Source organism: Amycolatopsis sp. NPDC026612 (assembly GCF_040638285.1).
In the GTDB taxonomy this organism is placed as follows: Bacteria; Actinomycetota; Actinomycetes; order Mycobacteriales; family Pseudonocardiaceae; genus Amycolatopsis.
Genome location: NZ_JBEZYB010000028.1, coordinates 1 through 56,184, shown reverse-complemented (window position 1 = coordinate 56,184; position 56,184 = coordinate 1). Strand labels below are relative to the sequence as shown.

Sequence of the window (56,184 nt, the reverse complement as noted above, 5' to 3'; positions counted from 1 at the left end):
GAGGCTGACCCTGGCGGCGCGGGAGATGTCGCGCAGCGTACGACGCTGGTTGGTGCGGGCATGACGGAGCCGATCACCGATCGCCTCACGCAACAGCACGGTCATCACGCGCCTCCCTTCCGAACAAGTACTCCCTACGTTACCCAGAGCGGCGCCCCGGGCGCAGGAGTTGGCGTGCCCGTACGCCAAGGGCGAACGCCGGTTTCACGCCAGATGTTCCCCGAGCAGGGCAAACGCCGCCAGGACCGATTCGGTCCTGATCACGTCCCGGTCGCCGTTCAGGGCCAGCGTACGGACTGTGCGTGTTCCCGGCCCGGCGAGCCCGACGTGCACGGTGCCGGGTTCGACGCCGTCCTGCGCCGCCGGCCCGGCCACGCCGGTGAGCCCGAGACCCCAGGTGGCGCCGCACCGGTCGCGGGCGCCCTCGGCCAGCTGGGCGGCGACCTCGGGGTGGACGGCGCCGTGTTCGGCGAGCAAGCGGGGGTCGACGCCGGCCAGGGCGATCTTCAGCTCGGTGGCGTAGACGACCAGGCCGCCGCGCAGCGCCGCGCTCGCCCCGGGCACGCGCGCCAGGGTCGCGCAGACCAGCCCGGCGGTCAGCGACTCGGCCGCGGCGACGGTCTCGCCCCGCGCGGTGAGGGCGCCGACGAGGGCGGCGGCTTGTTCGTCGCCGCCGTCCGGACGTCGCGAACGAGTCACCGGGGACCCCGGACGTCCCGGAGGAGTCGTGCGCGGCGAGCCGGCCTGTGCGGGAGGGGCCGGGGTTTCCTCGGCCACCGTCAGCTCCCGGTGACCCGGCGTCCGGCCGCGCGCAGCCGGACCGCGCGAATCAGGTAGTCCACGCCGGTGACGACGGTCAGCACCAGCGCCAGCCCCATCAGCGCCCAGCGCACCGGGTCCGCCCCCGCCGGCAGCGGCAGCAGGTACGCCACGATCGCGGCGATCTGGGCCATCGTCTTCGCCTTGCCACCGCGGCTGGCCGGGATGACACCGTGCCGGATCACCCAGAACCTCAGCAGCGTGACGCCGATTTCGCGGACCGCGATGACGATCGTGACCCACCAGCCGAGCTCGCCGAGCACACTCAGCCCGACCAGCGCCGCGCCGGTGAGCGCCTTGTCCGCGATCGGGTCGGCGATCTTGCCGAAGTCGGTGATCAGGCCGTACTTGCGGGCCACCCAGCCGTCCAGCTGGTCGGTGGCCGAGGCGATGGCGAACAGCCCGGTCGCGAGCGCGCGCCAGGTGGTGTCGTGGCCGTCGCCGACGAACAGCGCGGCGATGAACAGCGGCACCAGTACCAGCCGCGACAGCGTCAGGAGGTTCGCGACGTTGAGCGTGGGAACCGGGGTCGGCTCGGGAACCTGGGCGGGGGCATCGCGGGCCAGGCCCTCGTCGGCGGCGTCGCTGGGGAGCGCACTCACCGGTCGGCGTCCGGTACCGCGCGGACGATCAGGTCCACGCCGGCCGAATCCACGACCTCGCACCGCAGGAAGTCGCCGACCTGGGTCTTCTCCGGCGCGTCGAGGATGACGCACTCGCCGTCGACCTCGGGGGCCTGGTGCGCCGCGCGGCCGGTGAGCTCGCCGTCGTCGTCCAGCTCGACGAGGACGTCGACGAAGGTGCCGATCCGGTCCTCGGCGCGCTGCGAGGTCAGCTCCTCGACCAGCGCGGAGATCCGGGTGACGCGCGCGGCGACCTCGGCCGGGTCGAGCTTGCCGTCGAAGCCCTCGGCTTCGGTGCCGTCCTCGTCGGAGTAGCCGAAGACGCCGACGGCGTCGAGGCGCGCGCCGGTGAGGAACCGCTCGAGCTCGGCCAGGTCGTGCTCGGTCTCGCCGGGGAACCCGACGATCACGTTGGTCCGGATGCCCGCTTCGGGCGCGTACTCGCGGATCTGCTCGGTCAGCGCCAGGAACGAGTCCGTCGAGCCGAACCGGCGCATCCGGCGCAGCACCTGCTCGCTGGAGTGCTGGAACGACAGGTCGAAGTATTCGGCGACGCCCGGCGTGGTGGCGATGGCCTTGACCAGCTGCGGGCGCGTTTCGGCCGGCTGCAGGTAGGAGACGCGGACGCGCTCGATGCCCTCGATCTCCGCCAGCCGCGGCAGCAGCCGCTCCAGCGCGGTGGCGCCGTCGCGGCCGAAGTCCTTGCCGTAGGACGTCGAGTTCTCGCTGACCAGGAACAGCTCCTTGACGCCGTGCTCGGCCAGCCACATCGCCTCGGCGACGATCTCGTCGGGCTGCCGCGAGACGAACGAGCCGCGGAACGACGGGATGGCGCAGAAGGAGCAGCGCCGGTCGCAGCCGGAGGCGATCTTCAGCGCGGCCACCGGCGCGTCGTCGAGGCGCGTACGCAGCACCCGCGGGCCCCAGCCGTGCTGCGCGTGGCCCGGGACCTCGACGGTCTCGGCCGCGGCTGGCCGCTGGACCGGGCTGATCGGGAGCAGCTTGCGCCGGTCGCCCGGCGTGTGCGACGCGATCTTGCGGCCGGCGACGACGTCGTCGAGCCGGGCGGAGAGGTCGGCGTAGTGGTCGAAGCCCAGCACCGCGTCGGCCTCCGGGAGGCTGTCGGCGAGCTCGTGGCCGTAGCGCTCGGCCATGCAACCGACGGCGACGACCTTCTTGCCCGTGTCGGCCGCGGCGAGCAGCGTGTCGACGGAGTCCTTCTTGGCCGACTCGACGAAGCCGCAGGTGTTGACCACCACGACGTCGGACTCGTCGGGGTCGGCCGCCAGCTCCCAGCCGCCGGCCGCGAGCCGGCCCGCCAGCTCCTCCGAGTCGACCTCGTTGCGGGCGCAGCCCAGGGTCAGCAGGGAGACGCGTCGGGCGGCGGCTGAGTCCGTGACAGGGGAAGGCACGACGTTCAGGGTAGCCGCCGGGCCCGGGCGGCCCGACGACGGCGTAGCTCGGTCGTGACACCGGGGCTCCACCCCGGGCCGGGGGCTCCGCCACCCGGACCCCCGAAAGGCGAGCTGCGACAACCGGGGCTCCACCCCGGGCCGGGGGCTCCGCCACCCGGACCCCCAGAAAGGCGAGCTGTGTCGCCGTGCGCGCCGGGCGATGTGGCAGGGTGGACGATCGTGCCGTCCGACTCGCCCCGCCCGTCCGTCCGCCGTGCCCGGATCGCCGACATCCGCAAGATCAAGGACCTGGTCGACTCGGACGCGGGCCGTGTACTGCTGGAGAAGGACCTGGTCACCCTGTACGAGGCGGTCCAGGAGTTCTGGGTCGCCGAAGTGGGTGACGACGTCGTCGGTGCGGCGGCGCTGCACGTGCTCTGGGAAGACATCGCCGAGCTGCGCACCGTCGTCGTCGACAAGGTCGTCCGCGGCCAGGGCGTCGGGCGCATGCTGGTCGCCCGGCTGGTCGACGAAGCACGTGAGCTGGGTCTCAAGCGGCTGTTCGTGCTGACCTTCGAGACCAGTTTCTTCGCCCGGCACGGATTCGTGGAGATCGACGGCACCCCGGTGTCGCAGGAGGTCTACGAGGAGATGCGGCGTTCGCACGACACCGGCGTCGCCGAATTCCTCGACCTGCCCTACGTCAAGCCGAACACGCTGGGCAACTCGCGGATGCTGCTCGAGCTCTGAACGTTCGGCGGCTGACGACGGCGGGGGCCAGGATGGTGATCATGGAGATCGATCACCTGCTCAGCACGACCCGCGCGGTGCGCCGGAAGCTCGACCTCGAACGGCCCGTGGAACCCGAAGTCCTCGAAGAGTGCCTGAACCTGGCGCTGCAGGCGCCGACGCCCGGCAACGTCCAGGCCTGGCGCTGGCTCGTGGTGCGCGACCAGGACGTGAAGAACCGGCTCGGCGCGATCTTCCGCACAGTCGGCGAGGCCTACTTGGCGGAGCGGGCGAGCGCGGCGCCGTCGCGGGCGCTGGCGTCCGGAAAGCATCTGATCGACGTGATCGAGCGGGTCCCGGTGTTCGTCATCCCGGTCCTGCAGGGGCGCCCGGCCGGGGACAACGCGCTCGACGCGGCCTTCTACGGCGGCATCTTCCCGGCGGTGTGGAACTTCCAGCTGGCGCTGCGCTCGCGCGGCCTGGGCTCGACGCTCACGACCTACCACCTGTCCCGCGAGGCCGAAGCCGCGGAGATCCTCGGCATCCCGGACGGCTTCACCCAGGCCGGGCTGTTGCCGGTGGCGTACACGACGGTGCCGGACTTCAAGCCCGCCCCGCGCAACCCGCTGTCCGAAGTCGCCTTCCTCGACCACTGGGGCACGCCGCTCAGCTGATCCGGACGATCGCCTCCCCGGCGTCCTCGCTCACCGACACCAGCTCGATCCGGCTGGCGGCGAACGTCGTGGCCTGCGGGCCGGTGCGCGGGCCGCTGTGCAGCTCGGCCGTGGTGCTCTCGCCGCGGCCGGGCTCCTTCAGCAGGAACGCCAGCGTGACCTCCCCCTGCCAGACGCACGTCATCCCGGGGCGGCACCGCGAGTCGGCGACGACCCGCGTGTACCGCACGGTCAGGTCCTTCCCCTGCACCGCCACCTCCTGCCCGAGCCGGAGGGTGACGTCCGGCCCGGCCGGGGCGCTCACGGTCGGCGGCGGCGAGGCGGGCCCGGGGGCAGCGGGCCGCCCGGCGGCGACCGAGCTCCCGGCGCCCACCGTGACGACGGCGAAGGCGAACAGTCCGGCCACGAATCGCTGTAGGTCCACGTGTTGTGGACGGAACGGACCGAGCCGGGGTTGCACCGGTTACTCCTCGCCGTCGGATTCCGCGTCCACCGGGCCACCGCCGCGGATCAGGAACAGGACCGACTCCAGTTCCTCCGGTTTGATCAGCACGTCGCGGGCCTTCGAGCCCTCCGACGGGCCGACCACGCCGCGGCTTTCCAGCAGGTCCATCAGCCGGCCCGCCTTGGCGAAGCCGACCCGCAGCTTGCGCTGCAGCATCGACGTCGAGCCGAACTGGGACGTCACGATCAGCTCGGCCGCCTGCAGCAGGACGTCCAAGTCGTCCCCGATGTCCGAGTCGATTTCCTTCTTCTCGCCGGCCTTCTGCGCTGTGACACCGTCCTGGTAGTCCGGCTGCGCCTGCTCCTTGGCGTAGTTGACGACCGCCGAGATCTCTTCGTCCCCGACGAACGCGCCCTGGATGCGGACCGGCTTGCCGGCGCCCATCGGCAGGTAGAGCGCGTCGCCCATGCCGATCAGCTTCTCCGCGCCCGGCTGGTCGAGGATGACGCGCGAGTCGGTCAGCGACGACGTCGCGAACGCCAGCCGCGAGGGGACGTTGGTCTTGATCAGGCCGGTGACGACGTCGACCGACGGCCGCTGCGTGGCCAGGACCAGGTGGATGCCGGCGGCGCGCGCCTTCTGGGTGATCCGGACGATCGCGTCCTCGACGTCGCGCGGGGCGGTCATCATCAGGTCGGCGAGCTCGTCGACGATCGCCATGATGTACGGGTACGGCCGGTATTCGCGCTCCGACCCCGGCGGCGCGGTGATCTCGCCCGAGCGCACCTTCTTGTTGTAGTCGTCGATGTGCCGGACCTTGTTGACCTGCATGTCCTGGTAGCGCTGCTCCATCTCCTCGACCAGCCAGGCCAGCGCGGCGGCGGCCTTCTTCGGCTGGGTGATGATGGGCGTGATCAGGTGCGGGATGCCCTCGTACGGCGTCAGCTCGACCATCTTCGGGTCGATCAGGATCATCCGGCACTCTTCCGGTGTCGCCCGCGCGAGCAGCGACACCAGCATCGAGTTGACGAAGCTGGACTTACCGGAGCCGGTGGAGCCCGCGACCAGCAGGTGCGGCATCTTCGTCAGGTTCGCGGTGACGAAGTGGCCCTCGATGTCCTTGCCGAGGCCGATCACCATCGGGTGGTTGTCCTTGACCGTGGTCGGCGCGCGCAGGACGTCACCCAGGCGGACCATCTCGCGGTCGGAGTTGGGCACCTCGATGCCGACCGCGGACTTGCCGGGGATCGGCGCCAGCAGGCGGACGTTGTCGGTCGCCACCGCGTAGGCGATGTTCTTGGTCAGCGCGGTGATCTTCTCGACCTTCACGCCCGGGCCGAGTTCGACCTCGTAGCGGGTGACCGTCGGGCCGCGGGTGAAGCCGGTGACCTGCGCGTCGACGTTGAACTGGTCCAGCACGCCGGTGATCGCCTCGATCATGGCGTCGTTGGCCTTGCTGCGGGACTTCGGCGCGTCGCCGAGCTTCAGCAGGTCGGGCGGCGGGAGCAGGTAGTCGCCCTCGACCGTGCGGGTGACCGCGAGCGGCAGCTCGGGGGCCTTCTTCGGCTTCTTCTCGGGCACCTCGGCCGGCGGCTTGGGCAGCGCCTTGGGGGGCTTGATCGGCGTCGGCACCTCGGCGAGCGCGGCTTCGAGGTCGAGCTGTTCGCCGGCTTCGCCCGACTGGCGGCGGCGCGACGGCTTGCGCAGCCGCGCGGACTTCGGGTCGGCCTCGGTGACGGTGTCCTCGTCCGTGGCGAACCCGGACCGCAGCGCCTCGGCCTCGGCGATCTCCTCCTCGTCGAGGCCCCAGTGCCGCACCCGGTGCGGGATCTCGCGGACCGGCGTGCCGGTGAACACGAGCACGCCGAAGAACAGCGCGAGGATCAGCAGCGGCACGGCGACCCAGGTGGTGACGCCCATGGTGAGCAGGCCACCGGAGAAGGCGCCGACGATGCCGCCGGCGTACATCCGGCCCTCGTTGGTGTCGGGCAGCGCGGTGAAGATGTGCAGCATCCCGAGCACCGACAGGACGACCATGATCGTGCCGACCACCATCCGCGGCCGCGTCTCCGGGTGCGGCTCGGACCGCATCAGCGCGACGGCCACGACGATCAGCACCAGCGGCAGCGTCACGGCTCCGGCACCGAGGACGGTCCGGGTGGCGATCTCCACCCCGGTGCCGATCGGCCCGGCCGCCCGCCACCAGACGCCGACGGCCGCGACGATGCCCAGGCCGATCAGGCCCAGCGCGAGCCCGTCGCGGCGGTGTTCCGGCTCGAGCTCGCGGGTGCGGCCGACCGTGCGGGCCAGCGTGCCCAGGCCCTTGGCCAGCAGGTTCCAGGTGCCGCGGACGCCCTTGCCGAAGAGCCCGGGCGTCTTGCGGCGCGCGCGTGGCGCGGGCTTGCGAGCGGGTGATGTACGAGGCTTCGCGGGTGTACGCGGCTTGCGCGCCGCTGCCCCCTTCGCGCCGCTTCCCGTGCTTCTCTTCCTCGTCGCCGACCCAGCCATGCCGCCAACGGTAACTCGCATTGCTCCTCAGCCCCGGGTGCCACTCTCGGCCCAGGGTGAACTTCTGCCGCACAGCCGTGCTCGAGCGGCCATCCGGGTGAACCGATCCGGCCAGTGCGCAATCGGGTGAAATCGGCGTCTGCCATGCTCTGCCCCATGCTCGCGCTGCGCACCGCCGAACCGCCCCGCCGTGCTCCCGCCATCTGGCGGACCATGCTGAACATCGACCGGGGACTGGTGAACCTGGTCGGGCGGCTGACCGTCACCGGCCGGGTGCCCGCGCAGCTGCGGGGACGGCCGCTGCTGATGACCGCCAACCACATCGGCGTGTTCGACGCCTTCGTGCTGATGGCGGCGTGCAAGCGGATCGGCATCAACCCGCGGTTCATGCTGGCCGGCGGCATCCTGGACGCGCCGGTGATCGGGCCGGCGCTGCGGGTCAGCGGGCACCTGCGGGTCGACCGCAAGCACGCCGGGACCGCCGTCGGGCAGTTCGCCGAGGCCGTCGAGGCGATGAAGACCACGCGCGAGCCGATCATCGTCTACCCGGAGGGCCGGATCAGCCACGATCCCGGCCTGTGGCCGGAACGCGGCAAGACCGGCGCGGCGCGGCTGGCCCTGGCGGCGGGCGTGCCGGTGATCCCGATCAGCCAGTGGGGCGCGCACGAGGCCGTCTACTGGGGCACCGAGACCGTCAACGGCCCGGCCGACCTGGTCCCGCTGGCCCGCTCGGGACTCAGCGCTCCCCTGCGCCGTCCGCGGTTCCGCGTGCACTTCGGCGACCCCGTCGACCTTTCGGACGTCGAGCCGGAGCGGCCGGGCGCCGGGGTGCGCGCGCACGCGAAGATCATGCAGGCGATCACCGACGGCCTCGTCCCGCTGCGCGTGGGCGAGCTCGACCGGCCCCGCTTCCACGACCCCACGCGGCCCACCGACACGGTCAGCCCCTGGAAGCCGACGTCCGGATACTGAGACGCCGGCGCCGGCACCCCTAGAGTCGGCGGACGTGAGCACACGGATACTCGTCGTCTACTACAGCTCCACCGGGAACACCGTCGCCCTCGCCGAGTCGCTCGCCGCGGGGGCGCGCGAAACCGGCGCCGACGTGCGGGTGCGGACCGTGGCGGAAACCGTGCCCGCGGACGCCATCGCGCGGAACCCGCGCTGGCAGGCGTGGGTCGATTCGGGCCCGCACCACGAGCTCGCCACGCTCGGCGACCTCGAGTGGGCCGACGGGCTCGCCGTCGGCAGCCCGACCCGGTTCGGCGGCCCGGCCGCCCAGCTCAAGTCCTATTTGGACAGCACCGGCGGCCTGTGGGCGCAGGGGAAGCTGGCGGACAAGGTCGCGACGTCGTTCACGACGGCGTCCACCGCGCACGGCGGCCTCGAATCGACGCTGCTGGCGATCAACAACGTCTTCTACCACTGGGGCGCGATCGTCGTGCCGCTCGGCTACACCGACCCGCACCTGAAGGAGTCCGGCAACCCGTACGGTGGCTCGTTCGTGTCCCGGAAGTCCGCGGCGCCCGACGACGTCGCCCTCGACGCCCTGCGCCTGCAGGGCCGGCGGCTGGCCACCATCACGACGCACGTCGCGACCGGCCTCAAGCGCGCCGGGTAACCGGGGAAATCGTTTCGGCGGTGACGTCGGGCCACCTACAGTCGCGGTGGTGACCACCGAACTCCCCGTCCTCGCGCCGCCCCGGGTCGTCCACCGGGGTCGCGGGACCACCCTCGTCCTGCTCGCCGCGCTGTTCTTCAGCACGTCGGGCACCCTGGGCAAGTCCGCGATGTCCGCCGGGATCACCCCGGAACAGGTGGCCGCGGCCCGCATCGCACTGGCCGCGGCCGTGCTGCTCGCCGGGGTGGCGCTGGTGGCGCCGCGGCGGCTGCGGGTCCGCCGGGCGGAGCTGCCCGTCCTGGTCGGCTACGGCCTGCTCGGCGTGGCCGGCGTGCAGCTGCTCTACTTCGTCGCCGCGGGCCGGCTCCCGGTCGGCATCGCCATCCTGCTCGAGTTCGTCTCGCCGGTGCTCATCGCGCTCTGGGTGCGGTTCGTGCGGCGGCACCGGCTGCCGCGGGCGGTCTGGGCAGGCATCGGGTTGGCCATGGTCGGGCTCGCCCTGGTCGCCCAGGTCTGGGAAGGCGTCACCCTGAACGGGCTCGGCCTGCTGGCCGGCTTCGGCGCGGCGCTGTGCTCGGCCGGCTACTTCCTGCTCGGCGAACGCGCGGTGGCCGACATCGACCCGCTGGGCCTGGTCACCTGGGGCATGGTGATCGGCGCCGTCGCGGTGTGCTTCGTGGCGCCGCCGTGGACGTGGCCGCTCGGGCTGCTCGGCGCGCACGTCGAGTTCGGCGCCTGGCACCCGCCGGTGTGGCTGCTGCTCACCCTGCTGGTCCTGGTGGCGACGGTGCTCGCGTACGTCTGCGGCATTTCGTCGCTGCGGCACCTGCCGGCGTCCGTGGCGAGCGTGCTCGGGCTGGTCGAGCCGCTCATCACGACGGCCGCGGCGTGGCTGCTGCTCGGCGAGGAGCTCGCCTGGCCGCAGCTGCTCGGGTCGGCGATCCTGCTGGCCGGCGCGTACGTCGTGCAACGGAAGTCGGCGATCCTCGTCCACTGAGCCGGGGGTTGCGCAAATCCTGCACCGGGTCGAGCACGGGTGCGAGAATTCCGCGATCCACGCTCACCCGGGGAGGAAGCACCTTGGCGACTGAGTCCGGGCTGCGGCCCGATCTGCGGCAACGGCACGTCCGGATGATCGCCCTCGGCGGGATCATCGGCGCGAGCCTGTTCATCGGCAGCGGGGCGGTGATCCACACCGTGGGCCCGGCTGCCGTGCTCTCCTACGCCATCGGCGGGCTGCTGGTCGTGCTCGTGATGCGGATGCTCGGCGAAATGGCGACCGCGGCGCCGGCGCTGGGCTCGTTCATGGAGTACGCGCGCGACTCGCTCGGCGGCTGGGCGGGCTTCACGATCGGCTGGCTGTACTGGTACTTCTGGGTCGGCGTGGTCGCGTTCGAAGCCGTCGCCGGCGCGAAGATCCTCCAAGGCTGGATCCCGGGGGTGCCGCAGTGGGTGTTTTCGCTGGGGCTGATGCTGCTGCTGACGGCGACGAACCTGGCGTCGGCGCGCTCCTTCGGCGAGACGGAGTTCTGGCTGGCGTCGATCAAGGTCGCCACCATCGTGGTGTTCCTGCTGCTCGGGGCGCTGTTCGTGCTCGGGCTCTTGCCGGACGCGCACTTCTCGGTCGGCAACATCGGGCTCGACGGCTTCGTCGCGAAGGGGCCGTTTTCGGTCGTGCACGGCGTGGTCATCGTGATCTTCTCGTACTTCGGCGCGGAGATCGTCACGATCGCGGCGGCCGAGTCCGACCAGCCGGAGACGGCGGTCCGCAAGGCGACCTCGACGATCGTCTGGCGGGTGATCGTGTTCTACGTCGGCTCGGTGGCGCTGCTGGTGATGATCACGCCGTGGCGCGAGATCCCGAGCGAGACGAGCCCGTTCGCGGCGGCGTTCGGCCGCTTCGGCGTCCCGGCGGCGTCGACGATCGTGTCGGCGGTGGTGCTCACGGCGGCGCTGTCGGTGCTGAATTCGGGGCTGTACACGGCATCCCGGATGCTGTTCGCGTTGCGGCGCCACGGGTGGGCACCGGCCTGGGTCGCGGACACGAACGCGCGCGGCGTGCCGTGGAAGGCGATCCTCGCGTCGACGTCGGTCGGCTACGTGGCGGTGGTGATGAGCTACGTGTCCCCCGACAAGATCTTCTACTTCATCATCAACTCGGCGGGCGCGGTGGCCCTGTTCGTGTACGCGATCATCTGCGGCTCCCAGATCCGGATGCGGCGTTCTCTCGAAGCCTCGGCGCCGGAGAAGCTGAAGCTCCGGATGTGGGGATATCCGTGGCTGAGCTGGGTCACGCTGGTCCTCACGCTGGTGGTGGTGGCGTCGATGCTGTTCGTCGACGAGGACGCGCGGATCCAGCTGTACCTGAGCCTGATCAGCCTGGCGGTGATCCTGGGCGTCTACGCCCTCATCCGCCGCCGTTCCCCCCGTGATTCGGCACGTATCTCGCGTGATTGAACCCGTAACTCGCGTGATTGGAGCCGTAACTCGCGAGATCCGGCTCCAATCACGCGAGATCCGGCTCTGATCACGTGAGTTACGGGGAACTCAGCCGCCGGCCAGCCGGCTCAGTGCGCCGAAGAAGACGTCGGTGATCTTGGCCGGGTCGAGGGCCACGAAGGCCTGGCCGCCGGTGGCCGCGGTCAGCTGGTCCAGCTCGGCCTTGTCCGCGTCCGGGCCGATCCCGACGCCGATCAGCGGGATGGGGCGGCGGGGGTCCTGGAGCTTCGCCAGCTCGGTCAGCAGGTCCGCGCGGGACACGCCGTGCGGGTCCTCGTTGCGGCCGTCCGTCATCACGATCACCAGGTTCAGCCGGCCGGGCTCCCACTCGCGACGGGCCGTGCGGTACGTGTCCAGCACGCTGTCGTAGAGCCCCGTCCCGCCGTTCGGGGTCGCCTTCACCTGGGCGAGCTTGTCCAGCGCGCCGCTCGCCAGGTGCTGGGCCACCGGGGCCATCGGCAGCAGCTCGCGGTAGTCCTTCTCGCCGTCCAGGTGGGTCGAGAACGCCAGCATCCGCAGCTGGGTCGCCGGTTTGAACAGGTGCATCGCCTTCGCCGCCGCCTGCATCGTCACCTGCATCCGGTTCAGCCCGGTCCCGGGGACCTGCGCGTTCATCGACCCCGAGACGTCGATCAGCACCTGCACCCGCGCGCTCAGGTTGACGCCGGCCCACTGGTTGAGCAGCTCGTCGACGACGGCCGCGGGCGGGAGGCCGGCGGCCCGGATGCCCTGCGGCGCCACCCGCGGGTCGTCGGCGTGCTCGCGCAGCGCCTGCCCGCCCGCCGCGCGCAGGCCGGTCTTCGCGATCGCGTCGGAGCCCGGGTCGCCGAGCACCGCCTCGCGCAGCGCGTCGACGATCGGCCGCTGCTGCGGCGTGATCCCGCCCAGCTCCGCGAACGGGTAGTCCAAAGCGGGCACCGCGGTCGAGTAGACGGCGACGAGCGGCGACTTCGGGTCCTCGATGTTGTGGCGCAGCAAGGAGTTCTCCGACGCCGGGAACGCCGTCACCGCGGCCGTGCCGCCGCCGTCGCTCGACCCCGGCAGCCGCGCGATCAGGTCCGTCTCGTCGCCGAGGCTGTTGGCCGAGAACCGCCGCAGCAACGCGACGTACGCGGCCGAGGGCTCCGGCGCCGCTTTGACGCTCTCCCGCAGGCCGAGCAGCGCCGTCGCGCCGACCGGGTCGCCGGCCGGGTCGGGCATCCCCGGGACGACGCCGGGCGCGGCCAGCACCTCCGCCCAGGTGGGCGTGCGGTCGGGCCAGCCGAGGCCCTTGGCGACGTCCGCGGCGACGGCTAGCACGACCGGCGAGCTCGCCACCGACGCCCCGGTTTCGGGAACGTCGGCGGCGCCGAGCTGGTGGGCGCGGCGCAACGCGAGCGTGGAGTCCGGCATCCACACCTGCGGCCGCGGGCTGCCGTCCGACAGCGCCAGCCGCTCGGCCGCCTGCGTCGCTTCCCGCGGTTGGACTTCGATGCTGCCGCACCGCAGGTCGAGGCCGTGCACGACCAGCGACAACGCCGGCGCGATGTCCGGCGACGCGGTGACGAGGACCTTCGCGGGCTGCTCGCACGACGGCCGGGCGCGCACGACCGACACGGTCACCCACGCCGCGGCACCGAGGACGAGCACCAGGCCGGTCGCCAGGGCGGGCACGAGCAGCCGGCGTCGTCTGCCGTCCGAATGACGTCCCATCGGCGCGGCCTCTCTGCGCGAGGCGGGGTGGGATCAAGGTTATCCCGCGGCGAACCGGCCGCACGTGCGCCGGACGGCCTAACAGCTCGACCCCGGGAAGGGAATCAGCCCCTCCCGGAGCGGGATGTCCACGGCTACGGCAGGCGAAACACCGGATCGCCGGAAGCCGGCCCGAACCGGGCCACGTCAGAAATGCGTGAAGGCCTCACCGAGGACTCCACGTCCCTCGATGAGGCCTGCACACTTGGCCGGGGGTCAGACCGGGATGACCGTCGGGACGATCATCGGACGGCGACGGTAGGTGTCGGCCACCCAGCGGCCCACCACGCGGCGGACCGCCTGCGCGATCCGGTGCGTGTCGGTGATGCCTTCGGCCTCCGTGCGGGCCAGCTCCATCTCCACCAGCGGCACGACGGCGGCGAGCGCCTTCGGGTCGTCGGAGAAGCCACGGCCGGACACCGTGGGGCTGCTGACCGGGCGGCCGGTGCTGGAGTCCACCGCCACACTGATCGAGATGAACCCGCCCTCGCCCAGCACCAGCCGGTCGGACAGGGTCGACTCGCCGACGTCGCCGACCGACAGGCCGTCGACGTAGACGTGCCCGACCTCGACGCGGCCAGTGCGGGACGCCTTGCCGTCGACCAGGTCGACGACCACGCCGTCCTCGGCGATCACCACGTTGTCCGGGGCGACGCCGGTGCGGATGGCCAGCTCGCCGTTCGCGCGCAGGTGCTTCCACTCGCCGTGCACCGGCATGACGTTGCTCGGCCGCACCGCGTTGTACAGGTAGAGCAGCTCCCCCGCCGACGCGTGGCCGGACACGTGCACCTTGGCGTTGCCCTGGTGGACGACGTTCGCGCCGAGCCGGGTCAGGCCGTTGACCACGCCGAACACCGCGGTCTCGTTTCCCGGGATCATCGAGCTGGCCAGCACGACGGTGTCGCCCGCGCGGATCGAGATCTGCCGGTGCTCGCCGCGGGCCATCCGCGACAGCGCCGAGAGCGGCTCGCCCTGCGAACCCGTCGAGACGAACAGGACCTTGCTCTCCGGCAGGGTGCTCGCCTGGTCGAGGTCGACCAGCAGGCCGTCCGGCACGTTCAGCAGGCCCAGCTCGGCGGCGATCCCCATGTTGCGGACCATCGACCGCCCGACGAACGCGATCCGGCGGCCGTGCCGCTTGGCGGCGTCGAGCACCTGCTGGACGCGGTGGACGTGGCTGGCGAAGCACGCCACGATCACGCGCTGGTCGACGCGGCGGATGACGTCGTCGAGGACCGGGCCGATGTCGCGCTCGGACGTGACGAACCCGGGCACCTCGGCGTTGGTCGAGTCCACGCAGAACAGGTCGACGCCCTCGTCGCCGAGCCGGGAGAACCCGGCCAGGTCGGTGAGGCGCCCGTCCAGCGGCAGCTGGTCGAGCTTGATGTCGCCGGTGTGCAGGACCACGCCCGCCGGGGTGCGGATCGCGACCGCGAGTGCGTCCGGGATCGAGTGGTTGACCGCGAAGAACTCGAGGTTGAACACGCCGACGTCGCGGCGCTCGCCCTCGCGGACCTCGATCAGCTTCGGCCGCTGCCGGTGCTCCTTGGCCTTCGCCGCGAGCAGCGCGTTGGTGAACCTCGAGCCGTAGATCGGCAGGTCCGGCCGCAGCCGCAGGAGGAACGGGACGGCACCGATGTGGTCCTCGTGCCCGTGGGTGAGCACCAGGCCTTCGATGTCGTCGAGGCGGTCCTCGATCGCGCGGAAGTCGGGCAGGATCAGATCGACGCCGGGCTGGTCGTCCTCGGGGAAGAGGACCCCGCAGTCGACGATGAGCAGCCGTCCGCCGAACTCGAAGACGGTCATGTTGCGCCCGACCTCGCCGATGCCGCCCAGCGCGACGACGCGCAGAGCTCCATCGGGCAGTGCGGGCGGGGCGTTGGTCGGGCCTGGACCTTGGGGAAGTGAGCTCACCGAGGCAGGGTCCCAACGCTGGTGTGCGAGGTCGGCGCCACGTAGGCGGCCCTCGAATCTGCTTGTGCCACCCGCTCACCATGCCAGTCCTGGGCCGCTGTGTCGCCCAGCGGCACGCCGCCCTGGCCAAGATCGGCGGCGATCAGGGTCGTCTGCTCGGCGTTCGGGGCGACGATCGGCAGCCGCGGGTCGCCGATGTCGAAGCCGCGCAGCCGCAGCGCCGCCTTGCTGAAGGCGACCCCGCCGACCCGGGACATCGCGCGCAGCACCGGCAGCATGCCGCGGTGGTTGGTGCGGGCGGTGGACGTGTCACCGTTCTCGTAAGCGTCGATCATCGCCCGGATCCGGCCCGCGACGACGTGACCGATCACACTCACCACGCCGACCCCGCCGACCGAGATCCACGGCAGGTTGAGGCCGTCATCACCCGAGTAGTAGGCGAGATGGGTGTTCGCGATCACCTCGGAGCCGGCGATGAGGTCGCCCTTGGCGTCCTTGACCGCGACGATCCGGGGGTGCTCGGCCAGCCGCAGCAGCGTGTCGACCTCGATCGGGACGACCGAGCGCGGCGGGATGTCGTAGAGCAGCACGGGCAGGCCGGTGCTGTCGGCGACCGTGGTGAAGTGCGCGTACAGCCCGGCCTGGCTGGGCCGCGAGTAGTACGGGGTGACGACCAGCAGGCCGTGGGCCCCGGCCGCCTCGGCCTGCTTCGCCTGCTCGACGCTGTGCGCGGTGTTGTTGGTGCCCGCGCCGGCCACGACGGTCGCGCGGTCGCCGACGGCCTCGACCACGGCGCGGATGAGCTGGTCCTTCTCCGCGTCGGTCGTGGTCGGGCTCTCGCCGGTGGTGCCGTTGACCACGAGCCCGTCGTTCCCCAGCTCCACGAGGTGCTCGGCCAGCTCCTGCGCCCGCTTCAGGTCCAGCGCGCCGTCGGCGTCGAAGGGGGTGGCCATCGCGGTGAGCACGCGCCCGAACGGCCGTCCGGGCGCTGCGGTAGGTGGGTTGGACATGGCAGAACGGTACCTCGTCCCCCCGGCGAAAACCGCGCCGACCTGGTCACGGACCCGAAGTGCGGAGGATTTCCCGGTGCCGGCCGTTCCTCGCGGAACTTCTACTTGACCTTGGTCACGATCGGGGCGGAGATCGGGCCGCCGTCGGCCTTGGTCAGCACGCAGTAGAACTCGCGCGTCGGGTAGTCGCCGGACTTCTCGGGCACGCTCTGCCACTCGCCCTGGGTCGGGACGAGCGCGCGGTACTTGAGGCCGTCGCGCTGGGTCTCGGGGACGAGCGACGAGCGGAACGCGGTCGCGCAGCGGGCTTCGGCCACGGCCGTGACCGCGGCGAGGCCCGGGTAAGCGGAAATCTCCGCTTCGCTGTCGGTCCAGTTCGCCGTGCCGATGGCGTACCCGGAGTCGTAGATCTCGACGGTGTGGCTCTTCTTGCAGTCGCCGCTGTTCTCGTCGCTGATGACCCCGCCGTCCTGCACCGGGGCGTTGTAGCAGAGGTAGCTCGAACTGGCGTCGACGCGCATCTGCCCGGCGAGGCCGAACGTCATGGTCGGCAGCTTCTGGGCGTCCACCGCGGGAGTCTCGTAGGCCTTGCCCGCGAAGAAGCCGCCGACGAGGGCGGCCACGACGAGGACCGCGGCCGCCGAGAGCCACAGTGCGCGGTGGGTCTTCTTAGGCGGCGGCTGCGGCGCGAAGGCGCCCGGCATCGCGGTGCCGCCCGGCGGGGTGGGCCGCACGCCCTGCGCCGTGGTCAGCAGGTTCTGGGCCTGGGCCGCGGTCAGCCGCGCGTCGGGGTTGGCGACGAGCAGGCCGAGGATCGCCGCGGCGAGCGGGCCCTGGCCGCGGGTCAGGTACGGGATCTCGGTCATGATCGCGTGCAACGTCGCGGCAGTGGTCGCCCGCTCGAACGGGATCGAGCCTTCGACGGCGTAGAACAGCGTCGCACCGAGCGACCACAGGTCGGACGCCGGCATCGCTTCCCGGCCTTCGACGCGCTCGGGCGCCATGAACGCGGGTGAGCCGACGATCATGCCGGTGGTGGTCAGGCGCGGGTCGTCGACGGCGTGGGCGATGCCGAAGTCGGTGAGCTTCACCCGGCCGTCCGGCCCGACGAGGATGTTCGCCGGCTTGACGTCCCGGTGCACGATCCCGGCCGCGTGGGCGGCCTGCAGCGCGGCGAGCGCCCGCTCCCCCAGCTGCGCGGCCTGCGCGGCGGGCATCGGGCCGTGCCGGCGCACGAGCTCGGCGAGGCTCGGCGCCTCCACGAGCTCCATGACGATGAAGGTGGTGCCGCCGTCGGTGACGACGTCGTAGACGGTGACGACGGCCGGGTCGTTGAGCCGTCCGCCGGTGCGCACCTCGCGCAGGGCGCGTTCGGAGAAGACGGCGGCGGACTCGGCGTCGGGCAGCCGCAGTTCCTTGACGGCGACCTGGCGGCCGATGACCTGGTCCTGCGCCCGCCACACGACACCCATGCCGCCCCGGCCGAGCTCGCCCAGCAGGAGGTAGCGGCCCGCGACGACCCGCTGACCAGGCGTGGCGGGCGCCTGCGGCGGGTAGGGCCGGGTCTGTTCGTCGGTCACGGTGCTCCTTCGGGCGGCGGTCGCGCAGATGCTAGTCGGACCGCCGCGGAGCGCTCGGGGTTCCGCGGAATTCGTGCCTCGGCGACGAGTCTCGCCACCCGGAACGGACGATCCGGGCACGCGAGCCGTCCGCCTGGGTGCGCGAGTCGTCCGGTGGCTCAGCGGCGGGTTTCGCCGCGGTACGGGATCCAGCGGTAGCCGGGGGCGAAGTCGCTGAACTCGGCGCGCTTGCCCGTGGCCGCCCAGATGTCCTCGCTGACGACGAGGCCGGGGAAGCCCGTCAGGTCCTTCTCCGCCATGAGCTCGTCGTACGAGCGGAACCGGCCGGTCTCGATGCCGGCCAGGGCGTAGCGGTAGACCGGTGGCGCGGTCTTGAGCAGCCAGTAGAGCCGGCGGCCGGCCGCCGTCATGGCCGTCGCCTCCTCGGCGGAGTGCGCGCCGGTGCGGCTGAGGCCTTCCGGCGCAACGCCGCACCACCAGGCGCCCTGGTTCTCGAACACACCCGCCGCCCAGCCGTCGAAGTGCCGCGCGAGGTCGCGGGCGTGGGTCTCGCGCTCCCCGCATTCGGCGTTGAGGGCGAAGATCCAGGCCATGGCCGCGTCTCCCCGTTCGTGGGTCAACCGGTGATCGTGAGGTAGATGAGCACCAGGTTGAGAGTGATGATGATCGCCGCGATCACCCAGGCCGCGACCGTCGTGAGCCGGCGGTTGGCGTCCGCCCCCATCAGATCACGGTCGGCCGTCAGCCGGATCAGCGGTACCAACGCGAACGGGATTCCGAACGACAGCACCACCTGCGAAACGACCAGCGCGGTGCTCGGATCGGCCCCCAGCGCGAGCACCACGATCGCCGGGGTGAGCGTCACGAGCCGGCGCAGGACCAGCGGAATCCGCTTGTGCAGCAATCCCTGCATGATCATCGCCCCCGCGTACGCGCCGACCGACGTCGAGGCCAAACCGGAGGCGAGGAGGCCGATCGCGAACATCAGGGCGATACCCGGGCCGAGCGCCTGGGCGACCGCGCCGTGCGCCCCCTCGATGCTGTCCACGCCCACTTGGCCCTGGAGGTTCGTCGCGGCGAGCAGCAGCATGCCGAGGTTCACCGCACCGGCGAGCAGCATCGCCAGGCCGACGTCGGCACGGGTCGCGCGCAGCAGGCGGCGGCGGCGAGCCGGGTCCGGGCGGCCGTGGCGGTCGCGGACCAGGCCGGAGTGCAGGTAGACCGCGTGGGGCATGACCGTCGCCCCGAGCATCGCCGCGGCGATGAGGATGCTGCCCGCGCCGTCGAACTTCGGCACCAGCCCGCCGAGCGTTTCCGTGGCCGACGGCGGCTCGACGAACAAGCTCGCCAGGAATCCGACGGCGATCACCGCCAGCAGCCCGGTGACGACCCGCTCGAACGTCCGCTGGCCACCGCGGTCCTGCACCGCCAGCAGCGTCAGCGACACCGCGCCGGTGATCAGGCCGCCGACCACGAGCGGCAGGTCGAACAGCAGGTTGAGCGCGATGGCGCCGCCGACGACCTCGGCCAGGTCGGTGGCGATGGCGACGATCTCGGCCTGCGCCCAGTAGGCCAGCCGCGCCGGCCGGGACAGGCGCGCGCGCAGGGCCTCCGGCAGCGACATCCCGCTGACCAGGCCCAGTTTCGCCGACAGGTACTGCACGAGGACGGCCATCAGGTTGGCCGCGACGATCACCCAGACCAGCAGGTAGCCGTAGCGGGCACCGGCACTGATGTTGGAGGCGACGTTCCCGGGGTCGACGTAGGCGATCGAGGCGACGAACGCGGGCCCGAGCAGGGCCGATCCGGTGCGCAGGCGGGTCACCAGTCTCGGCCGGACAGCCTCGGTCACCGCCATGAAGCCTGCCTTTCACCGGATATCGGGGATCCTAAACCGAAGTTTAGGCATGCCGAACTTTGGTTTTCAAGGGTGATGGCTCCCACCCTGGCGCCCGGGTACCCCGAAAAGCCGTGAAGGCCACCTCGAAGAAGTCGAGGTGGCCTTCACGAACGACGCGCGTCAGGGGTGGGCGACCTCGTGGCCGGATTCGCGCAGGGCGGTGACCGCGTGGTCGAGGTCGGTGGCGCGGACCAGGATGTGGTCGGTGTCGAACGTCGACATCGAGAACAACGCGACCCCGGCCGCGGCCAGCTCCGAGGCCAGCGCGGCGATGATGCCGGTGAGCGTGAACTCCAGCGGGCCGCGGACCGACAGCAGCCGCCAGCCGTCCTCGGCCGCCGTGCTGCCGGCGGGCTCGCGGCCGGCGGGGCAGATGACGGACAGTTCTTCGGGGGTCCGGGTCACCGACACCAGGGCTTCGCCGGGCTCGAACAGCTCGGCGGGCACCGCGGCGTCCGCGGGCAGCCGCACGACGGCGTACTCGCCGGGCCGGACGTCGATCGCGAGTCGCTTCATCAGCCTTCCAGCACCTTCGGGCTCGTGGCGATCTCGGTGCCGTCCGGCAGCGTCGAGATGGTGAAGTCCGCGAACACGTTCGCCGCGGCTTTCTGCAGCTGCCGCAGGCATTCCACGGCCAGTTCGCGGATTTCGACGTCCGCGTGCTCGGTGGCGCGCATCGCGACGAAGTGGCGCCAGGCGCGGTAGTTCCCCGTCACCACGACGCGCGTTTCGGTCGCGTTCGGCAGCACGGCGCGGGCCGCCTGGCGGGCCTGCTTGCGGCGCAGGGTCGCGCCGGGGACGTCGGCGAACTTCTCCTCGAGCCCGGCCAGCAGCTCCGTGTAGGCGTCGACGCTCGCCCGGGTCGCGGCGACGAACTTCTCGTGCAGCACCGGGTCGTTCGCGATCACCTCGGGCTCGACGAACTCGGCGTCGCGCTCCGGGACGTAGCGCTGCGAGAGCTGCGAATACGAGAAGTGGCGGTGCCGGATCAGCTCGTGGGTCAGCGACCGGGAGATCCCGGTGATGTAGAAGGTCACCGACCCGTGCTCCAGCACCGAAAGGTGGCCGACGTCGATGATGTGCTCGAGGTAGCCGGCGTTGGTGGCGGTGGCCGGGTTCGGCTTGGTCCAGGACTGGTAGCAGGCGCGCCCGGCGAACTCGGCGAGCGCTTCGCCGCCGTCCGCGTCGGTCGACCACGGCACGTCCTCGGGCGGGAAGAACTCGGTCTTCGCGATCAGCTGCACTCTGGGTGACACGGTTCCGGTCACGTCAGCACTCCTTCTCCCGGCACTGCCGCAGCCTAACCTCGCGGGGCCGTGCACTCCCGGGGGACACGTGACATCACGACAGCCTTGACTGACGTCACCGATGACGTCATAGTGGTGTCATGGACCTGACGCCGTACATCGCCAACCTTCGCGAGGACCTCGCGAACACGGCTGCCGCCGGGGACGAGCACACCCGGCGGGCGGCCGCGCTGCTGTCCTCCGCGCTCGAACCCGCCGTCCGCCTGACCCTGATGAACGCCCTTGCCGACCTCGCCGCCGAGGTCACGGCCGCCCTGCCGGGCCAGGTGGTGGACGTCCGGCTCGACGGCCGCGACGTCCGCGTGGTCGTCTCCGGCACTGCCGAAGAGCCGACGTCACGCACGACACCACGTGACACCACACCGCCACCGCCCCTCGACGGCGGTGACATCAGCCGGATCACGCTCCGGCTGGTCGAGCAGATCAAGGGCCAGGCCGAACGCGCGGCAGCGGCCCAGGGCGTCTCGCTGAACACGTTCGTTTCGCAGGCGGTCCAGGGCGCACTGGGCCACGGCGCGCTCGGCGGCGGAGGCCACAAGCACCACGCCAAGGACGACCGGAGCGGGTCGCACCTGCACGGCTGGGTCGAGAGCTGAGGGGACGAGAAGATGAGTGAAGAACAGACGACACCCGCGGAAGAGCCGAACGACGAACTGGTCCGGGTCGACGAGTTCGAGACCGACGTCCCGCTGGAGCTCGATGTCAGCGTCACGATCGGCCGCGTCGAGGTCGTTCTCGACGGCGACTCCGGCGCGCGCGTGGAGCTGCGGCACGACCAGGGCGAGCAGCAACCCTGGGTGGCCGGGGTCAACAACCTGCTGTCCTGGGTCGGCGAACGCTTCGGCGACCAGCTCGGCGTCGACCCGGCGGCCTCGCCCGCCGAGGCGGTGCGGCAGAGCCGGCTCGAGAAGCTCGGCAACCGCCTGGTCGTGAGCGCGCCGAAGGCGTGGCAGCTGCGCAACGTCGCCCTCGCGGTGAAGGTGCACGCGCCGGCGGGCTCGCACGTCACCGTGCGGGCGGGCGCGGCGGACGTCACGGTGACCGGCTCGGCCGGCCGCGTCGACCTGCTGACCGGCTCGGGCGAGGTCAAGCTCGACCGCGCCGACGGCTCGGCCACGATCCGCACCGGCAGCGGCGGCATCAAGCTCGGCCCGACACTGGGCGGCCTGCAGCTGCGCAGCGGCAGCGGCCACGTCGAGGCGTCGTCGATCGCCGGGTCCGCGTCGCTGGCCACCGGCACCGGCGACGTCTGGCTGGGCGCGGTCTCCGGCGAAGTGATGGCCCGCACGGGCAGCGGCGACCTGTCGGTGGCCGACGCCGCGTCGGGCTCGCTCGACCTGATCACCGGCTCCGGCGAGGTCCGGATCGGCATCCGCGGCGGCACGGCCGCCGAAGTCGACCTGACCTCCAGCGGCGGCCGGGTTTCCAGCGAGCTGGACGTCGCCGACACCGCGCCCGAAGGCGGCGTGACGCTGAAAGTCCGCGCCCGCACGGGCACCGGCAACGCCGTGGTGACGCGCGCCGCGGGCTGAACCAGGGGAGGGACGGGCCGTTCCCGGCGGGGGTGCCGGGAACGGCCCGTTCGCGCGGAATACCAGAGAAAGCGCTCCACAGAAATCCGGCGAACGAAGGGTGAATTCGTCGAAAAGCTGTTTCAGCTGGTTACACCCGAGGAATTGCCTACTTTCTCGGATTCGCCTTGAACGGATCGCGATGCTGTCTCGTTCACATCGGTTGACCGCCTCGGCTTGGCGAAAGGTTACCGGGTGACCGCGACGATCCGCCCCACCTCGCTGCAGGGCCTGACCGACGGCGACCGCGCGCTGTTCCAGCGGTTCGGCACCGGAAAGCCCGCTCCTGTCCCCTTCCGCCGCATTCACGACGCCGTATTGGCGCAAGCGCGGGCCCGTCCGGACGCACTCGCCGTGAGGCACTCGGGTGAATCGCTCACCTATGCCGGGCTCGAACGCCGGTCGGCCGCACTCGCCGCCACGCTCGCCGGACTCGGGGTGCGGCCCGGGCAGCACGTCGGCCTGTTCCTCACGCGGTCGATCCCGATGGTGGTCGGCATCCTCGCCGTGCTCCGGGCGGGCGCGGCGTACGTGCCGCAGGACATCCGGATCGCCCCCGCACCCCAGCTGAAGCACATCGTGGCCACCGCGGGCATCGACGTCGTCCTGACCACCCGCGAGCACGCCTCCGCGCTCCCCGCGGGGCTCGGCCACGTCGTCGCCATCGACGCCGAGCACCCGCGCCCCGGCCGCCCCGGCGCGCCGCCGGCGGCCGGCGGCGGCACCGCGATGGTGATCTTCACGTCCGGGACGACCGGACGGCCCAACGGCGTGCAGGTCACCCACGCGAACCTCGGCAATGTCCTGCTGACCGCACCGGGCTCGCTCGGCATCCGGCCCGGCGACCGCGTCGCGCAGCTTCTGAACATCGCCTTCGACATGGCCGCCTGGGAAATCCTGGGGACGCTGGCCCACGGTGGCTGCCTGGTGATCCGCGGCAAGGACATCGAGGAGACCGCCCGCGAGGCCGACGTCGTCATCGCCACCCCGGGCGTATTGTCCACAGTGGATCCGGCGGCCTGCCCGCGGGTGCGGACCGTCGCCGTGGCGGGCGAACGGTGCCCGGCCGCGCTGGCCGAAGCCTGGTCGCGGCGGGCGAGCTTCCACAACGCCTGCGGCCCCACCGAAGTCACCATCGTCAACACGGTCCAGCGCTTCGATCCCCGGCGCGGCAAGCTGACCATCGGCCGCCCGGTGCCGAACACCACGGTGTACGTGCTCGACGACGAGCTGGCCCCGTGCCCGATCGGGCAGGTCGGGGAAATGTGGGCCGGCGGCGCGTGCGTCACGGCGGGCTACACCGGCGACGAGGCCCTCACCGCCGAGCGCTACCGCCCGGACCCGTTCCTCGGCGGCGCGCACCGGATGTTCCGCACCCGGGACCTCGTTCGCTGGACCGCGGACGGTCAGCTGGAGCACCACGGGCGGACCGACGACCAGGTCAAGGTCCGCGGCTTCCGCGTCGAACTGGACGCCGTCACCGCCACGCTGGAGCGGGCTCCGGGCTGCGAACGGGCGGCCACCCTGCTGTACGACGGCGGGCTCGTCGGCTTCGTCACCCCCTCGACGGCCGATCCCGGGCTGGTCCGGCGCTCGGCCGAGGCCGCGCTGCCGTACTACAGCGTGCCGACGATGATCGTCCCGGTCGATCGCCTGCCGCTGACCGAGCGGGGCAAGGTCGACCGGCACGCCCTGTTGTCCCGGTTGGACAGCCGCGAGCCGGCGGAGACGGTGGCATGACCACCACGCTCACGGTCGTCCCGTCGAAATCCGTACGGGCCCGGCTGCGACGACGGCCGTGGACGCACCACAACCGGCTGGCCGCCGCGGTGGTGGCCGGCAACGCCGTCGCCGCCACCGCCGGCCCGCTCGACCTCGGCGTCCTCACCTGGCTGGTACTGGGGAACCTGGCACTGGCCGTGCTGATCCGCCAGCAGCTGGTGATCAACCTGCTGTTCCGGCTGGCCACCGCCGTACCGGTGCGGCGATCGCTGCGGCTGCGCTGGACGCTGGGCAAGGTGTACCACTTCGGCGGCCTGCACGTCGGCGGGACGCTCTGCGCCACCGCGTGGTTCCTGGTGCTCACCGCCGTGCTCACCGCCCGCGGCGGACCGGCGCCGCTGCTGCTGACCACCTGGGCGATCGCGGGCGTCCTCGCCGTCGTGGTCGTGCTCGCGCTGCCCCGCGTGCGGGCCCGCCGGCACGACCTGTTCGAGCGCTCCCACCGGTTCGGCGGCTGGTCGCTGCTGGTGCTGTTCGCCCTCCACTCGGTGCTGCTGGCCGACGCCACCGGGAAGGTCTTCCCCGGCTCGGGTCCGTTCTGGGTGCTGCTGGTCGTCGTCACGAGCGTCGCTCTGCCGTGGCTGCGGCTGCGCCGGGTGCCGGTCCGGATTTCGCGCCCTTCGCCGCACGTGGCTCTGCTGTCCTTCGACTACGGCGTCACGCCGTTCGCCGGCTCGTCCACCGCGCTGAGCCGCAACCCGTTGCGGGAGTGGCATTCCTTCGCCAACGTGCCCGCGCCCGGGCGCACCGGGTTCCGGCTGACCGTGTCCCGGGCCGGTGACTGGACCGGTGCCCTGATCGACGACCTGCCGTCGCACCTGTGGGTGAAGGGCATCCCGACCGCCGGCGTGGGCAACATCGACAAGCTGTTCCGCCGGGTGGTCTGGGTGGCCACCGGCAGCGGGATCGGCCCGTGCCTGCCGCACCTGCTCTCCCGGGAGACACCGTCCCGGCTCGTGTGGTCCACCCGCCACCCCCGGCGCACCTACGGCGACGAGCTCGTCGACGAAATCCTCGCCGTCCAGCCGGACGCCGTCGTGTGGGACACCGACAGCGCCGGCAAACCCGATCTGGTCGCACTGGCCCTGAGCGCGCACCGGGACTTCGGCGCGGAAGCAGTGATCTGCATTTCGAACAAGAAGACGACGTGGCACGTCGTCGAAGCGCTGGAAGCCCGCGGGATTCCGGCCTTCGGCGCGATCTGGGACTCGTGAGGGAGACAGCATGGCTGACCGGACCGTCGTAGTCGACCTGCGGGCGCCCGTCGCGACCGTGACCGTGGACCGGCCACGGGCGCGCAACGCGTTGTCGTCGCAGGTGCTCTCCGAATTGCTCGCCGCCTGCTCCGAGCTGGCCGGGAACCCGGCGGTCGCGGGCGTCGTCCTCACCGGCGCGCCGGGCCCGGCCTTCGTCGCGGGCGCCGACATCCGCGAAATGGCCGCGCTGGATCCGGAGCGGGGAGCGCGGTTCGGCGCGCTCGGCCAGGAGGTCACCCGGGCGCTCGAACGGCTGCCGGTGCCGGTGATCGCCTGCGTGGACGGCTACGCGCTCGGCGGGGGCTGCGAACTCGCGCTCGCGTGCGACTTCGTCTACGCCACCCCGAAGGCGGTCTTCGGCCAGCCGGAGGTCCTGCTCGGGCTGATCCCGGGGTTCGGTGGCTGCGTCCGGCTGCGCCGCCAGGTGGGGCCCGGCCGAGCCCGCGAGCTGATCTTCACCGGCCGGCACGTCGACGCCGCGGAGGCACAGCGGATCGGCCTCGTCACCGAACTGTTCGACAGCCGCGAAGCCATGCTCGCCGGGGCCCGCGCCACGATCACGGCAGTGTCCCGCAATTCCCGGGACGCGGTGGCGCTGGCCAAGAGCGCGCTGAACGCCGGCCGCGGCCGCACCGTGGACGCCGGCCTGGAACTGGAGCTCTCGGCGTTCCGTTCGGCGTTCACCAGTCCCGACATGCGCGAGGGCACCGACGCGTTCCTCGGCAAACGCGAACCGGCGTTCGGCAGCAGAGCCGTCGGCCACTGACCGGGTGGGTGCGCCATCAACGAGACGCACACCGCCCTGCTGCAGGCGCTGCACGACCAGCACGCGCCCGCGCTGTGGCGGTACGCCCTGCGCCTGACCGGGGACGACCAGCTCGCTCAGGACGTCGTCCAGGAATCCTTGCTGCGGCTGTGGAACAGCCCGGCGATCCTCGAGCAGGGTGAGCCGGCGTCGCGCGCCTGGCTGTTCACGGTGGCCCGCAACGTGGTGATCGACGAACGCCGCAGTGCGCGCTCGCGGCGGGAGGTGCGCTCGACCGACCTGCCGGACGTGTCGCGCTCCGACCCGATCGACTCGGCGCTGGACGCCTGGGTGATCACCGACGTCCTCACCCAGCTGACCGAGGACCACCGCACGGTCATCGTCCGCGCGTACTACATGGGGCAGTCGGTCGCCGAGCTGGCGGCGGAACTGGAGGTGCCGGCGGGAACGGTGCGGTCCCGGCTGTTCTACGGCCTCCGCGCCCTGCGGCTGGCCCTCCAGGAGAGGGGGCTGACCAGCCGGTGAGCGCGCCAGCGGATCCGTACCGCGACTGGGACGCCGCGTACGTCCTCGGCGCCCTGTCCCCCGCTGAACGCCGGGAGTACGAACGGCACCTCGCTCGCTGCCGGCGGTGCGCCGCGGCGGTCGCGTCGTTCGCGGGAATGCCGGGGATCTTGTCGGCGGTGCCGCGCGAAACGACGGTGGAACTCCTCGGCCCGGCCGGGCGGGCCGGGCGACCGGTACCGGCGGCGCTGCTGCCGGGGCTGGTCCGCGCGGCCCGGACGGACCGGCGGCGAGCCCGCGCCCGCGTCGCCGCCGCGCTCGCCGCGACGGCTTTGGCCGGAGCGGTGGCCGGGAGCCGGATCCTCGGGCAGCCGTGTTCGCAGGTCCCGCGGATCGACACCACCTCGGCTCCGGCCACGACGCCGAGCGAGGGTCCGTCGACCGGCCCCGACGTCCCCGGGCGACGGTGATTCGAAGTTCCGGCTGCTCGGCCACCTCGGCCGGGCGGGCCGGCGGCGGGAGGTCGGGGCGATCGCCAGATCCCGCAACCACGCGCGGCGACCGGACTCGATGACTCAGCGCGGTGGCCGAGCCTGGTCACCAGCCGTGATCGCCACCGGCGGCAACACTTGCGGCGGCCGGGTCCGGTGGTCGGCCACGGACCGGCAAGCCACGGACCTCAGCGCACCAGCTTCGCCAACGGGGCCGCAAGGTCGCCGCGCGCGCCCACTGCCACGCCGGACAAGCCGAGCCACTCCGCCATGTGGCGCAGCTCGGCCGCCAGTTCCGGGAGGACGCGGGCCACGTCCGCGCCCTCCTCGGCGAATGCTCCCTGGACCCGCAGCACTCCCGCCGCGCGGTCGGACTTCAGGTCCACGCGCGCGACCAGCTCACCGTCCAGCAGGAACGGGAACACGTAGTACCCGTACACCCGCTTCGGCTCCGGGACGTAGATCTCGATCCGGTAGCGGAAGCCGAACAGCCGCTCGGTGCGGGACCGCTCCCAGATCAGCGGGTCGAACGGGCACAGCAGCGCCCGGCCCGGCACCGACCTCGGGGTGCGGGCCGCCGTGTGCCGGTACGCCACCGGCTTCCAGCCGCGGACCGCGACCGGCTCCAGGATCCCGGACTCCACCAGCTCCGCCACCGCCTGGCGGGCCGGGGCGGGGCCGAGGCGGTAGTAGTCGCGCAGGTCCGTCTCCGTGGCCACGCCCAGTGCCCGCGCCGAGCGCTCGATCAAGGCGCGCGCGCCCTCTTCCGGCGACACCGAAACCGCCAGGATTTCCGGCGGGACGACCCGCTCGGTCAGATCGTAGAGCCGCTCGAACGACCGCCGCGTGCCCGTGGTCAGCAGGCCGATGCCGAACAGGTACTCGCAGACGCGCTTGACCTCCGACCGCTCCCACCACGAGCCCGGCCCCCGCCGCTGCGCGTCCGCTTCCACCGCGCGTTCGATGCCGCCCGCGCCGATCGGGCCCAGCTCCTTGACCACCGACAGGATCTCGTCGACCAGCCCCGGCGACTTCTCGATCAGCGGGCCGTAGTGCCGCCACCAGCCCTCGCGCTTCGCCCCCGAGCGGATCAGCGGCCAGTCCTCGATCGGCAGGAGGCTCGCCTCGTGCGCCCACGTCTCCACCAGCAGCCGCGGCCGGCGCGGCGAGTGCGCCCACGCCGCCGCGTCGAGCAGTGCCGGGTCGTACGCGCCCAGGCGGGAGAACACCGGCATGTAGTGCGCCCGGACCGCGACGTTCACCGAGTCCAGCTGCAGCAGCCGGACTCGCGAAAGCACCCGTTTCAGGTGCTGCCGTGACGGCACGGCCGACGGACGCGGGTCGGTGAAGCCCTGTGCGGCCAGGAACGTCTTCCGGGCCGTCGAGACGCTGATCGTTTGCATGGTCCGCTCATGGTGCCACCCACCACCGACAAAAACGCGCACCACTAGATTCACCCCTTATGAGCGACGCCGCCGTCCGTCCCGCCGACCTCTCCGACGCCGCGGAGATCGCCCGCATCCAGCGCGAAACCTGGCACGCCGCCTACGAAGACCTGCTCGGCAAGCAGGCCCTCGCCCAGCTGGACGCCACCGACCTCGCCGGCACCTGGGCCGAGACGATCGACTACCCCGGCAGCCTCGTCTACGTCGCCACCGAGGGTGAGTTCACCGTCGGTTTCTGCGTCGCGGGCCGCGCGCCCGAAGACGAGGTCGCCGCGGCCGACGGCAGCCTGCCCGAGGACGCCGAGACCACCGGCCTGATCGCCACGCTGCTCGTCGAGCCGCGCTGGGGCCGCCGCGGCCACGCCGGGCGGCTACTCGCGACGGCCGCCGCGGGCCTGCGGGCCGACGGCGCCGGCCGCGGCATCGCCTGGGTCGCCCAGGGCGACCACGCCACCCTCGGCTTCTACCGCCGGGCGGGCTGGAACCCTGACGGCACCGTCCGCACCCTCGACACCGGCGAGCGCACGGTCCGCGAGGTCCGGCTCACCGGCACCCTCGACCTCGGCCTCGCCTGAGCCCGCCGCGTCCCGGAAGACCACCCACCGGAGCACGGCGTACATGAACGCGCCTTCGCCGGCGCCCGCCAGCAGCCGTGAGACGTGGTATTCGACGCCCAGGGCCGTCAGTCCCGCGCCCACACCCAGCGGAAACACGGCGTAATTGACAGCAATCGCCACTATGTAAAGCGCCAGCTGGATTCCCACGGGGGCGTGGGAATGGAAGTTGAACGTCCGGTTCAGCACGAAGCTCAGCCCGAACGCACAGCCGTACGCCAGCGTGATCGCCAGCCACACCGGCCAGCCGAACAGGCCGTGAAAGATGGTCAGCAGCGCGAGATCGACGCCGAACGTGCCGCCGTTGACGAGGCAGAACCCGAGAAAGGTCGGCGCCACGATCCGCGGCAAACCCAGCGGCAGGAAGCGCACGACGGTCCGGCACAGGGCGCCGAATCGGTCAGCGGGCGTACGGGGTTGCTCGACGGCCACCCCGCCAGCGTTCCAGTGGCGGGTGACGGCAATCCGTCCGGCAGGTGATCTTCTGGTGCCCGCCACCGGCCGAAAGGTGGGGCCAACACCAGTGCGCGGAGATTTCGAACTGATAACTTGGAAGAACGCGAGTGATTTTCGGGAGGTGACACGATGAGCTGGATCCTGCTGACGCTGGGCGTCGCGTTCGGTTCGGCCATCGTGCCGCTGATCAACGCCGAAGTGTTCTTGCTCGGGTTGTGCGCGAGCCAGCCGGGCCTGCACTGGCTGTGGCTCGGGGCGGCGGTGGCGGTCGGGCAGATCGCCGGGAAGACGCTGTACTACCTGGCCGCCCGCGGCACGATCAAACTGCCGAAGCCGCTGCACGACCGGCTGCACCGCGAGCGCCCGATGACGCCGCGGCGGGTGCGCTGGGAGCTGCGCACCAAGCGGCTGCGCGGGTGGGTCGAGCGCCTGCGCGAGCGCTGCCTACGGCACCCGCATTGGATGGCCGGGACGTACGGGGTGAGTTCCCTGGTGGGCCTGCCGCCGTTCATGGCGACGAGCGTGCTGGCGGGCCTGGTCCGGATGCGGCTCGCGACCTTCCTGACCACAGGACTGGCCGGACGGTGGATCCGGTTCAGTTTGATCGCGGCTTCACCCGCGGTGTTCGCGGGCTGGCTGCACCACTGACGCTCCGCGGCGCGCAGCTCGTGCGCCGGCTCGCGTGTCCGGACACCGATGGAAGTCAGCGGTCCGCCGCCTCCAGTTCCACGGCTTTCTTCATCGTCTCGCGCGCCCGGCGGCGGTCGCCCGCGATGTCGTACGCGTACGCGAGCTTGTACCAGACCCGCCAGTTGTCCTGGTCGGCCTCGGCTTCCGCGCGGCGCTCTTCGAACCACGCGTCGGCCGCCTCGCGATCCACGCGCCCCGAAGGCCGGCGCGGCAGGTCCGCGACGTCCGGGAGCGCGCCCTCGGCGTCCAGGCGCCGGGACAGGCGCTGGACCTGCAGGCCGTTGCGCCACGTCATGACGACGACCCAGACGCCCAGCACGGGCAGCAGCAGCACGCCCGCCCCCAAGGCGATGCCGGCGCCCGTCCCCGTCTTGAACAGCGCGAACGCCCGGTCCGCGAGCAGGACGAGGTACACCAGCAGCGCCGCCGTCAGCAGCAGCGCGACGTTCCGGGCCTTCACAGGTCGAGGACGTTTTCCAGGCCGACCGTCAGGCCGGGGCGCGTCAGCACCGTGCGGACGCCGAGCAGCACACCCGGCATGAACGACGTCCGGTCGAGCGAGTCGTGGCGGATGGTCAGGGTCTCCCCCTCGCCGCCGAACAGGATCTCCTCGTGCGCGACCAGCCCCGGCAGCCGGACCGAGTGCACGCGGACCTCCTCGACCGAAGCACCGCGGGCGCCGTCCAGCTCGGCCGTCGTCGCGTCCGGACCCGGCGTCACGCCCGCCTCGGCGCGCGCGGCGGCGATCATCCGGGCGGTGTGCGCGGCGGTGCCCGAAGGGGCGTCGGCCTTGCGGTTGTGGTGCAGCTCGATGATCTCGGCGGAGGCGTAGAACTTCGCCGCCTGGGCCGCGAAGCGCATCGCCAGCACCGCGCCGAGGGCGAAGTTCGGCGCGACCAGCACCCCCAGCTCCGGCTTCGGCTCCAGCAACGCCCGCACCTCGGCCAGCCGCGCATCGCTGAAGCCGGTGGTGCCGACGACCGCGTGGATGTCGTGCGCCACCAGGTACTTCAGGTTGTCCATGACGGCGTCGGGGTGGGTGAAGTCGACGACGACCTGGGCGTCCGCCAGCGCCGCGAAGTCGTCACCCGTGTCCAGCGCCGCGACGAGCTTCAGGTCCGAAGCGCCTTCGACGGCGTTCACCACCGTCGCGCCCATCCGGCCGCGCGCGCCGAGCACACCGACGTTGATGGTCATGAAGCGATCACCTCGTGCAGGTCGTCCGGAAGGTCGTCGGCGTGAGCGTACGGCCCGACGACCGCCGCCGCCGAGACCCCACCCGGCCGCGCGAACAAACTGCGAGCGAGCGCACACACCTCGTCGGTGGTCACCGCGTCGATCCGCGCGATCGTGTCGTCGACCCCCAGGTAGTGGCCGTAGTTGAGCTCGTTCTTGCCGATCCGCGACATCCGCGACGACGTGTCCTCCAGGCCCAGCACGATCCCGCCGCGCAGCTGGCCCTTGGCGCGGGCGACCTCGGCGTCGGTCAGGCCGTCGACGCCGACCTTGTCGAGCACCTCGCGGATGACGCCGGCGACGTCGCCGAGCTTTTCCGGCTGACAGCCCGCGTACACGGCCATGTGCCCGGTGTCGGCGTAGCTCGCGACCGACGAGTACACCTGGTAGGCCAGCCCGCGCTGCTCCCGGATCTCCTGGAACAGCCGCGAGCTCATCCCGCCGCCGAGCGCCGCGTTCAGCACCGACAGCGCGAACCGGCGGTCGTCGTGGCGCGACAGCGACCGCAGGCCCAGCATGACGTGCGCCTGCTCGGTGTCGTCGGTGTGCAGCGCCAGCTTCGGCACGGTCTTGATCCGGGCGCGGCCCTCACGCGGCGCCACCGGCGTCGCGGTCCCGGCCAGCCGGTCCTTCAACGCCTTGCGCACCAGCCGCAGCACCTGGTTGTGGTCGACGTTCCCGGCCACCGCCAGCACCATCCGCGGCAGCGTGTACCGGCGCTTGTAGAAGCTCCGCAACGCCGACGGTGACATTTCCACGATCGACTTCTCGGTGCCGAGCACCGGGCGGCCGAGCGGGTGGTCACCGAGGATCGCGGTCACGAACGTCTCGTGCAGCAGGTCCTCGGGATCGTCGTCGCGCATCGAGATCTCTTCGAGGACGACACTGCGTTCCATGTCCATGTCGCGGTCGGTGCACAGCGCCTCGAACACGACATCGGTCACCAGGTCTACGGCGAGCGGGAGGTCGGCGTCGAGCACCTGCGCGTAGTAGCAGGTGTGCTCCTTGGCCGTGAAGGCGTTGAACTCGCCGCCGACGGCGTCGACCTCCTCCGCGATCTGCTTGGCGTCGCGGTTCTTCGTGCCCTTGAACAGCAGGTGCTCGAGGTAGTGCGCGGCACCGGCGACGGCGACCGGCTCGTCGCGGGAACCGATGCCGACCCACAGCCCGACCGTGGCCGAGCGGGACGCGGGGACGTGCTCGGTGATCACCCGCAGACCGCCCGGCAGGACGCTGCGCTTGACGACCGCACCGTCCGAAGTGGACTCCAGCGTGCGGGTGGTGCCGACGGGCTGCTCGTGCCCGGAAACCTGCCGTGCCATGGGTTCCTTACTCACGAATGCCGTGAAGGCCTCCCTACCAGCTGTGGACGCCGGTAAGGAGGCCTTCACGGACCAACGAGCTGTCTTACTTGGCGTCGGCCTTCTCGGCGTCGGCTGCGGGCGCGTCGGCGGCCGGGGCCGCCTCGGCCGCGTCGTCTTCCTTGACGACGATCAGGCTGATCTTGCCGCGGTTGTCGATGTCGGCGATCTCGACGCGGAGCTTGTCGCCCACGTTGACCACGTCTTCGACCTTGCTGATCCGCTTGCCGTTGCCCAGCTTGGAGATGTGCACCAGGCCGTCCTTGCCCGGCAGCAGCGAGACGAACGCGCCGAACGCGGCCGTCTTCACCACGGTGCCGAGGAAGCGCTCGCCGACCTTGGGCAGCTGCGGGTTGGCGATGGCGTTGATCAGGTCGATCGCCGCCTCCGCCGACGGGCCGTCGGCCGCGCCCACGTAGATCGTGCCGTCGTCCTCGATGGAGATGTCGGCACCGGTCTGCTCGGTGATCGAGTTGATCATCTTGCCCTTCGGGCCGATGACCTCGCCGATCTTGTCCACCGGGATCTTCACGCTGGTGACGCGCGGCGAGTACGGGCTCATCTCGTCCGGGCTGTCGATCGCCTCGGCGATGACCTCCAGGATGGTGAGGCGAGCGTCCTTCGCCTGCTTCAGCGCGGCGGCGAGCACCTCGGAGGGGATGCCGTCGAGCTTCGTGTCCAGCTGCAGCGCGGTGATGATGTCCTTGGTGCCGGCGACCTTGAAGTCCATGTCGCCCATGGCGTCCTCGGCACCGAGGATGTCGGTCAGCGCGACGTAGCGGGTCTCACCGTCGACCTCGTCGGAGATGAGGCCCATCGCGATGCCCGCGACCGGCGCCTTCAGCGGCACGCCGGCGTTGTACAGGCTCATCGTGGACGCGCAGACCGAACCCATCGAGGTCGAGCCGTTGGAGCCCAGCGCCTCGGAGACCTGACGGATCGCGTACGGGAACTCGTCCCGCTTCGGCAGCACCGGCACCAGGGCGCGCTCGGCGAGCATGCCGTGGCCGATTTCGCGGCGCTTCGGCGAACCGACGCGGCCGGTCTCGCCGGTGGAGAACGGCGGGAAGTTGTAGTGGTGCATGTAGCGCTTGTGCGTCTCCGGGGACAGCGAGTCGATCTGCTGCTCCAGGCGAAGCATGTTCAGCGTGGTGACGCCCAGGATCTGGGTTTCGCCGCGCTCGAACAGCGCCGAGCCGTGCGCCCGCGGGATCACGGCGACCTCGGCGGACAGCGACCGGATGTCGGTGAGGCCGCGGCCGTCCATGCGGATCTTGTCCGTGAGGACGCGCTTGCGCATGACCTTCTTGGACAGCGCCTTGAACGCGGCGCCGATCTCCTTCTCGCGGCCCTCAAAGGCTTCGCCCTCGCCGACGCCGACCTTCTCCAGCACGGCGGCCTTGACCTGGTCGGTCGCGGCGTCACGGTCCTGCTTGCCGGCGATCTGGAGCGCGTTCGCCAGGTCGTCGGTCGCGATCGCGGCGACGGCTTCGAAGGCGTCCTGCTCGTAGGCCAGGAAGACCGGGAACTCGCCGGTCGGCTTGGCGGCCACGTCGGCCAGCTTCTGCTGGGCCTCGCACAGCACCTTGATGAACGGCTTGGACGCCTCGAGGCCCTCGGCGACCGAGACCTCGTCCGGCGCCTTGCCGCCTTCGGCGATCAGGTCGAGCGTGTTGTCGGTGCCCTCGGCCTCGACCATCATGATCGCGACGTCGTCACCGACGATGCGACCCGCGACGACCATGTTGAAGGTCGCCTTCGCCAGCTGCGACCAGGTCGGGAACGCGACCCACTGGTCCTCGACCAGCGCGACGCGCACGCCGCCGACCGGGCCGGAGAACGGCAGGCCGGCGATCTGGGTGGAGGCCGACGCGGCGTTGATCGCCAGCACGTCGTAGGGGTCGTCCGGGTTGAGGCTCTGGACGGTGATGACGACCTGGATCTCGTTGCGGAGACCGTCGGTGAACGACGGGCGCAGCGGCCGGTCGATCAGGCGGCAGGTCAGGATCGCGTCGGTCGACGGGCGGCCCTCGCGGCGGAAGAACGCGCCGGGGATGCGGCCGGCCGCGTACATGCGCTCCTCGACGTCCACCGTCAGGGGGAAGAAGTCGAAGTGGTCCTTCGGGTGCTTCGACGCGGTCGTCGCCGAGAGCAGCATGGTCTCTTCGTCGAGGTACGCGACGACGGCGCCGGCGGCCTGCTTGGCCAGGCGGCCGGTCTCGAAGCGGACGGTGCGGGTGCCGAACCGGCCGTTGTCGATCACGGCTTCGGTCTCGTGCACGGTGACTCCGGTGGAGTCGGTCATATGGTGTTTCTCCTCTTTAGTTCCTTCTATCCGACGCGAGTCTCCCACCCTGGGACCCGTTTCGCTGAGGACGCTCGAGGAGTGATGCCGGTCTTCGATCGAAGCCCACGGGACTCTTCCCGGGAGCCACTACCGAGGACCGGCGGACGGTTCCTCGTGCGCGCTCGCGCCGTTCTGGGGTTGTGCACCGAGGGGGAGCGACCGGCGGCCACTCCCCCTCGGGTTCGAGCTATCGGCGCAGGCCGAGGCGCTGGATCAGCGCACGGTAACGCTCGATGTCCACCTTCATCACGTAGTTCAGCAGCCGGCGGCGACGGCCGACCAGCAGCAGGAGCCCGCGACGCGAGTGGTGGTCGTGCTTGTGAGCCTTGAGGTGCTCGGTGAGGCCGACGATCCGCTTGGTCAGCAGCGCGACCTGGGCCTCGGGGGATCCCGTGTCCGAGTCGTGCACGCCGTACTCGGCCAGGATCGACTTCTTCTCTTCGGTGGACAGCGCCACTTGTGTTGCTCCTCGAAATGATCAGTGCCGTGCGGCCCCGGGCGTGGATGCACGCCGGGAAGACGGTCACGGCCGCCACGGACTGCAGCCGGACCCGATCGTTGAGGTTACCAGCCCGCTGAACAGGGTCTTCAGGCGCCGTCCAGCCCGAAGGCGCGGACCACCCGGTACCGGGGACCGCCCGGCCCGCGTTCGCTGGCCATCAGCACCACCTCGGCGGCCCGCCAGCTCCGGCTCGTGAAGCCGGCCAGCTCCCCGGTCCAACGCGCGGCGAGCGCCGGTTCTTCCCGGGGGAACCGCGCGAGCGTCAGATGGGCCCGGTAAGGCCTCGGCTCGGCGCCGGCCCCCGCGGCGAGCGCGAGCGGCGTCAGTTCCGCTCCGGCAGCAGTCAACCACAGCACCCCGGGGAACGTCGCGGCCTTTTCCAGGCGGACGTCGACGCCCGCCCGCCCGGCCAGCCGGTCCGCGAGCCACGCGGCCCGGATCTCCCCGTCGTCCGGCCCGTAGTAGGCCAGGGTGATGTGCCAGCGCTCCGGCGGCTCCCAGCGCAGGCCGTCCCCGGGATCGCCGAGGGCCTCGGCGACCGCTTCGACGACGTCGGCCGGCGGGACCAGCGCGCTGAACAGGACCGGCATCAGCCGCCGTGGCCCGCCCGGCGCAGCAGGTCGGCGATGGCCGGGAACTCGTCGTCGAGCCGCTTGGCGGCCTCGCCGAGGTCCTCGTCCTCGGCCAGGTCACGCAGGTAGGCGAGGACCTTCTGGTCTTCGTTGACGACCGGGATGTTGTCGCGGCCGACGGTGGGCCGGGAGTCGCGGACGTCCTCCATCGCGGCCAGCATCGCGTCGCGGTTGCCGGCGGCGACCTCGGGCACCAGGATCTTGCGCTCGAGCATGATCATCCTGGCCAGCACGACCGGGTTGCCGATCTTCGCGCGGCGCCCGCTCATCACCTGGCTGAGCATGGGGGCACTGATGCCGAGGACTTCGGCCAGGAACGCCTGCGAAACGTCGAACGCGACGACGAGCCGGCGCACGCGGTCACCGAGCGGCTCCCCGTACCACTCGCGCTGCAACGCGATGTTGCGCTGGACGATCTTGTGGTCCTCCACCAGTTCCGCTCCCCCTACCCTGTCGGCGCACACCGCCCGTGAGCATCTTGCCACCGCTGTCACGTGGTCGGACGCGGAATCCCCTATTCGTCCCCGGTCAGGGCGTCCGGGGGCACTTCGAGTGCCTTTCTCGTCTCGACGACGTCCTCGTCGATCTGCGCGACCAGCCCGGCCGAGTCGGCGAACCGCACCTGGTCGCGCAGCCGCGCCACGAAGTCGATCGCCACGTGCTGGCCGTAGAAGTCCTCTTCGACGTCGAGGACGAACGCCTCGACGGTCCGTTCGCGCCCGGAGAAGGTGGGATTGGTGCCCACCGAGACCGCGGCGCGCAGCCGGCGCTGCGGGTCAGCCGAACGAGTGAACCACGCGCTGTACACGCCGTCGGCCGGGACGGCCGCGAAGCGCGGCGTCGACAGGTTCGCCGTGGGGTAGCCGAGCTCGTGGCCCCGGCCGTCGCCGCGGACGACGATCCCTTCGAGACGGTGCGGGCGGCCCAGGGCTTCGGCGGCGGCGGCGACGTCACCGGCGTCGATGCACGACCGGACGTAAGTGCTCGAGAAGGTGATCGCGGACTGGTCCTCTTCGGACAGTTCCTTGCCCTGCAGCTCGGCGCCGTACGCGGCGAAACCGAACCGGCGGCCGAGGGTGCGGAGCAGCTCGACGTTCCCGGCCGCCTTGTTGCCGAAGGTGAAGTTGTCGCCGACGATCACCGCGGCCGCGTGCAGCCGGTCGACCAGCACCTCGTGCACGAACTCCTCCGGCTGCAGCCGGGACAGCTCCAAGGTGAACGGCAGCACGCAGAAGACGTCGATGCCGAGTCCTTCGACGATCTCCGCCTTGCGCCGCAGCGTCGTCAGCTGCGCCGGGTGGCTGCCCGGGCGCAGCACCTCCGACGGGTGCGGGTCGAACGTCAGCATGACGCTCGGCAGGCCGCGTTCGGCCGCCGCCGCCACCGTCCGGCCGATCAGCTCCTGGTGCCCGCGGTGCACACCGTCGAACACGCCGATGGTGACCACGCACCGGCCCCAGCCGCCGGGAAGGTCCCCCAGTCCACGCCACCGCAGCACGTCGCACTCCCGTCTTCTCGAGCTCACCCTAGGCGGGCAGCAACACGACCACTGCGCGGGACACGCCTTGTTCGTCGGCGGCCAGTGCGAGCACCCGGCCGTCGGGCCCGAAGACCCCGTAGGTGCCCTCGAGCCCCGCCGCCGGGATGCGCTGGCCGTGGCGGACCGCCTTCGCCGTCGCGGCGTCGAGGTCGCGCCGCGGGAAGGCCGCGGCGACGGCGGCGTCGAGGTCCAGGCTCAGTTCGGGCTGCTCTTCGAGCTGGTCGAGCGTCCTCGCCCTGGCCAGGGTGAAGGGACCGACCGTGGTGCGCCGGAGGGCCTTCAGGTGGCCGCCGACGCCGAGGTCCGCGCCGAGGTCGCGGGCCAGCGCGCGGACGTAGGTGCCGGACGAGCACTCGACGACCGCGTCGACCTCGACGTGGTCCTCCTCGTGGCGGACGGCGAGGACGTCGAAGCGGTAGACGGTGACCGGGCGGGCCGGGATCACGACGTCCTCGCCGGCGCGGACGCGGGCGTAGGCGCGCTTGCCGTCGATCTTGACCGCGCTGACCGCGCTGGGCACCTGCTGGATGTCGCCGGTCAGCTTCGCGACACCGACGGCGATGTCTTCGTCCGTCACGTTCGCGGTCCCGGCCTGCGTGAGGACTTCACCCTCGGCGTCGTCGGTCGTGGTGCTGCTGCCGAGGCTCAGCGTGGCCAGGTACGTCTTGCGGTCCAGCGCCAGGTGGCCGAGCAGCTTGGTGGCGCGTTCGATGCCGAGCACCAGCACCCCGGTCGCCATCGGGTCGAGCGTGCCGGCGTGCCCCACCTTGCGGGTGCCCATGATGCGGCGAGCGCGGGCGACGACGTCGTGGGACGTCATCCCGGCGGGCTTGTCGACGATGAGCAGGCCGGGTGGCGGGGCAGGACGGCGGGGCGGTTTCGGGCTCGACACGCGGCAAACCCTAGCGGCCGCCGGTCCCGGCACGGACGACGGCCGGACCGCCCGGGCCGGGCCAGGATGGGGGTGTGACGGAGACCGAAGTCCGGGCCGTCCGGCCCGCGGAGCTCGAAGCGGTCGCCGGGCTCCGGTGGCGGTGGGTGGCCGAGCGGGACGGCCTGCCCGGCGACGGCCGAGCGGAGTTCGTGCGGGAGTTCGCCGACTGGGCGCGGGAGAACGCGGCCACCCACCGCTGCCTCGTGCTGGTGCGCGACGCCCGGGTGCTCGGGATGGCGTTCCTGGCGATCACCCCGCGCGTGCCGACGCCGATGGCGCCGTCGCGGGCCGCCGGGGACGTGCAGAGCGTGTACGTCGTGCCGGAAGCCCGCGACGGCGGCCTCGGCGGGCAGCTGATCGACGGCGTCCTGCGGCTGGCCGGGGAGCTGGGGCTGGAACGGGTCACCGTGCACTCGTCGCCGCGGGCCGTGCCCGCCTACGAGCGGCGCGGGTTCTCGGTGGCGCCGCAGCTCCTGCAGGCGCTCGTCACGCCGCCACGATCGGCGTCTCGGGCAGCGCGGCGTCCCAGCGGCGGCGGGTGATCCGCACCGGCAGCTCCTCGCCGCGGGCCTCGGCGAGGAACAGGTGGGCGCGGGTCCGGCGCCACCACACGAGCATCCGGAACGTGCCGAGGGCCAGCACCGCGACGAGCGCCAGCAGCGCCACCCGGAAGTTCCCGCCGGTGGCCTGCAGCAGCACGCCGACGGCGAGCGCGGCGATCGTCGTCGCCACGAAGCCGCCGACGTTGACCACGCCGGTCGCCGTGCCGACCCGGCTGAGCGGGTTGTAGTCGCGGGCGAGGGCGAAGCCGATCATCGACGCCGGGCCGCCGAGGGCGACGAAGGCGAACGCGGGCACCAGTACCGGCACCGGCACCTGGCCCGGCCAGCCCAGCAGCACCGCCCAGACCAGCGCGGCGCCGCCGATGTAGCCGCCCACCAGCGGCATCCGCAGGGACGGGTGCCTGCCGATCAGGCCGCCGAGCAGCGGGCCACCCGCCATCGACCCGAAGACGAACACGGTGAGCAGCGCGCTCGCCGTGGCCTTCGACTGCCCCTGGCCCTGGACCAGCCAGGGGACGCCCCACAGCAGCGTCAGGGCGTTCGGGGCGAACATCGTGCTGAAGTGGACCCAGAAGCCCAGGCGCGTCCCGGGCGTCCGCCAGGCCTCGGCGACCCGGCGGGCGAGTTCCCGCGGGCGGACCTCGTCGCGGACGGGCGGCTGCTCGCCGGCCGGGAGGTCGCGGACCCGCAGCGTCACGACGACGGTGTAGAGGACCGTGACGGCGCCGACGGCCAGGAAGGTGGGGGTCCAGCCGGCGCTGTCGAGCAGCAGCGACAGCGGGACGGTGGCGGCGAGGTTGCCGATGTAGCCGACGGCCGCGGTGAACGACGTCAGCAGGGCGTACTGGCGGCCCGGGAAGTGGGCCGCGACCAGGCGCAGAACGCTGACGAACGTGAGCGCGTCGCCGAGGCCGAGCACGCCGCGGGCGAGCAGGCCGAGGCCGTAGGAATGGGCGACGCCGAGCAGGAGCTGGCCGGCGCCGAGCACCAGCACGGCGACGGTGAGCACGCGGCGGGGGCCGTAGCGGTCGACCAGGACGCCGGTCGGGATCTGCATCGCGGCGTAGACGCCGACCTGCAGCACGGTGAAGGTGCCGAGCGCGGCCGCGCCGACGCCGAAGCGCTCGGCGGCCTGCAGCCCGGCGACGCCGAAGGACGTCCGGTGGAAGACGGCGAGGAGGTAGACGGTGACGGCGGCGAGCCAGATCAGCCAGGACCGGGCGGTGGCACGGCCGGTGGCGGGCGGCACAAGTTCCTCCAGGGTTCGGGCGTCGGGGTCCCTGTTGGTTGTATCGCCTAAGCAACCACGAACCATAGCCGTGACCCGGGTGGTTTTCCCCACAGGTAACCCCGATCACCCGTGCTCAGAGGCGGATCTGGCGTGATTGGAGACGTAACTCGCGTGATGGGGGACGGAACTCGCGAGTTACGGCTTCAATCACGCGGGTTACGGGTCTGATCACGCGGGTTACGGGTTCAGGTGGGGCGGGTGGCGCCGGTTACCGCCCAGTTTCCGGAGCGCCAACGGGCCAGGACCGCCGCCAGGCGGAGGACCATGAAGAGGGAGAGGCCGGTCCAGATGCCCGTCAGGCCCCAGCCGAAGCCGAGGGACGCCCAGATCAGCGGCAGGAAGCCGAGGGCCGCGCTGCCGAGGGTCGCGTTGCGGAGGAAGGCGGCGTCGCCCGCGCCCAGGAGCACGCCGTCCAGGGCGAAGACCACGCCGGCGATCGGCTGCAGGGCCACGAAGAACCACCACGCGTGCGGGATCTCGGCGAGCACGCCCGGGTCGGACGTGAACGCGTGCGGCAGCACCCACGACAGCGCCGCGAACAGCACGCCCAGGAAGCAGCCCATCAGCAGGCCGTACCCGGTGATCTGTGACGCGACCCCGCGCGCCTGCCGGACCGCGCCCGCGCCGAGGGCCGCCCCGACCAGCGACTGCGCCGCGATCGCGACCGAGTCCAGCACCAGCGCGAGGAACGTCCACAGCTGCAGCACCACCTGGTGGGCGCCGACCGCCTCGGTCGACGTCCGGGCCGCGACGGCCGCCGCCGAGACGAAGCACGCCTGGAACGCCAGGCTGCGCAGCACCAGGTCGCGGCCGAGGCCGAGCTGGGCGCGCATCACCTTGAAGTCCGGCCGGAGGCCGACCTTCTCGCGAGCCAGCGCCAGGAAGAACAGCGACGCCGAGATCACCTGCGCGACGACGTTCGCGATCGCCGAACCCTCCAGGCCGAGCCCCGCCCCGTAGACGAGCACCGGGCACAGGACGGCCGAGATCCCGTTGCCCGCCAGCACGTACCGCAACGGCTTCGCGGCGTCCTGCACCCCGCGCATCCAGCCGTTGCCCGCCATGGTGACCAGGATCAGCGGCGCCCCGAACAACGCGATCCGCACCCACGACACCGCCGCGGCCGCGACCTCGTCGCTGCCCGAGAGGACCCGCGCGATCGGCCAGGCCAGCAGCTGCCCCGCGGCCAGCACGACGAGCCCGACGAAGACCGCCAGCCACGTCGCCTGCACGCCTTCGCGGACCGCGTCGGCCCGGCGGCCGGCACCGTGCAGCCGCGCGGTGCGGGACGTCGTGCCGTACGACAGGAACGTCAGCTGGCTCGACACCTGGGCCAGCACGACGCCGCCGAGCGCGAGCCCGGCCAGCGACAGCGCGTCGAGGTGACCGACCACGGCGGTGTCGACCAGCACGTACAGCGGCTCGGCGGCCAGCACCCCCAGCGCGGGCACGGCCAGGCCCAGCACGCGCTTCGCCGGTACCCGCTCGGTCTCGTCCACGTTCACCACGCACCGGACTCTAACCGCCGCCACCGACAGTTCTGACCGGCGGGAACCCGGGACTTCCCATCCCCCGCCGGCCGACGCGCTACAGCAGCGGGGCCCGCTCCAAGGCGTCGCGCAACCCCGCCACGACCTCCTCGGCGGAGCCCGCGATCGTGCAGCCCGCGGCCTGCCGGTGCCCGCCGCCGCCGAACTCCGCCGCCACTGCCGAGACGTCGATCCCGATGGAGCGCAACGAGATCTGCCACTGCCCGGGGTGGGCCAGGTCTTCCTTGAGCACGGCCGCGACGGCCGCCTCGCGCACCGAGCGGACGACGTCGATGACCGACTCGACCTCTTCGCCGCGGACCGTGCGCGCCGCATCGGCCCGGACCACCGCGTGCACGAACCCGTGGCCCTGCGCGGCTTCCGGCTCCAGCACCGCCTGGCTCAGCACGGACGCCAGCATCGGCAGCCAGGAGAACGGGCGCTCGTCGACGATCCGCCGCACGATCGCCTCGGGGTCGGCTCCCGCTTCCAGCAGCCGGGCCGCCATCCGGTGCGTCTCCGGGCTCGCCCGGCGGAACCCGCTGGTGTCGGTGACGATCCCCGCGTAGAGCCCGCGCGCGATCGGCTCGTCCAGCTCGGCGCCCAGCTCCTCCAGCACCCGGAACACGAGGACCGCGCTGGCCTCGGCGCTCTCGTCGACGACGTGGCAGGTGCCGTAGAAGGTGTTGGTCGCGTGGTGGTCGATGACGAGCACCGCGCCGGCGAGTCCGACGCGCCCGGCGAGCCGGCCGAGCCGCTTCGGCGTCGGCGTGTCGACGCAGACGAGCAGCGCGTCGGCGTCCGGCAGGGCGTCCGGGTGGGTGAGCAGGCCGTCCTCGTCGAGCCACCGCAGCGTCTCCGGGGCCTCGTCGGGCTCGCCGAACGAGACGCGCACGCGGGCACCACGCTGCCGCAGGGCCCGGCCGAGGGCCAGTGCGCTGCCCAGCGCATCCGCGTCGGGCCGGACGTGGCCGAGGATCGTCACGTCCGTGGCCGACGCGAGCAGCGCGGCCGCGTCCCGGATGTCCTGCGCCGAAGTAGGGGTCACGGTGCGTCACGCTACGCTCTGCGGGATGCCTGAGTACGCGATGCTGGTCTACCCGTCGGCCAACCGGGTCTACGCCGCCTCCTCCCTGGCGCTGCTGCGCGCCGAGCTGGCGGTGTTCGGCGCGGGCCTGGCGGCCGAGCTGTCCGCGATCGACGAGGTCGAGCTCGGCGGCGTCGGCTACGTGCGCTTCACGAGTTCGGCGCCCCTCGGCGAGCGTGACCTCGCGTTCCTGTCGAACCTCTCGTCGCTGTACGCGCTGTTCGAGCTCGGTGACGGCGTCCTGCGCCCGGTGCCCGTGACGCCGCTGGCGAAGGCCGACTCGGACCTGCTGACCATCCAGAAGTACGCGGGCAAGACGAACGAGCTGTTCACCAAGCTGCTGGTGAACGTCACGGTGCTGGCGACGGCGGACCCGGCGGGGCTGCTGTCGGACAAGCCCAAGTACCTGCTCGACCCGCTGTGCGGCCGCGGCACCACGCTCAACCAGGCGATGATGTACGGCCTGCACGCGACCGGCCTGGACGTCGACGCCAAGGACTTCGAGGCGTACGAAGCGTTCATCAAGACGTGGCTGCGGAACAAGCGCGTGAAGCACACCGCCGAGTCCGGCCAGCTGCGGCGCAACAAGGTCCGGCTCGGGCGGCGGCTCGACGTCGAGTACGCGCTGACGAAGGAAGCGTACAAAGCGGGCGAGACGCGCAAGCTCACCTACTTCAACGCCGACACCCTGACCACCGACGAGGTGCTGCGGGCGAACTCCTTCGACGTGATCGTGACCGACGCGCCGTACGGCGTCCAGCACGGCAGCCACCGCGAGGCGGGTCTGCAGCGGAGCCCGCGTGACCTGCTCGCGGCGGCCGTCCCGGTGTGGACGCGGGTGCTGCGGCCCGGCGGGGCGCTGGGCATCTCGTGGAACACGACCGTGCTGCCGCGGGAAGAACTCGTCGAGGTGCTCCGCAAGGCCGGGCTCGACGTCCGCGAGGGCGGCCCGTGGGAGGAGTTCGCCCACCGGGTGGACCAGGCCATCCTGCGTGACCTGGTCGTCGCGGCCAAACCCGCTTCCTGAGTCGACAAAGCGCTTTCAGGACGCGGTGAGCTCACCCGGCTTGGGCAGCTGCCCGTTCGCTTCCGGCACGGGCGCGGGCGACGGCGGGGTGCTCAGGCCGCGCTTCACCGAGTCCAAGATGGACAGTCCCTGGCCGACGAGCCCGGCGGCCATCTCCCCGAGGCCGTCGGCGCCGTTGAGGATGTTGACGTTCGCCCCCGACAGCCCCCGCCCGGCCTCCCTGACGATCTGCGGCAGCTGGTCGATGAGCATCCGGTCGAGCGCGACCCGGTTGTGCGACGCGGCCGCCTCCGCCTGCACGCGCATCTTCTCCGCCTCGGCGATCGCCAGGATGCGGATCCGCTCGGCCTCCGCGTCGGCGGGCTTGATGACCTCGGCCACCAGCTGCTGCTGCCGCAGCTCGGCCTCGCGCTGGGCCAGCACGGTGCGCGCGTCGATGACCTCCTGCTGCGCCTTCGCCTGCGCGAGCGGGCCGGCCTGGGCGGCCTCGGCCTGCGCCGCCTCGACCTCGGCGCGGTACTGCGCCTGCACGATCGACGTCTGCCGGGCGTACTCGGCCTGCGTCCGCTGCGACTCCTGTTCCGCCTCCGCCGCGGTCTTGTTCGCCACGGCCTGCGCGATCTGGGCGTCCCGCTGGATGGCGGCGTTGTGCGGGGCGGCCATCGCGGCGATGTAGCCGAGCTTCATGTCGTCGATCGACTGGATCTGCAGGGCGTCGACGGTGAGCCCGATCTTCGCCATCTCGACGGCCGAGCCGTCCAGCACCTCGGTCGCGAGCTTCTGCCGCTCGGTGATGATCTCCTCGACGGTCATCGACCCGATGATGGACCGCAGGTGCCCGGCGAAGATCCGGCCGGTCAGCACGGACATCTGGTCCTGGTCGGAGAGGAACCGCTGACCGGCGTTGACGATGCTTTCGGTGTCGTTGCCGACCTTGAACGCGATCACCGCTCGCACCGTGAGGGCGATCGCCTGCTTCGTCACGCACACTTCGGTCACTTCGGCCTCGCACATGGCGAGCGTGAGGAACCGGACTTTCCGGAAGACGGGCATGACGAACGCGCCGTGGCCCGTGACGACCCGGAACGGCGACGCGCCCTTGCTGTTGCCCCCGGAGATCAGCATCGCCTCGTTGGGCGCCGGCACGCGATAACCGAACATCGACTGTCCTTCTACAAGCACTAGGAAGCAGGATCCGAGGCGTCCCACGCCACGACGTCGACCGTGCGCCGTCCCCGGGTTTCCACGACCAGGACGGTCGTGCCCTTCGGCAGCTCCGTGTCGGACCAGGCAAGGAAGGTTTCCAGGCCACCCCTGATCCTGATCAGCACCTCCCCGGGGCCCCGCTGTCCGCGGGTGCCGACCAGGAGGACTCCGGTGCGGCCGGACGGGGAGAGATCGGAATGCATGGTGCCGACCTCCCTCGGTGGCCGCCTCGATGCGGGTTCACCCCCGCTTGCCCCATTGTGCTCCCCCCGGGCGCACGGGGCAGGCGCTGTGAGGTTCCGATCAGGGAGGCAACCGCGCGGGCCGCTCGAGCGTACGGATGGCTGACCTTGGCTATACTGCGGAGCGTGACCGTCGAGCAACGTCCCCTGCGCGCGGACGCCCGGCGCAACCGGGAGGCACTGGTCGCGGCCGCGCGGGAAGTGTTCGGCGCCAAGGGCGTCGACGCCCCGCTCGACGAGATCGCGCGGCGCGCCGAGGTCGCCATCGGCACCCTCTACAACCGGTTCCCGACGCGGGTGGAGCTCGTCGAAGCCGCGTTCCTGCCGACGCTGGAGGAAGCTCAGGCCGTGACGGAAGAGGCCCTCGCGTGCGAGGACCCGTGGGACGGTTTCGTCCTGTTCCTCGAGCGGTCGGTGCTGATGCAGGTCTCCGACCGCGGCTTCACCGAAGTCTGCTCGCGGGCGTTCGATCCGGCGTCCGGACTGGAAAAAGCCAAGCACGCCAACGGTTCCCGGATGCTCCGGATCATCGAGCGGGCCCAGGAGGCCGGGGTACTGCGGCCGGACTTCCGCGGCGAGGACCTGGCGATCGTGTTCGCCGCGGCGACCGCGACCCGCGACTGGCGGCGCGCGCTGGGCCTGGTCCTCGACGGGCTGCGCGTGCGGTGAGCTGGCTCGAGGACACCGCCACCTCCTACGACACGGTGGCGCCGAGCTACGCCGGCTTCGTTTCGGACGCGCTCGAGAAGGAGCCGTACCTGAAGGCGGCGCTGACGCTGTTCGCGTCGCAGGTCGACGGACCGGCACTGGACGCCGGCTGCGGCCCGGGGCACTTCACGGCCTACCTGGCTTCGCTGGGCGTCGACGCGTCCGGCATCGACCTCTCCCCCGGGATGGTCGACCTCGCGCGCCGGTCGCACCCGGAGCTGCGGTTCGAGGTGGGGTCGATGACGGACCTCGCGCTGCCCGACGCGTCGGTCGCGGGTGTGCTCGCGTCCTGGTCGCTGATCCACGTCCCGGACGACTCGGTACCGGTGGCGCTGGGTCACTTCCACCGCGTGCTGCGGCCGGGCGGCCTGCTGGTGATCGGCTACCACGTCGGCGCGGGCACCCGGCTGAAGACCCAGGGCTACGGCGGGCACCCGATGCGGGTCAACATCCACCTCCGGCAGCCGTGGTGGCTGGCCCGGCGGGTGCGGGAGGCCGGCTTCACCGTGGACGCGGAATGGCTGCTGAACCCCGGAGCCAAGGTGCCGCAGGCGATCCTGTTCGCTGCGAAATAGCCGGTTCATGAGTTACGCTCCCCCCATGCAGATGGGGGTTTTCCGCCGGTTCGGCCTGTTCGTGACTGTCATTCTTTCGGCGCTCGCCTCGACGCTGCTGCTCGGCGCGTCCGCCGCGCACGCCGCGCCACCCCCGCTGGGCAAGCAGAACTGGGTGGTCAGCGTCGCCGGGTTCACCGACGCCGTCGGCAGCAACTACCTGCGGCTGGGCTACCTCGTGTTCGATCCGTCGAGCAACGCCGTGCAGCACAACTTCTGGACGTGGAGCCAGCGCGACTACCCCGTTCCGGTGAACAGCGGGGACGTCTACTACTGCGGCGAGTTCCAGCCCGGCACCAACCCGCGGAACAACTGCGCGATCAAGACCGCGCCCGGGTTCACCGGCGACCCGAACGGCCACTTCACCGGCACCTACGCCTACGACTCGACGTCCGGTCAGGTGAAGATCACCTGGACGAGCAGCACGATCAACGGCTCGACGACCGCGGTGAACCTCGGCGAGACCTGGGCGGTCTCCGAGCTGCACCCGGGCCTGGGCCGGATGCAGCTGGTGAACGACACCTACTCGATCACCGGTGGCTACGCGTACGGCAGCAACGCCTCGCTCGCGCAGACCAGCAAGGCGTCGATGAGTGCCATCCGCGCCACCGAACGGAAGTACGTGTACGAGGCGCACAGCTGGAACAAGCTGAAGGTCACCACCGTGGCCCGCGGATCGGCGGGCAGCTTCACGGTGAGCCCCAGCTGGAACGCCTGCACGGACGGTTCGTGCCTCGGGTACGTGCAGAAGAACGCGGGGTGCGACGCGGCGTCCTGCTGCCCGAACCCGGGCACCGCCGAGTACGACGCGTGCGTGAAGAAGCTCGCCGACAGCGGCGACCGGCGGTTCTACTACCTGACCGGCGACCTGGGCGGCCGGCGCAACAGCTACGAATTCTGGTGCGAATGCCTGTCCTACGACGGGTGCTACCTGGGGAACAGCCACGTGCGGCCGCTGCTGCAGGTGATCGACGACGCGGGAGCGTTCCAGGGCTGGGTGGGCGCCGAGGTCAGCCCCGACCGCAGCGGCACCCGGACCCCGGACGGCGAGTACTACGCCGCCTTCGCGATGGTGGCCTGACTCCCGGAGAACCGGTCACGCCAGGCGTTGCCCGACGAACTTCAGGACCTCCGGCAGGACGCCACGCCAGTATTCGTCGTCGTGCTTGCCCGGCGAGAACCGGGACACCGCCGGGTTCACGGCCTTCACCAGCTTGCGGTCCGCCCCCAGGAACGGGTCCGACTCGCCGCACCACGCGCCGAGGGCCGTGGGGCGCAGATCGGCGGTGTGCAGCAACGGTTCCTCCGCCCGCCAGTTCGCCTCGTCCGCGAACACCTTGCGGCTGCGGGCGTCCGGCCAGCTGACGAACAGGGCCGCGCTCGCCGTGGCCACCGCCTTCAGGTCCGGGTGGGCGCGGGCGAACCGCAACGCGCCGAAGCCGCCCATCGAAATGCCGAACACCGCCGATGCCAGGCGCAGGTCGCGGCCGGCCAGCCAGCCGGGGACTTCGTCGGTGAGCATGCGCTGCGGGTCGTCACCGCCGCCGACGTCCACCCAGTAGTGGTCGCCGTCGACCGCCGCGATGGCGAACGGTGGTGTTCCGGTGCGGACCGCCGCCGTCAGCAGTGCGGGGACGCCGAGCGAGAGGAACGTCCGGGCCCGGGCGCCGCGGCCGTGCAGGGCCAGGCACACCGGCAGCCCGGCGGCCGGGACGCCTTCGGGCGTGATCAGTACCAGGTCGACGTCGGTGCCACGGGCCGCCGACCGCATGCGCTGCACCGTCACGGGGTCGCGCAGCGCCGCCGGACGGGTCGGCGGCGGGACCGCGGACGGACCGGGTGGTGGCCCGGACGGCGACGGCGAACAGCCCGCCAGCAGCGCGAGTGCGCTGCCGGCGAGCAGCCCGCGGCGGGAGAGCACGGGTCAGCCCCGGCTTTCCTCCTCCGCCAATTCGTCTTCTTCGGCCTCTTCGCGAGGCGCCTTGTACGGGTCGGGCTCACCGGCGTGCTGGGCACCGGTCGCGCGCCGCGCGACCTCCGCGTCGGCCTCCCGGGCCTTCGCGAGCAGGTCTTCGATCCGCTTCGACTCCTCGGGAATCGTGTCGGCGATGAAGGTCAGGGTCGGCGTGTAGCGGACCCCGGTGCCCTGCCCGACCTTCGTGCGCAGCACTCCGCGCGCCGATTCGAGCGCGGCGGCGGCGCCGGCGAAGTCCGGGGGGACGTCCAGCTTCTCACCGAGCACCGTGTAGTAGACCGTCGCGTCGTGCAGGTCGCCGGTGACCTTCGTGTCCGTGATGGTCACGTAGTCCAGCCGGGGGTCCTTGACCTCGTGCTCGATGGCGGACGCCACGATCTGTGAGATCCGCTTGGCGAGCTTGCGAGCCCGAGCAGGATCAGCCATGTCTTTCTCCTAGTCTTCTGGACCGAGCAGCCGGCGGCGTGCGGTGAGCAGCTCGAACTCCGGCCGGCTCGCCACGTACCGCTCACACGAGTCGAGCACGTCCCGGACGTGCTCGCCGGCTTCGGCGACCACGGCCACCCCGATGAGGGTCCGGCGGTGCAGTTCGGTGTGCCCGGCTTCGGCCACCGATACGGCGAAGCGCTTGCGCACCTCGGCCAGCACCGGACGGACCACGGATCGCTTCTGCTTCAGCGAATGGACGTCGCCGAGCAGGATGTCGAGCTCAAGGGCTCCGACGAACATAGGCAAGTGAGGTGGTGTCGTAGGGAATGGGAAGCGAAACCCCCGGGTGTGCGGCCGAAACCGCACACCCGGGGACTCACGCCTTACTCACGCACGGGGCTTCTCGCGCTGCTCGTACGTCTCGATCAGGTCGCCGACCTTGAGGTCGCCGTACGAACCGAGCGTCAGACCGCACTCGTAGCCCTCGCGGACCTCGACCACGTCGTCCTTGAACCGCCGCAGCGAGCTGACCGGCAGGTTCTCCGCGACGACAGTGCCGTCGCGCAGCAGCCGGGCCCGCGCGTTGCGCCGGATCTCGCCGGACATGACCAGGCAACCCGCGATCGTGCCGATCTTGGAGGACTTGAAGACCTCGCGAACCTCCGCGCGGCCCAGCTCGACCTCTTCGTACTCCGGCTTGAGCATGCCCTTGAGGGCCTGCTCGATCTCGTCGATCGCCTGGTAGATGACCGTGTAGTACCGGACGTCGACGCCCTCGCGGGTGGCCCGCTCGGTCGCCTTGCCCTGGGCGCGGACGTTGAACCCGAGGACGATCGCGTCGGACGCGGTCGCCAGGTCGATGTCCGACTCGGTCACGCCACCGACACCGCGGTGGACCACGTTCAGCTCGACCTCGTCGCCGACGTCCAGCTGCAGCAGCGAGGCTTCGAGGGCCTCGACCGTACCCGAGTTGTCACCCTTGATGATCAGGTTGAGGCTGTTCGTCTCCTTCAAGGCGGAGTCGAGGTCCTCGAGGCTGACCCGCTTGCGGCGCGACGCGTTGAGCGCGTTCCGCGTACGAGCCGACCGGCGCTCGGCGATCTGCCGGGCGACGCGGTCCTCGTCGACCACCAGGAAGGTGTCGCCCGCACCCGGCACCGAGGTGAACCCGATGACCTGGACGGGACGCGACGGCAGCGCCTCGGTGACGTCGACGTTGTGCTCGTCGACCATCCGGCGGACGCGGCCGTAGGCGTCACCCGCCACGACCGAGTCACCGACGCGCAGCGTGCCGCGCTGGACCAGGACGGTGGCCACCGGGCCGCGGCCGCGGTCGAGGTGCGCCTCGATCGCGACACCCTGGGCCTCCATGTCCGGGTTGGCCCGGAGGTCCAGAGCGGCGTCGGCGGTCAGCAGGATCGCCTCGAGCAGGCCATCGATGTTGATGTTCTGCCGCGCGGAGATCTCGACGAACATCGTGTCGCCGCCGTACTCCTCGGCCACGAGGTTGTACTCGGTCAGCTGCTGCCGGATCTTGTCCGGGTTCGCGCCTTCCTTGTCGATCTTGTTGATCGCGACCACGATCGGGGCCTTGGCGGCCTGCGCGTGGTTGATCGCCTCGACCGTCTGCGGCATCACACCGTCGTCGGCCGCCACCACGATCACCGCGATGTCGGTCGAGTTCGCACCACGGGCACGCATGGCGGTGAACGCCTCGTGACCCGGGGTGTCGATGAAGGTGATCAGGCGCGGGTTGCCCTCGAGCTCGGTCTCGATCTGGTACGCACCGATGTGCTGCGTGATGCCGCCGGCCTCGCTCTCGCGGACCTTCGTCTTCCGGATCGTGTCGAGCAGGCGGGTCTTACCGTGGTCGACGTGACCCATGATGGTCACGACCGGCGGCCGGATCTGCAGGTCCTCTTCGCCACCCGCGTCGTCGCCGTAGGTGATGTCGAAGGTCCCGAGCAGTTCGCGGTCCTCCTCCTCGGGGCTGACGACCTGAACGTGGTAGTTCATTTCGCCGCCGAGCAGCTCGAGGATGTCGTCCGACACGGACTGCGTCGCGGTGACCATCTCGCCGAGGTGGAAGAGCACCTGCACCAGCGAAGCCGGGTTGGCGTCGATCTTCTCGGCGAAGTCGGTCAGCGAGGCACCACGCGGCAGCCGGATCGTCTCGCCCTGGCCCTTGGGCAGGCGGACGCCGCCGACGCTGGGCGCCTGCATGTTGTCCATGTACTCCTGGCGCTTCTGCCGCTTCGACTTGCGGCCCTTGCGCGAGGGACCACCGGGACGCCCGAAGGCACCCGCGGTACCGCCACGGCCACCGGGGCCGCCACGACCGCCGCCGCCACCGCGGAAGCCACCGCCACCGGCCGGGGCACCGCCACCGCCACCGGGACCGCCGCCACCGGGACGGAAGCCGCCACCGGCACCGCCGCCGCCACCAGGACGGAAGCCGCCGCCACCGCCGCCGCCACCGGGACCGCCGCGGAAACCGCCGCCGCCACCGCCACCGGGACCGCCACGGGCACCGCCGCCGGGGCCACCACGGGCGCCGCCACCGGGACCACCGCGGGCGCCGCCACCGGGACCGGGGGCCGGGCGCTGCGTGCGGCCCGGCATCATGCCGGGGTTCGGCCGCGGGGGCATGTTGCCCGGAGTCGGCCGGTTGCCACCGGCGCCACCACCCGGCCGCGGGGCCGGACGGTCACCGCCGGCGCCACCGCCGGGACGCGGGGGCCGGTTGTCGCCGCCCTGACCGCCGCCCGGGCGCGGGCCCTGCGGACGCGGGGCCGGGGCGCCGGAACCGACGCCGAACGGGTTGTTGCCGACGCGCGGGGTGCGCGGGCCGGGCTTGGGACCGCCGGGCTTGGGGCCCTGCGGCTTCGGCGGGACGACCGAACCGGTGCCGCCCGAAGGGGGCGCGGCCGGGGTGTCCTGCTTCGGAGCGTTCGGAGCGGACGGAGCCTCGGCCTTCGCGGCCGGGACCTGCTCCTGGGGTGCGGGCGCGGCGGGCTGCTGACGCGGGCCGGGCCGGGGGCCGGGGCGCTGCCCCTGGCCGGCCGGCTTCGACGCCGCGGGCGCCTGCTGCTGGGGTGCGGCCGGAGCCGACGCGACCGGGGCCGGTGCCGCCTTGGCCGCCGGAGCCTGCTGGGCAGGCGCGGGGGGCTTCGGGGCGGCGGGCGCACCGGGCTTGGCGGCCGGCGGGCCGGGGCGCGCCGAGGGGCCGGGGGTGGGCTTCTTGGCACCCTTGGGGGCATACGCGTCACGAAGACGGCGGGCGACGGGCGCCTCGACCGTGGACGACGCGGACTTGACGAACTCGCCCTGTTCCTTCAACTTCGCGAGAACGTCCTTGCTGGTGATGCCGAGCTCCTTAGCGAGCTCGTGTACTCGGGCCTTGCCTGGCACAGCTCTCCTCATCTAGGGGAGGCCAGGCGGAGAACCCGCTGACCTCGTCCTTATTGTCTGACGCTCATGGCTTCAGCTTCACGGCTGACTCATGACGGGTCGACCTGCTTCCTTGAATCCTCGCGACCCCGGGGATGTCCCGGGTTCGTGGTGCGGAGTGGTGCGTCCGACGTGCTCGCGGAGCTCGCGAGCGTCGAGCGCCCCGGGAGCCCGCAAGGCTCTCGGGAAGGCTCGCCGCCGTTCGGCCTTGGCCAGGCAGTCCGGGTCGGGGTGCAGCCAAGCTCCCCGGCCCGGCAGCCGCCGACGTTCGTCGACGACCACCCGCCCGGCCACCGCGACCACGCGCAGCAGCTCACCGATCAACGCCCGCCGCTTGCAGCCGACACAAGTCCGCACCGGAGAATTCCGGTGGGGCTGGTGCTCGGCTACCCGCCGCGGGCTTCGAACCACTCCTGAGTCTAGCGCTTCGACATTCACTCAGCCGAACCGGTTGTCGCGGCGGGCCGCGATGGACGGGCGTGGTCTTGATCACCCTCGTCGTCCACGGGTGCCGCGTCGCTGCGGATGTCGATCCGCCAGCCGGTCAGACGGGCGGCGAGGCGGGCGTTCTGACCCTCCTTGCCGATCGCCAGCGACAGCTGGAAGTCCGGCACCACGACGCGGGCGGTCTTCGTCCGCTCGTCCACGACTCGTACCGAAACAACCTTCGCGGGCGACAGCGCATTCCCGACGAAGCGGGCCGGGTCCTCGGAGTAGTCGATGATGTCGATCTTCTCACCGGCCAGCTCGCTCATCACGTTGCGCACGCGTGCACCGACCGGGCCGATGCAGGCACCCTTGGCGTTGACGCCCGCCACGGTGGACTTGACCGCGATCTTCGTGCGGTGTCCCGGCTCGCGCGCGACGGCGGCGATCTCGACCGTCCCGTCGGCGATCTCCGGCACCTCCAGCGCGAACAGCTTGCGCACCAGGTTCGGGTGCGAGCGCGAGAGCGTGATCTGCGGGCCGCGGTTGCCTCGCGAGACCGTGACGACGTACGCCTTGATCCGGTTGCCGTGCTCGTAGGACTCCCCGGCCACCTGCTCGGCGGACGGCAGCACCCCTTCGGTGTCACCCACCTGGACCACGACCATGCCGCGGGCGTTGGCGCGGGCGTCGCGCTGGATGACGCCGGCGATGATCTCGCCCTCCTTGGTGGAGAACTCGCCGAAGGTCTTCTCGTGTTCGGCGTCACGCAGCCGCTGCAGGATGACCTGCCGGGCGGTGGTGGCGGCGATCCGGCCGAAGCCCTCCGGTGTGTCGTCCCACTCCTCGTCCACCTGGCCGTCGTGAGTCAGCGTGTGCGCGAGGACGCGCACCAGTCCCGTCTTGCGGTCGATGTCGATGCGGGCGTGCGCCTGGTGGCCCTCGGTGTGCTTGTACGCGGTGAGCAAGGCCGTTTCGATGGCCTCGATCACCGTTTCGAAGGGGATGTCCTTGTCCCGTTCGATCGTCCGCAGCGCGGCGATGTCGACGTTCACTTCGACCCCTTCTCCGTCTCGGCCTGACCGGCAGCGGTCAGGCCGGACGCGTCGCTTTCGAGCAGTTTCAGGTCCTCGGCGGGCGGCTGCTTGAACTCGATCTCCACGACCGCCTTCGCCACGTCGGCGTAGCGGACGTCGCGGAACTTGCCGCCGGCCAGGACACGGGCGGCGTCCTCGCCCGCGTGACCGACCCGGCCGACGAAGGGCTCGCCCTCGGCCGGCGTGATCTTCACCAGGCGGTACCGCGCGCGCCGCCAGTGCCGGGACTGGGTGAGCGGGCGGTCGAGGCCCGGCGAGGTGACCTCCAGCGTGTACGCGCTCGCGAGCACGTGCTCGTTCTCGTCGAGCGTCGCCGAGACCGTGCGGCTGATCTCGGCGATCTCGTCCAGCCCGACACCGTCGTCGGAGTCGACGACGACCTTGACCAGCTGCCGCCGGCCGGCCTGCTGCACCTCGAACGAATCGAGGTCGAAACCCGCGGCGGTGACGGCTTCGGCCACTATCGGCTGAAGCCGGCTGGCGAGTTCTCCTGGCACGTGGGGCTCTCCTTGGTGGGCGCGGTGACTCGGGCTGTCACGTTCGGGTCGGTGGTGGACCAGCTTATCCGGTCGCCCGGTCGCCCCGCGCGAGCGGCGGGGCCGCCCGGGGGCCTGGCAGGATGGGGCGGCGTGACCGGAAGACCGACCGAGCTGACCCGCCGTGCCGCCCTCCGCGCGGGGGCACTGGCCGCATTGGCCGTCCCCCTCGCCGCCTGCGGGCCCGGCTACGACGAAAGCCCCGACCCGCTGCAGCCGCTGCTGGCCGCCGCCCAGGCGGACGCCGCCGCCGCGCGGGCACTGGCCAAGGGCGCGGACGCCGACGCCGCCGGCCAGCTCGCCGACGCGCGGGCGGCGCACGCGGCCGCTCTGAAATCCGAAGTGGACCGGCTGAACCGGCCCACGCCGTCGCCGTCGGCGTCCCCGCCGGCACCCGCGGCGCTGGGCGACCTGAAGGAGCGGCTGGCGGCCGCGCGCAAGCAGGCCGAAGACCTCGTCGGCGGGCTGCCGCGCTACCGCGCCGGGCTGGTCGCGGCCGTGGCGGCGGGCTGTGCGGCGCTGCAGCGCATCGCCCCGGCGCTGGGTCCCGGCGAGGACGCCCCGAAGGTGGGCGCCGCCCCGGCCGGCGCGGTGCCCCCGGAGGCGGTGGACCCGCTGCAGGTGGCGCTGGCCGCCGAGCACGCCGCCGTGTGGGTGTACGGGCTGGTCGGCGCGTTCCTGCCGGGTGAATTCGGCGACGCCGAGAAGAGCGGCGCCGCGGAGCACGCCCTGCGTCGCGACTTCCTGCAGACGACGCTCTCGGCGGCCGCGGCGAGCCCGGTCCCGCCGGAAGCGGCGTACGTGCCGAAGAACCCGGTGACGGACGCGAAGTCGGCGTCGCAGGTGGTCGCGACGGCCGAAGCCGACTGCGCGTCGGCGTGGCTGGCGGTGATCGACCACACCGATGACGCGGGTCTGCGCACGACGGCGCTGCACGCCCTCGTCGCCGCCTCCCGCCGAGGCACCCCCTGGCGGGCGGAGGCGGGCGAGAAGCCCACGGCGATCGCCCTGCCCGGCCAGTCGTGAGTGGTAAGTCGGGTAGGTCGTGGTCGGGCTCGTGCGGCTCGTCGTCGACGACCAGCGTGAAGGAGTCGAGCACCCCGGCGGCCATGAGCGTGCCGAC

General features: G+C 72.0%; 57 protein-coding genes and 1 pseudogene (1 of these 58 only partly in view). 21 read left to right on the top strand and 37 right to left on the bottom strand.

Annotated elements, in window-relative coordinates:
- The 4 genes from AB0F15_RS24605 to rimO all read right to left on the bottom strand — a co-directional run.
- Positions 1–105, bottom strand: partial view of a helix-turn-helix transcriptional regulator gene (locus AB0F15_RS24605; protein WP_360274510.1) — the 5' portion only. Its footprint begins 360 nt before the window's first position; the window shows 105 of its 465 coding nt (coding positions 1–105); its start codon is at positions 103–105; its stop codon lies beyond the left edge, outside the window.
- Between the two features lie 99 nt (positions 106–204).
- Complete coding sequence (locus AB0F15_RS24600) at positions 205–699, bottom strand: CinA family protein (RefSeq protein ID WP_360274508.1); 495 nt, start codon at positions 697–699, stop codon at positions 205–207.
- Between the two features lie 80 nt (positions 700–779).
- The gene (gene pgsA / locus AB0F15_RS24595) at positions 780–1,421 is read right to left on the bottom strand and encodes a CDP-diacylglycerol--glycerol-3-phosphate 3-phosphatidyltransferase (protein ID WP_360274505.1); all 642 of its coding nucleotides are present in this window, start codon (positions 1,419–1,421) and stop codon (positions 780–782) included.
- Positions 1,418–2,854, bottom strand: coding sequence for a 30S ribosomal protein S12 methylthiotransferase RimO (gene rimO / locus AB0F15_RS24590; RefSeq protein WP_360274502.1), 1,437 nt, complete (start codon positions 2,852–2,854; stop codon positions 1,418–1,420). Before rimO ends, pgsA begins: the two co-directional genes overlap by 4 nt.
- A gap of 222 nt (positions 2,855–3,076) precedes the next feature.
- Here rimO and AB0F15_RS24585 point away from each other — a divergent pair, with 222 nt between their 5' ends.
- Entirely contained in the window at positions 3,077–3,586 is a 510-nt protein-coding gene (locus AB0F15_RS24585; RefSeq protein WP_360274499.1) for an amino-acid N-acetyltransferase, read from the top strand.
- 41 nt (positions 3,587–3,627) lie between these two features.
- Positions 3,628–4,239 carry a nitroreductase family protein gene (locus tag AB0F15_RS24580; protein ID WP_360274496.1) on the top strand — a complete coding sequence of 204 codons (612 nt, stop codon included), beginning with the start codon at positions 3,628–3,630 and terminating at the stop codon, positions 4,237–4,239.
- Here the strand turns inward: AB0F15_RS24580 and AB0F15_RS24575 are convergent.
- On the bottom strand, positions 4,232–4,663 hold the full coding sequence (locus AB0F15_RS24575; RefSeq protein WP_360274494.1) for a hypothetical protein: 432 nt from the start codon (positions 4,661–4,663) through the stop codon (positions 4,232–4,234). The genes AB0F15_RS24580 and AB0F15_RS24575 overlap by 8 nt on opposite strands.
- 39 nt (positions 4,664–4,702) lie before the next feature.
- Complete coding sequence (locus tag AB0F15_RS24570; RefSeq protein ID WP_360274491.1) at positions 4,703–7,192, bottom strand: DNA translocase FtsK 4TM domain-containing protein; 2,490 nt, start codon at positions 7,190–7,192, stop codon at positions 4,703–4,705.
- A 144-nt stretch (positions 7,193–7,336) separates the two neighbouring features.
- Here AB0F15_RS24570 and AB0F15_RS24565 point away from each other — a divergent pair, with 144 nt between their 5' ends.
- The 4 genes from AB0F15_RS24565 (at position 7,337) to AB0F15_RS24550 (ending at position 11,270) form a co-directional block, all read left to right on the top strand.
- Positions 7,337–8,164 (top strand): lysophospholipid acyltransferase family protein, encoded by an 828-nt coding sequence (locus AB0F15_RS24565; RefSeq protein ID WP_360274489.1) that lies wholly within the window; start codon positions 7,337–7,339, stop codon positions 8,162–8,164.
- Between the two features lie 34 nt (positions 8,165–8,198).
- Positions 8,199–8,813: an NAD(P)H:quinone oxidoreductase gene (wrbA, locus tag AB0F15_RS24560; RefSeq protein ID WP_360274487.1), complete on the top strand. Its 615-nt coding sequence runs from the start codon at positions 8,199–8,201 to the stop codon at positions 8,811–8,813.
- 49 nt (positions 8,814–8,862) lie between these two features.
- Positions 8,863–9,810 (top strand): EamA family transporter, encoded by a 948-nt coding sequence (locus tag AB0F15_RS24555; protein ID WP_360274484.1) that lies wholly within the window; start codon positions 8,863–8,865, stop codon positions 9,808–9,810.
- Between the two features lie 83 nt (positions 9,811–9,893).
- The gene (locus AB0F15_RS24550; RefSeq protein WP_360274482.1) at positions 9,894–11,270 is read left to right on the top strand and encodes an amino acid permease; all 1,377 of its coding nucleotides are present in this window, start codon (positions 9,894–9,896) and stop codon (positions 11,268–11,270) included.
- A gap of 90 nt (positions 11,271–11,360) precedes the next feature.
- On the opposite strand, the gene AB0F15_RS24545 is transcribed toward AB0F15_RS24550, so the two are convergent.
- The 8 genes from AB0F15_RS24545 to thyX form a co-directional block, all read right to left on the bottom strand.
- Complete coding sequence (locus tag AB0F15_RS24545; RefSeq protein WP_360274479.1) at positions 11,361–13,004, bottom strand: substrate-binding domain-containing protein; 1,644 nt, start codon at positions 13,002–13,004, stop codon at positions 11,361–11,363.
- Between the two features lie 255 nt (positions 13,005–13,259).
- A complete protein-coding gene (locus tag AB0F15_RS24540; RefSeq protein ID WP_360274476.1) occupies positions 13,260–14,957 on the bottom strand; it encodes a ribonuclease J in 1,698 nt (565 codons plus the stop codon).
- Entirely contained in the window at positions 14,954–15,967 is a 1,014-nt protein-coding gene (dapA, locus tag AB0F15_RS24535) for a 4-hydroxy-tetrahydrodipicolinate synthase (protein ID WP_360274473.1), read from the bottom strand. The genes AB0F15_RS24540 and dapA overlap by 4 nt, the downstream gene beginning before the upstream one ends.
- A gap of 101 nt (positions 15,968–16,068) precedes the next feature.
- Complete coding sequence (locus tag AB0F15_RS24530; RefSeq protein ID WP_360274471.1) at positions 16,069–17,547, bottom strand: serine/threonine-protein kinase; 1,479 nt, start codon at positions 17,545–17,547, stop codon at positions 16,069–16,071.
- A gap of 158 nt (positions 17,548–17,705) precedes the next feature.
- Entirely contained in the window at positions 17,706–18,167 is a 462-nt protein-coding gene (locus AB0F15_RS24525; RefSeq protein ID WP_360274468.1) for a hypothetical protein, read from the bottom strand.
- The gene (locus AB0F15_RS24520) at positions 18,164–19,405 is read right to left on the bottom strand and encodes an Nramp family divalent metal transporter (RefSeq protein ID WP_360274465.1); all 1,242 of its coding nucleotides are present in this window, start codon (positions 19,403–19,405) and stop codon (positions 18,164–18,166) included. Before AB0F15_RS24520 ends, AB0F15_RS24525 begins: the two co-directional genes overlap by 4 nt.
- Positions 19,406–19,567: 162 nt before the next feature.
- Positions 19,568–19,963, bottom strand: a complete 396-nt coding sequence (locus AB0F15_RS24515) for an ACT domain-containing protein (RefSeq protein WP_360274463.1) — start codon at positions 19,961–19,963, stop codon at positions 19,568–19,570.
- A complete protein-coding gene (gene thyX / locus AB0F15_RS24510) occupies positions 19,963–20,715 on the bottom strand; it encodes an FAD-dependent thymidylate synthase (protein ID WP_360274461.1) in 753 nt (250 codons plus the stop codon). Before thyX ends, AB0F15_RS24515 begins: the two co-directional genes overlap by 1 nt.
- A gap of 119 nt (positions 20,716–20,834) precedes the next feature.
- Here thyX and AB0F15_RS24505 point away from each other — a divergent pair, with 119 nt between their 5' ends.
- From AB0F15_RS24505 to AB0F15_RS24475, 7 genes are all read left to right on the top strand, one after another.
- Positions 20,835–21,350 carry a toxin-antitoxin system HicB family antitoxin gene (locus AB0F15_RS24505; RefSeq protein ID WP_360274459.1) on the top strand — a complete coding sequence of 172 codons (516 nt, stop codon included), beginning with the start codon at positions 20,835–20,837 and terminating at the stop codon, positions 21,348–21,350.
- Positions 21,351–21,362: 12 nt separating this feature from the next.
- Positions 21,363–22,286, top strand: coding sequence for a DUF4097 family beta strand repeat-containing protein (locus AB0F15_RS24500; RefSeq protein ID WP_360274456.1), 924 nt, complete (start codon positions 21,363–21,365; stop codon positions 22,284–22,286).
- Between the two features lie 234 nt (positions 22,287–22,520).
- Complete coding sequence (locus tag AB0F15_RS24495) at positions 22,521–24,065, top strand: amino acid adenylation domain-containing protein (protein ID WP_360274453.1); 1,545 nt, start codon at positions 22,521–22,523, stop codon at positions 24,063–24,065.
- The gene (locus tag AB0F15_RS24490) at positions 24,062–25,321 is read left to right on the top strand and encodes a hypothetical protein (protein ID WP_360274451.1); all 1,260 of its coding nucleotides are present in this window, start codon (positions 24,062–24,064) and stop codon (positions 25,319–25,321) included. The genes AB0F15_RS24495 and AB0F15_RS24490 overlap by 4 nt, the downstream gene beginning before the upstream one ends.
- A gap of 10 nt (positions 25,322–25,331) precedes the next feature.
- Positions 25,332–26,129: an enoyl-CoA hydratase-related protein gene (locus tag AB0F15_RS24485; RefSeq protein ID WP_360274448.1), complete on the top strand. Its 798-nt coding sequence runs from the start codon at positions 25,332–25,334 to the stop codon at positions 26,127–26,129.
- 15 nt (positions 26,130–26,144) lie between these two features.
- Positions 26,145–26,654 carry a sigma-70 family RNA polymerase sigma factor gene (locus AB0F15_RS24480; RefSeq protein WP_360274592.1) on the top strand — a complete coding sequence of 170 codons (510 nt, stop codon included), beginning with the start codon at positions 26,145–26,147 and terminating at the stop codon, positions 26,652–26,654.
- A complete protein-coding gene (locus tag AB0F15_RS24475; protein WP_360274445.1) occupies positions 26,651–27,103 on the top strand; it encodes a zf-HC2 domain-containing protein in 453 nt (150 codons plus the stop codon). The genes AB0F15_RS24480 and AB0F15_RS24475 overlap by 4 nt, the downstream gene beginning before the upstream one ends.
- A gap of 209 nt (positions 27,104–27,312) precedes the next feature.
- Here AB0F15_RS24475 and AB0F15_RS24470 read toward each other — a convergent pair whose 3' ends face one another.
- Positions 27,313–28,527, bottom strand: a complete 1,215-nt coding sequence (locus tag AB0F15_RS24470; RefSeq protein ID WP_360274442.1) for a crosslink repair DNA glycosylase YcaQ family protein — start codon at positions 28,525–28,527, stop codon at positions 27,313–27,315.
- A 59-nt stretch (positions 28,528–28,586) separates the two neighbouring features.
- On the opposite strand from AB0F15_RS24470, the gene AB0F15_RS24465 reads away from it, so the two are divergent.
- Positions 28,587–29,144 (top strand): GNAT family N-acetyltransferase, encoded by a 558-nt coding sequence (locus tag AB0F15_RS24465; RefSeq protein ID WP_360274439.1) that lies wholly within the window; start codon positions 28,587–28,589, stop codon positions 29,142–29,144.
- Positions 29,145–29,219: 75 nt separating this feature from the next.
- On the opposite strand, the pseudogene AB0F15_RS24460 reads toward AB0F15_RS24465, so the two are convergent.
- Positions 29,220–29,522 (bottom strand): annotated as a pseudogene (locus tag AB0F15_RS24460) (GtrA family protein); the annotation flags it as partial.
- A 246-nt stretch (positions 29,523–29,768) separates the two neighbouring features.
- Here AB0F15_RS24460 and AB0F15_RS24455 point away from each other — a divergent pair.
- Positions 29,769–30,287 (top strand): hypothetical protein, encoded by a 519-nt coding sequence (locus tag AB0F15_RS24455; protein ID WP_360274436.1) that lies wholly within the window; start codon positions 29,769–29,771, stop codon positions 30,285–30,287.
- A 55-nt stretch (positions 30,288–30,342) separates the two neighbouring features.
- Here AB0F15_RS24455 and AB0F15_RS24450 read toward each other — a convergent pair whose 3' ends face one another.
- The 9 genes from AB0F15_RS24450 to truB form a co-directional block, all read right to left on the bottom strand.
- Positions 30,343–30,789: a tetratricopeptide repeat protein gene (locus tag AB0F15_RS24450; protein ID WP_360274434.1), complete on the bottom strand. Its 447-nt coding sequence runs from the start codon at positions 30,787–30,789 to the stop codon at positions 30,343–30,345.
- A complete protein-coding gene (gene dapB, locus AB0F15_RS24445; protein WP_360274431.1) occupies positions 30,786–31,526 on the bottom strand; it encodes a 4-hydroxy-tetrahydrodipicolinate reductase in 741 nt (246 codons plus the stop codon). The genes AB0F15_RS24450 and dapB overlap by 4 nt, the downstream gene beginning before the upstream one ends.
- Positions 31,523–32,887, bottom strand: coding sequence for a pitrilysin family protein (locus AB0F15_RS24440; protein ID WP_360274428.1), 1,365 nt, complete (start codon positions 32,885–32,887; stop codon positions 31,523–31,525). Before AB0F15_RS24440 ends, dapB begins: the two co-directional genes overlap by 4 nt.
- 85 nt (positions 32,888–32,972) lie before the next feature.
- Complete coding sequence (locus tag AB0F15_RS24435) at positions 32,973–35,231, bottom strand: polyribonucleotide nucleotidyltransferase (RefSeq protein WP_360274425.1); 2,259 nt, start codon at positions 35,229–35,231, stop codon at positions 32,973–32,975.
- Between the two features lie 229 nt (positions 35,232–35,460).
- The gene (gene rpsO, locus AB0F15_RS24430; protein ID WP_003084034.1) at positions 35,461–35,730 is read right to left on the bottom strand and encodes a 30S ribosomal protein S15; all 270 of its coding nucleotides are present in this window, start codon (positions 35,728–35,730) and stop codon (positions 35,461–35,463) included.
- A gap of 131 nt (positions 35,731–35,861) precedes the next feature.
- Entirely contained in the window at positions 35,862–36,365 is a 504-nt protein-coding gene (thpR, locus tag AB0F15_RS24425; RefSeq protein WP_360274422.1) for an RNA 2',3'-cyclic phosphodiesterase, read from the bottom strand.
- Positions 36,365–36,838, bottom strand: a complete 474-nt coding sequence (locus AB0F15_RS24420; protein WP_328451585.1) for a helix-turn-helix transcriptional regulator — start codon at positions 36,836–36,838, stop codon at positions 36,365–36,367. Before AB0F15_RS24420 ends, thpR begins: the two co-directional genes overlap by 1 nt.
- A gap of 83 nt (positions 36,839–36,921) precedes the next feature.
- On the bottom strand, positions 36,922–37,905 hold the full coding sequence (locus tag AB0F15_RS24415; RefSeq protein ID WP_360274418.1) for a bifunctional riboflavin kinase/FAD synthetase: 984 nt from the start codon (positions 37,903–37,905) through the stop codon (positions 36,922–36,924).
- A 28-nt stretch (positions 37,906–37,933) separates the two neighbouring features.
- On the bottom strand, positions 37,934–38,839 hold the full coding sequence (truB, locus tag AB0F15_RS24410) for a tRNA pseudouridine(55) synthase TruB (RefSeq protein WP_360274415.1): 906 nt from the start codon (positions 38,837–38,839) through the stop codon (positions 37,934–37,936).
- Between the two features lie 74 nt (positions 38,840–38,913).
- Between truB and AB0F15_RS24405 the strand changes: the two genes are divergently transcribed.
- The gene (locus tag AB0F15_RS24405; RefSeq protein ID WP_360274412.1) at positions 38,914–39,423 is read left to right on the top strand and encodes a GNAT family N-acetyltransferase; all 510 of its coding nucleotides are present in this window, start codon (positions 38,914–38,916) and stop codon (positions 39,421–39,423) included.
- Here AB0F15_RS24405 and AB0F15_RS24400 read toward each other — a convergent pair.
- The 3 genes from AB0F15_RS24400 to AB0F15_RS24390 all read right to left on the bottom strand — a co-directional run bounded on the left by AB0F15_RS24400 (position 39,368) and on the right by AB0F15_RS24390 (position 43,312).
- Positions 39,368–40,693, bottom strand: coding sequence for an MFS transporter (locus AB0F15_RS24400; RefSeq protein WP_360274409.1), 1,326 nt, complete (start codon positions 40,691–40,693; stop codon positions 39,368–39,370). The two genes, AB0F15_RS24405 and AB0F15_RS24400, sit on opposite strands and share 56 nt — an antisense overlap.
- 227 nt (positions 40,694–40,920) lie before the next feature.
- Positions 40,921–42,240 (bottom strand): MATE family efflux transporter, encoded by a 1,320-nt coding sequence (locus AB0F15_RS24395; RefSeq protein WP_360274589.1) that lies wholly within the window; start codon positions 42,238–42,240, stop codon positions 40,921–40,923.
- Positions 42,241–42,322: 82 nt separating this feature from the next.
- Entirely contained in the window at positions 42,323–43,312 is a 990-nt protein-coding gene (locus tag AB0F15_RS24390) for a bifunctional oligoribonuclease/PAP phosphatase NrnA (protein ID WP_360274406.1), read from the bottom strand.
- 25 nt (positions 43,313–43,337) lie between these two features.
- Between AB0F15_RS24390 and AB0F15_RS24385 the strand changes: the two genes are divergently transcribed.
- Positions 43,338–44,378, top strand: a complete 1,041-nt coding sequence (locus tag AB0F15_RS24385) for an SAM-dependent methyltransferase (protein ID WP_360274403.1) — start codon at positions 43,338–43,340, stop codon at positions 44,376–44,378.
- A 15-nt stretch (positions 44,379–44,393) separates the two neighbouring features.
- Here the strand turns inward: AB0F15_RS24385 and AB0F15_RS24380 are convergent, their stop codons facing one another.
- On the bottom strand, positions 44,394–45,539 hold the full coding sequence (locus tag AB0F15_RS24380) for an SPFH domain-containing protein (protein ID WP_360274400.1): 1,146 nt from the start codon (positions 45,537–45,539) through the stop codon (positions 44,394–44,396).
- 20 nt (positions 45,540–45,559) lie between these two features.
- Positions 45,560–45,787 (bottom strand): hypothetical protein, encoded by a 228-nt coding sequence (locus tag AB0F15_RS24375; RefSeq protein ID WP_003084005.1) that lies wholly within the window; start codon positions 45,785–45,787, stop codon positions 45,560–45,562.
- 165 nt (positions 45,788–45,952) lie between these two features.
- Between AB0F15_RS24375 and AB0F15_RS24370 the strand changes: the two genes are divergently transcribed.
- From AB0F15_RS24370 to AB0F15_RS24360, 3 genes are read left to right on the top strand one after another with little or no spacing between them, the layout of a single operon-like run.
- Positions 45,953–46,495, top strand: coding sequence for a helix-turn-helix domain-containing protein (locus AB0F15_RS24370; protein ID WP_360274396.1), 543 nt, complete (start codon positions 45,953–45,955; stop codon positions 46,493–46,495).
- Positions 46,492–47,109 carry a class I SAM-dependent methyltransferase gene (locus tag AB0F15_RS24365; RefSeq protein ID WP_360274393.1) on the top strand — a complete coding sequence of 206 codons (618 nt, stop codon included), beginning with the start codon at positions 46,492–46,494 and terminating at the stop codon, positions 47,107–47,109. Before AB0F15_RS24370 ends, AB0F15_RS24365 begins: the two co-directional genes overlap by 4 nt.
- Before the next feature lie 25 nt (positions 47,110–47,134).
- Positions 47,135–48,229 carry a hypothetical protein gene (locus AB0F15_RS24360; RefSeq protein WP_360274390.1) on the top strand — a complete coding sequence of 365 codons (1,095 nt, stop codon included), beginning with the start codon at positions 47,135–47,137 and terminating at the stop codon, positions 48,227–48,229.
- Positions 48,230–48,244: 15 nt separating this feature from the next.
- On the opposite strand, the gene AB0F15_RS24355 is transcribed toward AB0F15_RS24360, so the two are convergent.
- The 7 genes from AB0F15_RS24355 to rimP form a co-directional block, all read right to left on the bottom strand.
- Entirely contained in the window at positions 48,245–49,069 is an 825-nt protein-coding gene (locus AB0F15_RS24355; RefSeq protein WP_360274387.1) for an alpha/beta hydrolase-fold protein, read from the bottom strand.
- A gap of 3 nt (positions 49,070–49,072) precedes the next feature.
- Positions 49,073–49,549: a 30S ribosome-binding factor RbfA gene (gene rbfA / locus AB0F15_RS24350; protein ID WP_360274385.1), complete on the bottom strand. Its 477-nt coding sequence runs from the start codon at positions 49,547–49,549 to the stop codon at positions 49,073–49,075.
- Positions 49,550–49,558: 9 nt separating this feature from the next.
- Positions 49,559–49,852: a DUF503 domain-containing protein gene (locus AB0F15_RS24345; protein ID WP_360274586.1), complete on the bottom strand. Its 294-nt coding sequence runs from the start codon at positions 49,850–49,852 to the stop codon at positions 49,559–49,561.
- A gap of 87 nt (positions 49,853–49,939) precedes the next feature.
- Positions 49,940–52,963 carry a translation initiation factor IF-2 gene (gene infB / locus AB0F15_RS24340; protein ID WP_360274382.1) on the bottom strand — a complete coding sequence of 1,008 codons (3,024 nt, stop codon included), beginning with the start codon at positions 52,961–52,963 and terminating at the stop codon, positions 49,940–49,942.
- A gap of 78 nt (positions 52,964–53,041) precedes the next feature.
- A complete protein-coding gene (locus AB0F15_RS24335) occupies positions 53,042–53,359 on the bottom strand; it encodes a YlxR family protein (protein ID WP_360274379.1) in 318 nt (105 codons plus the stop codon).
- A 77-nt stretch (positions 53,360–53,436) separates the two neighbouring features.
- A complete protein-coding gene (gene nusA / locus AB0F15_RS24330) occupies positions 53,437–54,483 on the bottom strand; it encodes a transcription termination factor NusA (protein ID WP_360274376.1) in 1,047 nt (348 codons plus the stop codon).
- Complete coding sequence (rimP, locus tag AB0F15_RS24325; protein WP_360274373.1) at positions 54,480–55,022, bottom strand: ribosome maturation factor RimP; 543 nt, start codon at positions 55,020–55,022, stop codon at positions 54,480–54,482. The genes nusA and rimP overlap by 4 nt, the downstream gene beginning before the upstream one ends.
- A gap of 132 nt (positions 55,023–55,154) precedes the next feature.
- Here rimP and AB0F15_RS24320 point away from each other — a divergent pair, with 132 nt between their 5' ends.
- Positions 55,155–56,087, top strand: a complete 933-nt coding sequence (locus AB0F15_RS24320) for a ferritin-like domain-containing protein (RefSeq protein ID WP_360274371.1) — start codon at positions 55,155–55,157, stop codon at positions 56,085–56,087.
- The last annotated feature ends 97 nt before the right edge of the window (positions 56,088–56,184 follow it).

Excerpts from the sequence above, each read along its gene's own strand:
- AB0F15_RS24580 (WP_360274496.1), top strand. The coding sequence starts at position 3,628 with ATGGAGATCGATCACCTGCTCAGCACGACCCGCGCGGTGCGCCGGAAG.
- AB0F15_RS24570 (WP_360274491.1), bottom strand. The coding sequence starts at position 7,192 with ATGGCTGGGTCGGCGACGAGGAAGAGAAGCACGGGAAGCGGCGCGAAG.
- AB0F15_RS24565 (WP_360274489.1), top strand. The coding sequence starts at position 7,337 with ATGCTCTGCCCCATGCTCGCGCTGCGCACCGCCGAACCGCCCCGCCGT.
- AB0F15_RS24545 (WP_360274479.1), bottom strand. The coding sequence starts at position 13,004 with ATGGGACGTCATTCGGACGGCAGACGACGCCGGCTGCTCGTGCCCGCC.
- dapA (WP_360274473.1), bottom strand. The coding sequence starts at position 15,967 with ATGTCCAACCCACCTACCGCAGCGCCCGGACGGCCGTTCGGGCGCGTG.
- AB0F15_RS24520 (WP_360274465.1), bottom strand. The coding sequence starts at position 19,405 with ATGGCGGTGACCGAGGCTGTCCGGCCGAGACTGGTGACCCGCCTGCGC.
- AB0F15_RS24515 (WP_360274463.1), bottom strand. The coding sequence starts at position 19,963 with ATGAAGCGACTCGCGATCGACGTCCGGCCCGGCGAGTACGCCGTCGTG.
- AB0F15_RS24505 (WP_360274459.1), top strand. The coding sequence starts at position 20,835 with ATGGACCTGACGCCGTACATCGCCAACCTTCGCGAGGACCTCGCGAAC.
- AB0F15_RS24500 (WP_360274456.1), top strand. The coding sequence starts at position 21,363 with ATGAGTGAAGAACAGACGACACCCGCGGAAGAGCCGAACGACGAACTG.
- AB0F15_RS24490 (WP_360274451.1), top strand. The coding sequence starts at position 24,062 with ATGACCACCACGCTCACGGTCGTCCCGTCGAAATCCGTACGGGCCCGG.
- AB0F15_RS24485 (WP_360274448.1), top strand. The coding sequence starts at position 25,332 with ATGGCTGACCGGACCGTCGTAGTCGACCTGCGGGCGCCCGTCGCGACC.
- AB0F15_RS24470 (WP_360274442.1), bottom strand. The coding sequence starts at position 28,527 with ATGCAAACGATCAGCGTCTCGACGGCCCGGAAGACGTTCCTGGCCGCA.
- AB0F15_RS24465 (WP_360274439.1), top strand. The coding sequence starts at position 28,587 with ATGAGCGACGCCGCCGTCCGTCCCGCCGACCTCTCCGACGCCGCGGAG.
- AB0F15_RS24455 (WP_360274436.1), top strand. The coding sequence starts at position 29,769 with ATGAGCTGGATCCTGCTGACGCTGGGCGTCGCGTTCGGTTCGGCCATC.
- dapB (WP_360274431.1), bottom strand. The coding sequence starts at position 31,526 with ATGACCATCAACGTCGGTGTGCTCGGCGCGCGCGGCCGGATGGGCGCG.
- AB0F15_RS24440 (WP_360274428.1), bottom strand. The coding sequence starts at position 32,887 with ATGGCACGGCAGGTTTCCGGGCACGAGCAGCCCGTCGGCACCACCCGC.
- AB0F15_RS24435 (WP_360274425.1), bottom strand. The coding sequence starts at position 35,231 with ATGACCGACTCCACCGGAGTCACCGTGCACGAGACCGAAGCCGTGATC.
- thpR (WP_360274422.1), bottom strand. The coding sequence starts at position 36,365 with ATGCCGGTCCTGTTCAGCGCGCTGGTCCCGCCGGCCGACGTCGTCGAA.
- AB0F15_RS24385 (WP_360274403.1), top strand. The coding sequence starts at position 43,338 with ATGCCTGAGTACGCGATGCTGGTCTACCCGTCGGCCAACCGGGTCTAC.
- AB0F15_RS24380 (WP_360274400.1), bottom strand. The coding sequence starts at position 45,539 with ATGTTCGGTTATCGCGTGCCGGCGCCCAACGAGGCGATGCTGATCTCC.
- AB0F15_RS24375 (WP_003084005.1), bottom strand. The coding sequence starts at position 45,787 with ATGCATTCCGATCTCTCCCCGTCCGGCCGCACCGGAGTCCTCCTGGTC.
- AB0F15_RS24360 (WP_360274390.1), top strand. The coding sequence starts at position 47,135 with ATGCAGATGGGGGTTTTCCGCCGGTTCGGCCTGTTCGTGACTGTCATT.
- rbfA (WP_360274385.1), bottom strand. The coding sequence starts at position 49,549 with ATGGCTGATCCTGCTCGGGCTCGCAAGCTCGCCAAGCGGATCTCACAG.
- AB0F15_RS24345 (WP_360274586.1), bottom strand. The coding sequence starts at position 49,852 with ATGTTCGTCGGAGCCCTTGAGCTCGACATCCTGCTCGGCGACGTCCAT.